Below are 57671 nucleotides of genomic sequence, written 5' to 3'. Positions count from 1 at the left end.
CCTCGGTAGCGGCCCGCTCAGCCGCCCAACTGCCCCCCCAGCTGACCGCCCGCCCGCACCAGGTCGGCCAGGGTTCGCACCTGCATCTTGCGCATCACCCGCCCGCGCCGCACCTTGACGGTGATCTCGCTGACATTCAATTCAGCGGCGATCTGCTTGTTCAGCATGCCGCGCACCACCCGTTCCATCACGGCCTTTTCGCCATCGGTCAGCGTGTCCCAGCGCGCCCGCACCTCTTGCGACCCCGTCAAGGTGGCCAATTGCGCGCGGTCTTGCTCGATCGCTGCGTGGATCGTATCCAGCAAGTCCTGATCACGAAACGGCTTGGTCAGGAAGTCCACGGCGCCCAGCTTCATGGCCGCCACCGACATCGGGATGTCGCCATGGCCGGTGATCATCACCACCGGCAGGCGCCGCTGCGCCTGTTGCATGCGGCGCAGCAGGTCCATGCCGCTCTGGCCCGGCAGGCGTACGTCCAGCACCAGGCAGCCGGGGCCGGCATCCGCACCGCTATCCAGGAATTCCTGCACCGAACCGTAGCCGCGCACCGGCAGGCCGACCGAATGCATCAGGTCTTCCAGCGACTCGCGCAGCGAGGCGTCGTCATCGACGATATGGACGGTAGCGGGTTCAAGGCGCGCGGATGCATTCATGGTGATTCTTCCTCGGGGGCAGCCGGCAGCGTGAAACAGAACACCGCGCCGCCGCGCCCGGCGGGCTCGGCCCACAAGCGGCCGCCATGGCCTTCGATGATGCCGCGGCTGATGGTCAGGCCCAGGCCGGTGCCGTCCGGCTTGGTGGTCCAGAAGGTGTCGAACAGGCGCTCGCGCGCCTGCGGGCTCAGGCCCGGCCCGCTGTCGGTCAGCGAAAACTGCACCAGCCCGGGTTCCTGCAAGGCCAGGCGCAGGATCAGGTGGCGCGCGCCCACCGGGGTGTCCTGCATGGCTTCGATGGCGTTCAGCACCAGGTTCACCACCACCTGCCCCAGCTGCACGCGGTCCCCCAGCACGGCGGGCACGCGTTCCTGGATACGGGTGGACAACGACACCTCGTGGCTGCCCAACTCGCCGCCGGCCAGTTCCAGCACGTCGCCGATCACGTCGGCCAGGTCCAGCCGCACACGCTGCGGCGTGGCGTTGCGGGCATCGCGGCGAATGCGCGCAACCACCTCGCTGGCGCGCGTCACGTCATCGGTCATGCGCTGCAAGGCGCGCAGGGCGCGTTCGATGTTCGGGGGGTCATGTTCCAGCCAGCGCTGGCAGGCGCTGCCGCTGGTGGCGATGGCCGCCAGCGGCTGGTTGATCTCGTGGGCAATCGACGCGGTCAATTCCCCCAGGCTGTGGATGCGGGCCATGCGGGCCAGTTGCGAGCGGGCCTCGAAGGCGGCGTCTTCCGCCGCTGCGCGCTTCAAGGCCAGGTACGCGGTGACGCCGATGGCCGCGATACTGATCAATGCGTTGATCACCCCTAGTTCGCGCAGCGCACCGCCGTTGGACGTCAGGTACAGGCTGAGCAGGGTCAGCACCGCGCACGCCACCGCCACCACGGTCACCCCGCGCCGGGGCAGGAAGCTGAACGCGGCCAGGATCACGGCCACGTAGAACACCGCCACCGCGATTTCCAGCCGGGTAAAGGTATCGGCCAGGAACACCGCCGCCATCAGGACGACAAGCAGCGCAATACCCGCGCCCGGGCGCTGTTTCAAATACCTGGCCGGCTGCTGGAACATGGCGCGACAACCCTGTTGGTAGGAAAGCGACGCCCGCGCATAGCCGCCGCGCGCCGCGACACGCCATTGTAGAGATAGGCAAGGCCCCGGCCTACCTCGGGAAAGCGGGCGTATACCAATGTATACGCCGGCCACCCCATTCCCGCCTCGCGCCGCGCCGGGCCGGTTTCTATAATTTTCCAACCCCCCGGGCGGCGCGGCCGTGCTGCCCTTCCTTCACCGCTCATCGGCAGCCTCCCATGAAACTTTCCATCAAGACGCTCTGGATCGCACGCGGTGCCGTGCTGGTCGGCATCTGGATCGCGCTGGGCGTGATCCGGATGCTGCACGGCGGCGCCTGATCGGCACGGCCTATCCTCCCCGACGCCACCACCGTTCATCCGCTCCAACGAAAAGGGCAAGACCGACATACCGGTCTTGCCCTTTTCAATGCCTCACCGTATCAGGGCAGCAGGCACAGGATGCCGCCCACGCCCAACGTCCAGACCAGCAGCATCGGCACCAGCAGCCGCAGCGGAATCAGCGGGCCGTCCGGGATATCGGGCAGATCGCCCCCGCGGCGCGCCATGCGTTCGGATTCGTACTCATGCATGTCGCGCGAGAACTTGCGCATTTCCTCGAATGCCTTTTCCATGAGGATTCTCCCGGCATGTCAGTACCACCGACCGTAGCGGCGGATGTAGAACGTCTTGACCTGCTGCGTCAGCGCGATGTAGCCCAGGATCGTCAGCGCCAGCCAGCCGAAATACACGGGCGGCAGGGCCACGAACCCGATCGACTCGGCAATCGGCGAAAACGGCAGCCAGCACGCCAGCCCGATGGCCGCCGTGGTGGACAGCAGCACCGGCAGCGACGCCGTGCTTTGCAGGAACGGAATCTTGCGGGTGCGCAGCATGTGCACCACAAAGGTCTGCGACACCAGGCCTTCGATGAACCAACCGGAATTCATGATGGTCTGGCCGCCGTCGCCGCCGTGCAGCGCGTAGGCCGCCCCGGCGCCGAACACCGTCCACATCAGGAAGTACGTGGTGATATCGAACACCGACGACGTCGGGCCCAGCCACAGCATGAAGCGCTGGATGTTGCCCGCTTCCCACTTGCGCGGCTTCTTCAGGAACTCTTCGTCCATTCGATCCCACGGCAGCGTCAGTTGCGAGATGTCGTAGACCAGGTTCTGGATCAGCAGCTGCAGCGACAGCATCGGTTCCCACGGCAGCCAGGCCGACGCCACCAGCACCGAGAACACGTTGCCGAAGTTCGAGCTGGCCGTCATGTTCAGGTACTTGAGGATGTTGCCGAAGGTCTCGCGGCCCTTGATGACGCCCTGCTCCAGCACCATCAGGTCCTTTTCCAGCAGCACGATGTCGGCCGTTTCCTTGGCGATGTCGGCGCCACTGTCCACCGAAATGCCCACATCGGCGTCGCGCAGGGCCGGCGCGTCGTTGATGCCGTCGCCCAGAAAGCCCACGGTATGGCCGTTGGCTTGCAGGGCCTTGACCACCCGCGACTTCTGCAGCGGCGTCAGCTTCGCGAACAGCACCGCCTTCTCGACCCGGCGGCACAGCGCCACGTCGTCCATCTGCTCGATATCGCTGCCCAGCACCACGCGGCCATCGCGCTCGGTGCCCAGGTCCAGGCCGACATCGCGGCAGACCTTGGCGGCCACGATGGGGTTGTCGCCCGTCAGCACCTTCACCGCCACGCCGTAATCGTTCAGCGCACGAATCGCGGCCTGCGCCGAATCCTTGGGCGGGTCCAGGAACGTCAGGAAGCCACGCACCACCAGCCCGCTTTCATCGGCGGTCTGGAACTGCGTGCGGCCCGTGTCTTCCAGGCGGCGCGAGGCCACCACCAGCACCCGGAAGCCGTCACGGTTGTAGGCCTCGGCGCTGCGCAGCAGGCGCTTGCGCATGGCGGCATCCAGCGGCTGCTCGCGGCCATTGCAGACCACGCCGGTGCTCACCGCCAGCATTTCCTCGACCGCGCCCTTGGTGATCATCTCCAGGCTGCCGTCGGCGCCACGCACCACCACCGACAGGCGCCGCCGCACGAAATCGAACGGAATCTCGTCGACCTTGCCGTAGGCGTCGCTGCGATCCCAGCCGCGCAGGTCCAGCGCGCGGGCCAGGATGGCGCGGTCCATCAGGTTGCGCTGGCCGCTCTGGTTGACGCTGTTCAGCCACCCCAGGCGCAGCACCTCGTCGTCGATCTCGCCGTCGACGTTGAAATGGTGTTCAAGAATGATGCGGTCCTGCGTCAGCGTGCCGGTCTTGTCCGTGCACAGCACGTCCATCGCGCCGAAGTTCTGCACCGAGTTCAGGCGCTTGACCACGACCTTGCGCCGCGCCATCGCCACCGCCCCCTTGGCCAGGTTGGCCGAGACGATCATGGGCAGCATTTCGGGGGTCAGCCCCACCGCCACCGCCAGCGCGAACGTCAGCGCGGTGACCCAGTCGCCCTTGGTAACGCCGTTGATGACGAACACGATCGGCACCATCACCAGCATGAACTTGATCAGCAGCCACGACACGCTGTTCACGCCGCGGTCAAAGCTGGTCTCGACCCGCTTGGTCGACACCACGTTCTTGGCCAGCGAGCCAAAGTACGTGTTGGCGCCCGTGCCCACCACCACCGCCGTGGCGGTGCCGCTGACCACATTGGTGCCCATGAAGCAGATGTTGGCCAGGTCCAGCAATTCGGCGTTTTCGCCGGCCTGCGCGTCGGCACGCTTGGCGCTGACGCTGCCCAGGGTGTCGTACTTTTCCACCGGCAGCGCCTCGCCGGTCAGGATGGCCTGGCTGATGAACAGGTCGCGCGATTGCAGCAACCGGATGTCCGCCGGAATCATGTCGCCCGCTTGCAGCTCGACGATGTCGCCCGGCACCAGCTCGTTCATCGGCACCTCGCGCCGCGCCGGCTCGCTGGCCTGGCTGTCGCGGCGCAGCACCGTGGCGGTGCTGCGCACCATGGACTTGAGCTTTTCCGCGGCGCGGCCCGAGCGGTATTCCTGGATGAAACGCAGCAGGCCGCTGATCGTCACCATCGTCAACATGATGATGATGCCGGTCCAGTCACGGTCCGCCGGGTTGGCAAACTGGATGTCGGTCAGGTACGACACCGCCGCCAGGCCCAGCAGCACCAGCACGAACGGGTTGCGGAACGCGCGCAACAACTGCAGCCAGGCGGGCGCCGGCTTGTCATGGGCCACTTCATTCAGGCCGTCGACCGCGCGCCGCACCACCACGTCGGCCTCGGCCAGGCCGGACCGCTGCGTCTGCAACGCCTGCAGGCTGTCGTGCACCGACAGCCCGGCGTGGCGCGCCACCGGCATGGTTCGGCGCTTGTCCGCCGCCGCATCCGGCGTGCGGTTCTTTTCGCTGCGCGGCCCGCCCGGGGCCGGCAGCGTCGCTTCTTGGACTTGTTTCATGTTCGCTGCTCCCACCCGCGTTCGCCGTCGGCCGGGGTGCGCCAACGCGCGAGCGCAGGCGTCCCCGGTCCATGGCGAGCGCGGGCTCGATGGATATGGAAAATCGAAAAAGGTTGGATCAGAGGTGCGTCGGCGCCACCACCGGCGCGGGCTGCGCACGGGCCGCTGGCGACACGCCCACGCGCAGCGTCTGCACGCCCATGTCGCGGCACAGATCGCTGAGCCAGGTGATCAAAGGCCAGGGGTTGCCCGTATCGCTACGCAAGCTGATGGCCGTGCAGGCCTGGTCGCCGTCGGCCGAATAGCGAACGTCGGCCACGCTTTCGTCGCGTTGGCGCAGTTCTTCGTACAGCCGCTTGCGGATCGAGGCCAGCACGGTGGGGCTGCCGTAGAACGTCAGGGTGATGAAGGCCGGCGCGGTCGGCGCCCGGCGCACGGAGGTCGGGGATTGGGTCGAGAAATGCATGCGCGTCTCCTGAAAACAGGGAGATCCGCCCGAAGGCGTTCAGGTGGCGCATGCGTGGCGCGGCTCCGTTATCAGGATGCGCGCGGCGGCTGGCAATACGTGTCGTGCAGACCTGTCATGCCCGGCATGCGCCGTCGGTTCGGGTACTTCCGTCGTCTTCCACGGCGGGCTCCTTTAGGTTTGCGACAAGCGGCAGTGTAGGGGCGGCCCCGCGTTCCAAACAGGCCGGTGGGCATATACCTTGGTATCGATCGTGCGCGGCATGCAGTCTCCGGCCACTGGGGAAGACCCTGAATTCAGTATCAGACGAGTCCTAGTCAACCACCGACGCCATGAACGGTAGTGTCTTGCCTTGCGAATCACAAAGGCCTCTCGCCATGGTTTCGAACACGCTCACGCCCGCTCTGCCCTGCCCCTCGGCAGCCGATGAATCCCCAGCATCGCCGGACACCGCCTTGCATCCGATCAGCCCGCGGCTGCACAACGCCGACCTGGCGCCGTCCCGGGTCGAGGGCCGGCGCTGGGGCGCCTACAGCCTCTTCGCGCTCTGGACCAACGACGTCCACAACATCGCCAACTACACCTTTGCCATCGGCCTTTTCGCCATGGGCATGTCGGCGGGCCAGATCCTGGCGGCCATGGCGCTGGGCGCCGCCCTCGTGTACCTGCTGATGAACCTGTCGGGCTACATGGGCCAGCGCACCGGCGTGCCGTTTCCCGTCATCAGCCGCTTGAGCTTCGGCATTCGCGGGGCGCAGTTACCCGCCCTCATCCGGGCGGTCATCGCCATTGCCTGGTTCGGCATCCAGACCTACCTGGCCTCGGTTGTGCTGCATGTGCTGCTGGCGGCGGTCGCGCCCGACCTGACCCGCTACGACCACGGCAGCCTGCTCGGGCTGTCGGGGCTGGGCTGGGCCTGCTTCCTGGCCGTCTGGCTGGCGCAACTGGCCATTCTGGCCTACGGCATGGAAATGGTGCGCAAATTCGAAGGCTGCGCCGGCCCCATCATCCTCATCACGATGCTGGCCCTGGCGGTCTGGATGGTGTCGCGGGTCGACGGCCGCATTGCCTGGTCCACCAGTGCCGCCCCCACCGGGTGGGCCGCCTGGAACAGCGTGTTCTCGGCAACGGCCCTGTGGCTGTCCATCTATGGCACGCTGCTACTCAATTTCTGCGACTTCGCCCGCTCGGCCCCCAGCGAACGCAGCATCCGGCGCGGCAACTTCTGGGGGCTGCCGATCAACATCCTGGTGTTCGCGGGCATCAGCGCCGTGCTGGCCGGCGCCCAGTTCAGCATCGACGGACGCGTCATCACCAGCCCCGCCGACATCGTCGCAGCCATTCCCGACAAGCTGTTCCTGGTGCTGGGCTGCCTGGCGCTTCTGATCGTGACGCTGGCCGTGAACCTCATGGCCAACTTCGTCGCCCCCGCCTTCGTGCTCACCAACCTGGCGCCGCGCTACCTGACCTTTCACCGCGCCGGCCTCATCAGCGCCACGCTGGCGGTATTGATCCTGCCCTGGAAGATCTACGGCAACCCCGTGGTCATCGTGTATTTCCTGTCAGGGTTGGGCGCGCTGCTGGGGCCGCTGTACGGCATCATCATGGCAGACTACTGGCTGATCCGAAAAACCCGCGTGCACGTCCCCGACCTGTACACCGAGGCCAGCGCCGGCACCTATTTCTATGCTCGCGGCGTCAATCCGCGCGCCCTGATCGCCCTGGCCCCATCGGCCACGCTGGCCATCGTCATCGCCCTGGCGCCGGGGCTGGAAGCCCTGGCACCCTATTCATGGTTCCTGGGTGCCGCCGTCAGCGGCGGGCTGTACTGGCTGATTTCCGACCGCCGGCGCATGCATGTGCATGACGCGGGCGAACACCTGGCGGTGGCCAGCGGCAGGCATTGAGGCGCCTGGCCTTGTCAGGATGCTCCGATCCGACCTCAGGCCACGTACATGGCCACTTCGTCCGGCGTCAAATACCGCGTGAACGTCATCAATGGCTGCTGCGCGTCGTGAATCGCGCCATTGAAGCCCGACCAATTGCGCTTGATGCCTTCGTCCGTTTCCAGTGCAATCAGCACCCGCTTGTCGGCCTTGGCGGCGTTGTCGCGCAGCGCCGCCTCGCCCCAGGCCAGGCGCATGATGTTCTGCAGCGCGCCGTCGGCGTAGGCGTCCACCTGCAACCACTGGAAATCCGCCGTGTCGCCGTCCGCATCCGGCTCGCGCGGCGCGATCTCGCGCTGCACGCCCAGCGCCTGGGCATGCTCGCCGATCAAGATCTGCAATAACGTAAAGGCATGGAAATTGTTGTTGATGCCGTGCGCCCGGGCCACGAAGCCCGTTCCCGACGCCGGCAACAGCACCACCAGCTCGTCCTCATAGCTGATGCGCGAGGCCAGCCAAAGAAAATGCAGTTGCTCGAACGGCAGGCTGTCGTTCATGGTGGTCATGGCATACAGGCGCTGCAACAAGACATCGTCGTCGATCAGCGCCTGATGATTGCGCCGATCGCGCATCACCATCGCCATCATCGGCAGCACCAGCGTGTCCACGGCTTCAACCCGCGCATCGACCTGCCAGCGCTGGTCGTCCGGCAACGCTTCAAGGCGGGCCTGCGCGTCGTGCCAGGCCTGGCGATCCGCTTCCTCGACTTCGTCGTCATCTTCTTCGACTTCCTGCGCGCAATACGGCTGCAAGGTCTCCAGCCACGGGCGCAGCAGCGCCTGCAGCGTCGGAAACAGCAACGCCGGATCGGCGCCGTCTTCCACCAACGACCCGCACATCAACGCCAGGGCCGAGGCGCGGCTGGGATGCAGGGTCGGCAGCAGGTCGGCGCAGAATCGCAAGGCGGCGTCGGCCTGCTCCGGCTCCTGGATGTCGCCGTAGAACGCGCTGACTTCCGGACGCTTGAAGAACGTCTCCAGGGAATCCAGGTCAGCGGGGGTGCAGACCGGGGTCTGCAGGGCGGCGGCGAGAGCGGTGTGGGAGGCGGGCATGGAAAAGTGGTCCAGGCGGATCGGGATGGTTGGGCGGCTGCCAGTTTACAGAAGCGCTCCCTGCCCTCTCGCCATCGCAACGCGGCGGATGCATTGCCTGCGACGCGGCTATGTCATAAAATGCGAAACAATCTTATTTGCATTTAGGCTGCCCTCATCAGCCCCTCGGGAGACGCCCATGGAAGCTGACCACTGCGATCCGCGGCAGCAAGTCCATACCCTGTACCGTGACCATCATGCCTGGCTGCAGCACTGGCTGCGCCGCCGCCTGGGCAACGTCAGCGATGCCGCGGACCTGGCGCACGACACCTTTGCCCGCATCCTCGATTCGCGCCTGCCGGCGGTACTGCACGAACCACGCGCCTACCTCACTACCGTCGCGCGCGGCATCCTGGTCAACTGGTATCAGCGCCGGGCACTGGAACAGGCCTACCTGGACGCCCTGGCGCGCGTGCCCGAAGACCAGACGCCGTCGCCCGAGCACCAGCTTGTCATTCTGCAGACCCTGCACGAAATAGACGCCATGCTCGACGCGCTGCCGGCGCCGGTCCGGCGCGCTTTCCTGCTATCGCAGATCGAAGGCCTGACCTACGAGGCCATCGCCCAGGAGATCGGCGTATCGCTCATCACCATCAAGCGCTACATGGCGCGCGCCTTCCGCCAATGCCTGGCCTGCATGGCCTGATGCCTGTCTGCCGCCAAGGACACCGCGCATGAATGCCGCCGACAGCACCATCCTCGACGAAGCCGCCGACTGGCTGGTCGTGATGCATGCCGGCGCGGTGTCCGCGCAAGACCGCCAGGCCTGGCAGGCCTGGCGCGCACGCAGCCCTGCCCACGAACAAGCCTGGCAACGCGCCGAACGACTGATGGGGACGCTCAGCGGCATGCCCGCCGCGCTGGCCATGCCCGCGCTGGATCGTCCGCGCACTCGCCGCGCCGCCTTGGGCAAGCTGGCCGCGCTGCTGGTTGTGGCCCCCGCCGCCTGGGGCGTCTGGCGGCTATCCGAAAACGAAGGGTGGACGGCCGACTACCGCAGCGCCACCGGTGAACGCCGCGAGATCCGTCTGGCCGACGGCACCCGCCTGACGCTGAATACCGCGTCGGCCGTGGATGTGCGCTACGACGCCGGGCAGCGCACCGTCGTGCTGCGCAGCGGTGAAATTCACATCGACACTGCAAGCGATCCGCGCCCCTTTGAAGTCCGCACCCGCGACGGCACGCTGCGCGCCCTGGGTACCCGCTTCACGGTCAGGCAAGACGACGAAGAGACCCACCTGGCCGTCATGCAGGGCGCCGTGCGCATCACCGTCGGGCAAGATCAACGTACCCTCCAGGCAGGCGAACAAGCCGCCTTCTCTGTACAGCGCATCGACGCCACCGAGCCAACCACCCCCGCGACAGCCGCCTGGACCCAGGGCATGCTGCTGGCCGATGGCATGCCGTTGGGCGTCCTTGCCGCCGAACTCGCACGCTACCGCAAGGGCGTACTGCGCTGCGACCCGGCCGTGACCAACCTGCGGGTTTCAGGCACGTTCCCGCTGGCCGACACCGACCGTTCATTGGCCATGCTGGCCGCGACCTATCCGGTGGTGGTCGCATCCCGGCTCGGCGGCTACTGGGTCACGCTGGGACCCGCCTGACCCCGGCGTCACCACTTGTAGGTCACGTTCGCCACCACGCTACGCCCGGCACCCAAGAGGCATGCATTGTTCAGGAAGCAACCCGCCACGTAGTACTTGTCCGTCAGATTGCGCACATTCACGGCCGCGCTCAAACCTTTCAGCGACGCATTCGCGCGGCCGAAGTCGTAGCCGATCATCGCATCCACCAAGGTATAGGCCGGCACCTTGAACGTGTTCTGCGCATCGCCATACGACGTCCCCGTGTAGCGCACGCCGCCCCCGACTGTCAGGCCGTCGAACATGCCCGTCGACAAGGTGTAGTCCGCCCATACCGACAGAAGATGCCTGGGCACCCGCGCCGGCGCCTTGCCCTTGTTGCTGATGCCGGCAAGATTGGGATTGTCCTTGCTGACCTCGACATCGTTATAGGTATACGACGCGATCAGGTTCAGGCCGCGCGCTGGCCGCAACACCCCTTCCAGCTCGATTCCGCGCGAGGTGACCTCGCCTTCCTGCACACTGAACGAGGTATTCACCGGATTCGCCGTCAGTACATTCTGGCGCCGCAGGTCGAACGCCGCCAGCGTCACGTAGCTGTCTGAACCCGGTGCCTGGTATTTCACACCGACCTCGTACTGCCTGGCCGTTTCCGGCTTGAACTGTGCGCCAGTAATATCCGTGCCCGTCAACGGCGAGAACGACTCGCTGTAGCTCACATACGGGAAGAACCCGCTGTCGAATGAATACCCCAGTCCGGCACGGCCCGTAAAGTCTTCCGCCGCCGTATCCGTACGCGTTTCCAGCAAGCGGTTGCGCGTGCGCTGGTTGACCCAGTCATAGCGCCCGGCCAGTGTCGCCACCCACCGGTCCAGCTTGACCTGATCCTGCAGGTACACGCCCAGTTGGCGGCTGCTTTCATCCGTGCTCAAAAGCGACGTATAGCGCGATGTATCGATCCGCACCCGCGTCGGGTGGTAGATATTGATCGACGGCGCATTGCCCGTCTGCGTGAACGCGGTGCGCTTGCTGTATTGGTAATCCAGTCCCGCCAGCACGGTGTGATCCAGTGCTCCGGTCGCGAACTTTCCCACCAGCCGGTTATCCACGGAATAGGTATCGCTGTCGTAATCGCGCAACTGGTAATAGCGCGCAATCGTCGTGTCATTGATTACCCCGCTGTTGCGGAACAACTGGTCTTCGTAGCCCTTGAAATGCCCGTAGCGGAAATTCTGCTGGAACGTCCACGTATCCGAAAACGCGTGGCTCAACTCGTAGCCGATGTTGGTCAGTTCCCCCTGTTCCTTGTCAAACCCCGGCTCGTTCAACGAACGATGGCGCGGTACCCGCCCGTTGGGATTGGACCCGTCCAACACCGAATACGGCAGGTTGCTGGTAAACAGATTGCGGTTCTTCTGGTACGACGCCAACAGCGTCACCGACGTGCGCGCGCTGGGCGCCCACGTCAGGCTGGGCGCCACATAGATCCGGTCATCGGCAATGCCATCGATATTGCTGTCGGCATTGCGGCCCAGCGCCACCAGCCGATAGGCCAGCGTGCTTTGCGCATCGACTACGTCGCCGATATCCATCGACGCCTGCAGCCGATTGTTGCTGCCCGTCGACAGGCCCACTTCGCGATGCGACTCGAACAACGGCCGCTTCGACACGAAATTGATGATGCCGCCCGGAGAACCTTGCCCGTACATCACGGAAGACGGCCCCTTCAGCACCTCGATCCGATCCATGCCGTAGGGCTCTGGCGCGTAATAGCCGGTGTTGCTGTTGCGCAACCCGTCCGTGTAAGCGTTCGTCGTGAGTTGCTGAAAGCCCCGCACCATCACGGTATTGTCGGTGGGGTTGTCACCCGCCACGTTCGCGTACACACCGGCCGTGTAGCTCAGCGCATCGCTGACCGTCTGCACCCCTTGTATGGCCATGCGTTCCTGCGGCACCACCGACACGGACTGCGTCGTCTCCATCAACGATGTTGCAGTCTTGGTCGCCGTCGTCGCGCTGCCCACCAGATAGGGGTTGGCCCCCGAATATCCGGCCGTGCCCGTCACCGTGATCGCCGGCAAGGTCGACGCATCCGACACCGAGCGGCGCAGGGTGTAGCTGCCGTCCGCCCGGGCAGCCATCTCCAGCCCGCTGCCCGCCAGCAACCGCCGCGCCGCCTCGGCCCGGCTGAACTCCCCGGACACGCCCGGGCTTTGCAGGCCGTCGGTCCACGAGGGCTCGAACGCCAGCGATATGCCCGACGCCAACGCAAAACTGGCAATGGTCTTGCCCAACGGCCCCGCAGGAATCGCGTAGGTCTGGCGGGCCTGGATATCGACCGGCGCGGTCGACGGAACGGTGTGGGTCTGGGCCTGGACGGCGCCCGTGCCCAGGCTGCCGGCCAGCAGGGCCAGGGACAGCGCGCGACGGCGCCTGGCGGAAGGGGAACGCATGGAATTTGCCTCTCGGACTGGGGTAGATGATGGCTATGCCAGTTGAGACGGCGAAAGGTATCACCCCCATCGAAAATAAATTATTAGATTTATCTAATGTTCGGCCCGCTTTCCGGTGACTACGATCCGTCGCAGATTCAATCGTCTACGGAAACCATGCCATGTCCCAACAAGACACCTCCACCGGGGCTGCCGCCAGCGGTCTCCCGAGCGCCAGCGCCCCACAGCCGATCCCGGACCTGCAACGACTGCCCGTGCGATTCAACGGCAGCGCGCGCGACTATTTCGGCGTCTGGATCGTCAATCTGATGCTGAACATCGTCACCCTGGGCATCTGGTCCGCCTGGGCCAAGGTGCGTACCTTGCGATGGTTCTACGGCCATACCACGCTGAATGGCCACGGTTTCGACTACCACGCCACAGGCGGCCAGATATTCAAAGGCCGCCTGATCGCGTTTGCAGTGATTGCCGCCATGATGGTCTTCACTCATCTCTGGCCTCTAAGCACGTTGATCTGGTACCTGTTCCTGCTGATCGTCCTGCCTTGGGCCATCAATGCCGGTTTGCGCTTCAATGCCTACATGACTTCCTGGAGCAACGTCCGTTTCGGCTTTGTTCCAAGCTACGGTCGGGCATTCGTCGCATTCCTGCTGCTGCCGCTTGCCAGCGTGTTCACCCTGGGGCTTTTGATTCCTCTGGCCACGCGATATCAAGCAAAGTACGTGACCAGTGCTTATCTTTACGGCTCGCTCCCTTTTTCCGGAGCGCCAAGGCTCGGCGCACTGTATGCCGCCCTGGTCCGCAGCATATCGATTTTCATCGGCATCGGTTTGCTCGTCACGCTGATTGTCTACCTGAAAGGCGAAGCGACCGGCAGCCATTTTTCATTGACCGCATTGCTGCAGGTCTTCGGCATCTTGCACCTGCCCGCGGGCCAGGCCCCCGACGGCGACGCCGTGGCCTCTTTGGAAATGCTGAACTTCATTTTCCTGGGCTTCTACGTAGCGATCTTTCTCAGCGGCCTGTACTACCACACCTGCGCCCGCAAGGAGATCCTCAATCAATGCGTGGTCAAGGGTGGTCACCGCCTGCAATGCCATCTGTCGCCGCTGCGCTACGTCTGGCTGGTGGTTTCCGGCCTCGTCGTCAGCCTCTTTACCCTGACTTTCGCCTACCCGTGGGCCCACGTGCGGCAATACCGCTACCTGATGCAGAGCATCACCTTGCTTGCCGCGCCAGGGCTGGATCAGGTCATGACGCAACAATCCAGTGCGCCCGGCACATTCGGCGGCGAATTCAGCCAGCTTGAAGGCTTTGCCAGTGCCGGTGTCGTCTGACCCTGCGCAGCCAGGCAAGCCAGCCCAGCCCGAGGCGGCCGCGGCGCATCGCCCGGCCGCCTCGGGCGGCGGTGACATCCCGGGCAGACTCTTCGCGCCCGGCTCGGCCGCCCATCGCGCCGCGACCCTGGAATGGCAGTCGGACGGCAGCCTCTGGCTGGATGACGCCACCACGCGGCAGCTCCTGGCACCGCGCGCCGTGCGCTGGTCCAGCCGCATCGGCAACGCCGCCCGTCGCACGACGCTGCCAGATGGCGCCGTCTTTGAAACGGGCGACAACGACCAGGTCGACCTGTTGGAAAAAACCCTGGGACGCCGACGCAGCGCCCTGGTTCATCGCCTGGAATACCTGCGTGCACCCGGCCTGCTGGTGGCCGTCGCCATCACGGTGATATTCCTGGTCAGCCTGCGCTGGGCCATCCCCTGGGCGGGTGACGCAGCTGCGCAGCTCGTCCCGCGTTCAGCAGAAGCCCATATCGGTGTCAGCGTCATGGATTCGCTGGACAACCTGGGGCTGGGCCCGACGCAATTGCCCGTCGCGACCCGCCAGGCCATCCAGGCTGTCTTCGAGGACCTGGCCGCCCAGGCGGACGTTCCAGGCGGTAGCCTGCGGCTGGCCTTCCGCCGCGGCGGCAGAACCATCGGGGCCAATGCCCTGGCCTTGCCCGGCGGCCAGGTCATCGTGACCGACGAACTGGTCGCCCTGGCAAAGGCCCCCGACGACCTCGCTGGCGTCCTGGCCCACGAGATCGGCCACGTCCAACACCGCCACGGCCTTCGCCGCCTGGGTCGCCTGGCCGGCCTGTCCGCCGTCGCGGTGCTCGTCACGGGCGATATCTCCAGCTTGAGCCACGACATCGGCCTGCTCGGCGTCGGCTTGCTGGACCTGTCCTATTCGCGGGATTTCGAACGCGAAGCCGACGCCAGCGCCGTCGCCCTGATGCGCAAGACCCATCGCGATCCGGCACAGCTGGCCGTCATGCTGGAACGCTTGAGCCAAAGCACGGACAAGGCTGGCTCATCGCATGGCTGGCTGTCCAGCCACCCATCCACCGAGGAGCGAATTCGGCTGATCCGCGAAGGGCCGTGACCGGCGGTGAATTGGGGCAGCGGCGCCGCTATGCGGCCAACGCGCCGACACTACAATGTCCCCTCGCCAGACCGCCCCTCGGAGCCCGCATGCCCATCCCCGACATCGCCACCGCCCTGGATGCCCCCGCCGACGTCCTGGACGCCGACGAACAGCGCTTCGTCAACCAGATCCGCGAACACGGCTGGTTTCGCACCGAGATCTTTGCCGAAGGCGACCAGCCCGGCTTCTCGTTCACCTGCGGCTTCTGGGTCGGTCACGGCTTTCCCGAGGTCATCGTCTTTTCCCTGCCTCGCGAAGTCACCCACGACGTGCTGTGGAACCTGTACCGCATGATCGAGGCCGGCAACGCGCCGCCCATCGGCGTTCCTGTCGATACCCTGTTCCGCGGCTTCAACGCCCTGCTCGTGCCCGTCGACAAATCCCACTACCCCGATCACCTGGGCTGGAACCGCTGGTTCCATGGCGGCGACGATTTCCCCTGCGTGCAATTGTTCTGGCCCGACAAGGCCGGCGTGTTTCCCGGGCAAGCCGGTGCAACGGACGCGTTCAAGGCGTTGCAGCCGGACCTGTCGGAAACCGGCTGGGTCTGGCCTGCCGCCCCCTCGAAACCGTCCCAAGGATGACTCCCGCATGGCTACGATCAATCACGCCCAGGCCCTGAAGAAGCTGGCCGCAGACACCCTGGTACAAACGCTGGAAGAAGACCTGGCCCGGCTCATGACACGCCTGATGGCCTATGCCCGGCACGATGAGGCCTTGGCTGCCAACCTTGGCGCCCGCGCGCTGCCACAGGTGCTGCGCCGCTGGAACTGTGTGCTGCTGGCGAGCGACGACGCGGTATCGGCCCTGTACCGCCAAAAGACCGCTGTCGCGCTGGTCATCCTGTTGCACAAATACGGCATCGCCGACGTCACCCTCTCTGCGCAGGCCGATGCGGCCATCGACGCCCTGAATGACGCGGTTGCGCTCAGCGACGACTTCCACCGCAAGACGCCGGATATCAAGCAGGCGTTCCTGCATACGCCGCCCACCCCGCTCAAGCGCGCCCCCGGACAACCCGACAGCCTGACCTTCTACCGGGCCGGCGATGTCGTGTCCTACCAACTGGACGGCCGCTACCACGCCGCCTACGTCCATCGCTGCGCCAGCACCAACAGCAGTCCGATCATCGAGTTCTACGACGCGGTCTTCGACCACGTGCCATCGATGGATGAACTGAACGGCATCCCCGCCAGGGGCCGCCGCTACAACGATGGCACCGTGCGCATCGAACGCCTGTCGGTGTCCGGCATGAAATTCATGCCCGACCCGGCGGGACAGTTCGTGTTGGTCAAGGCTTGCGTGGAAACACCGCCGGATAACAGCCACCTGCAAAAGAGCGTCGGGCTGTATGGGGTGTCGGATGTGTTTGAGATGCAGGAGCAGGTGGCGGGGATGTTCGGCGGATAATTCCGCTGAGAAATCCACGGTCAAAGCAATCTGGTGCTTTGCCCTAAGTGCCCGAGCCTATGGATCAAACCGTGGTCTTAGTCAGACTCACATACGAAGGCTGGCAACAGGCTAGCTCTTGCTCAAACGCATCACGTACAGACTTCAGTCGGCTTTCAAGCGAGATCCGTTGGATGACCGCAGTAGCAGGAATGCCGTCCAACATCTGCTCCAGCTCCCGAATTTCTGAAGCAAGCACATCACGGCGCTGAATCAAGGCAAGACTCCCTGCTCTACACGGCTTTGAATAAAAGCCTGCACAGCCGAAGCATCCTTGATACTGTTCCAAGCTGGAATCATGCACTTCTCTCTGAAATCGCGTCGATGTGGTGGCGCTGTGCGCCTGAACTCAAGCCACGATCATAGAGAATCACGCAGACACTTACAGCAGGATCTAGTCTGCTAATGCACGAAGATTCGACCCTGCTCATCACTCCCCCCGAATCCCCGCCCCCGCTATCACCGCGCTCCACCCGCCGCCTTCCCGCAGCACCCAGTCTTTGGCCCTCTCCGTTCCCGCGAACGGCCCCCGCACGCCCAGGCCCGCCATGGTCTGCTGAAATTCGGGCAAGGCGTATACCCTGGCCAGCACCTCCTCCCATACCTTCACGACTTCTTGCGGCGTGTCCTTGGGCGCCATCACCAGGTACCCGAACGTGGCGTCGTAGCCTTCCAGCGCCTTCACGCCTGATTGGCCTACGGTGGGAACGTCGGGCAGATCCGGATCCCGCGTGTTGCCGGCCACCGCCAATGCTCTCAATTTCCCCGCCTTTATCTGGGCCAGCACGCCAGGGGTGGCCAGGAAGCCGACCTGGATCTGATCGCCCAGCAACGCGTTGACGGCGGGGGCATTGCCGCGATAAGGAATGTGCGCCGCTTGCACCCCCACCGCCAACCGCAGCTTCTCGAAGGCCAGGTTGCCCGGGCTGCCGGATCCCGCCGAGGCGTAGGTGATGGGATGGGTCTTGGCATACTGCAGAAATTCCCCCAGGGTCGTGACACCCAGGTCCGGCCGCGCCACCAGCGTCATGCCAAACGTGCCCGCCAGGCTCACGGGCGTCAATCGACCCGTCACATCACGGTCCAATCCTTTGAAGATGTGGGGATTGACGGTCATGACCGTATCCAGCGTCATCAGCAGCGTATAGCCGTCAGGCGCGGCCTGCGCCACAGCTTGGGCGCCAATGTTGCCCGATGCGCCCGAACGATTTTCCACCACGATCGTCTGGCCCAGCAGTTGGCCGGCATGCTGCGCAATCGCCCGCGCTTCGATATCCAGAGGCCCTGCCGCAGGAAAGTTGACGATCAGCCGGATGGGACGCGCCGGGTAATCCGCCGCCGCCACGGGCGGCGCCACCCACAACAACGGAATGCAGAACAGGAACGACTTCAACATGGGAATCTCCTGCAGGGCGGCGGCACAGCGGCCAGCGCCGGAATGAGAAGGTGTCAGGCAATGGCCGACGGATGCGGGCTGGTCTCGGCGTGCCGGATCATGCTGCGGGACAGTTCGAACAGCAGCTCGGCGCGCAGCACGGCGCAAGCCGGTTCGTCCCACAGATTGCGCAGCTCGTGGGGGTCGTGCTGCAAGTCGTAGAGTTCGCCCCAGGTCGCGTCGGCGTAGACGCTCAGGCGATGACGCGCGGTTTGCAGGGTGCGCATGCGGGTGCGGCCGGCAAAGCCGAACATGGTGCGCTGGCCCTCTTCTTCGATCAGCACCGCATCGCGCAACGCGTCCACCGCGCCGGACATCAACGGCAACATCGAGGCGCCTTGCATGCCGTTGTAGGCGGGCAGTCCAGCGCGGTCCAGCACGGTAGCGGCGATGTCGGCGGTGGAACACAGCGCCTGGCTGCGGGCAGCGGCGGGTCGGGCTTGGGGATCGTGCCATATGAAGGGGGTGCGTATCAGGCTTTGAAAGTGGACAGGCCCCTTGAGCAGCAGTTGATGGTCGCCAAAGTAATCGCCGTGGTCGCTGGTGAAGATGACGACGGTGTTCTCATCCAGCCCCGTCTGGCGCAGGGTTTGCAGGACGCGCCCGATGGTGGCGTCGATATGGCTGATCGAGCCGTAGTTCAAGGCAATGGCCTCGCGCGCCTCGCGTTCCGTGCAAGCGAAGATGGCGGGCGTGTGCTTGACGGCCTTGCGCTGATCCCGCTGCCAGTACAGCCAGGCAACATGCGGGGCTGGCCGATGATTCGGCGCGGCGCTGGCATGAAACGAATGCGGCAACGCGACGTCCTCGGGGCGATACATGCTCCAGTATTTGCCGTGCGGCGTGAACGGATGGTGCGGGTCGGGAAACGAACACTGGATGAAGAACGGCTGTTTACCCGCCGCATGTTCACGTAGCTGGAAAATGGTCTGATCGCCAAGATAGGCGGTGGTGGAGCATTCTTCCGGCACGCGGGTGCGCCATGCCTGATGGTGTTCGGCCAGCACGAACCCGGGCGCGGGCAGCGCATGTTCGGGGCCCCATTGGCGTCGCACTTCCGGGTGCGTCCTGGCCAGCCAGCGTTCGTAGTGCCCCCAGACCTGATCGCCATGATCGACGGCCAGGTCCACCCGCTGAAAACCGTAGAACGGGGTCTGCAGGTCATGAGTGGGATCGTTGCGCCAAAGTGGCCCCCACTCCTGATCGTAATTGCCCGGCTCGGCGGTCCAGGCCTCGCCTAGCGACGGATCGCTGCCCGCTGGCGGCCACACCGGGCCCTTGCCGGTCATGTTCTGCAGATGGCCCTTGCCGATCAACGCCGTGGCATAGCCCGCCAGCCGCAGGCGGTCGACAAACGTCGTGGCGCGTTGCGACAGAGGAATTCCGTTATGGCGCACGCCGTGTACGGAAGGCATCCGGCCGGTCATCAGCGTCGCCCGGTTCGGCATGCAGATGGGCGAGGCAACGTAGAAACGGTCGGCGGACCACCCTCGCCGCGCCAGCGCATCCAGTTCGGGGGTGTGCACGATCGGGTTGCCGTAGCTTCCCAGGTGATCGGCGCGCTGCTGGTCCGTGATGAACAAAAGGAAGTTCGGCTGCATCCTGTCTCCTTGGCGCCGGTTGAATACCGGGTTGAATACCGGTTTGGCGCTGTTGTGAGCCCATTATGTGGAGCCAGGATATAAATGGATAATGAATTAATCCACCTCAGTCATAACCGCGTATTTATGTCTCGACCCAGGGAATCTCTCGCATGGACTGGACTCACCGCATCCGCTTGCGCCATCTGGCTATCCTGGTGCGCCTGTGCGAAACCCGGAACCTGAGCCAGGTAGCGGCCGAACTCAATATCACGCAACCGGCGCTGTCGAAGTGGCTGAAAGACCTGGAACAGGATATTGGCCTGCCGCTGTTTGACCGGCACGCACGCGGCATCGAACCCACGCTTCACGCGCTGGAACTGCGCACGCATGCGCGGGAAATTCTGGGCAAGCTCGGACGTGCGCAGGATGCCATGACGCAGCTGGCACGCGGCGCTACCGGCACGCTGGCGGTGGGCGTCACCCCCAACATCGCGCCCGTGCTGCTGCCGCCCGGCATCCAGCGTTTTCGTGAGCGCTATCCCAAGGTATTGCTGCGCATCGCGGAAAACACCCTGGATTATTTATTGCCGCTGATGCAGGAAGGCACGTTCGACATCGTCGTCGGACGGCTTGAACAGAAATCCTTGCCGCGCAACCTGCATTATGAAGAGCTGTACGACGAACCCATCTGCCTGGTCGTCGGCATCACCCATCCGCTGGCGAAAAAACGCAAGGTCACCTGGCAGGACGTGCAGCGCTATCCGTGGATATCGCCCGGCCCCGCCACGCCGATGCGGATGCGGCTGGAATACGAACTGGCGCTAGCCGACCAGCCCGCACCCTGGCACCAGGTGGAATCGTCTTCGGTGTTGGTCAACCTGGCGCTGCTGGCCGATTCCGACCTGGTGATGCCGATTTCTCAGGGATTGGCCCTGCACTTTTCCAGACAAAACATGCTGAAAGTGCTGCCATTGGCAATGCGCAGCCGCGGCGTGACGGGCATGGTCTGGAGGGAAGCCGCGCAGTCGTCGGACCACGCGGTGTATTTCATGGAGAGTTTGCGATTGGCGCGTTGATGGCGCGCTCATCAATACCGGTAATTCACCCCCAGCATCGCGCTGAATGGCGCCCCGTAGTAATTGCTGTAGACGTTGGTGCTGGCGTAATACTTCTTGTCCAGCACATTGTTCAGGTTCAGCGTGGCGGACCATTGGCGGTTGAACTGATATCGCGCCATCAAGTCCAGCAAGGCATAGGCGCCTTGTGACGCCTCGGCCTGACGGCCGCCGGGCCCGCGGCTGGAATAGCCGCTCTGGCTTTCCCAGCGCACGCCGCCGCCTACCGTCAGGGCGCTCCAATCGCCAGGCAGGCGATAGGTGGTGTAGAGCTTGGCGATGTGGCGCGGCAGGCCGACCTGGGTCGTAAAGCCCTGGGGCAGCCTGCGGTCCACATAGGCGTACGACAGCTGCATCTGCCAGCCCGGCGTGAGCTCGCCGCTCACTTCCGCTTCCACGCCGCGCATCACCGCGCCGTCGGCGGCAACGAACGCGCTGTCGCCGTTGGGCGCCAGGCGGTCGCCGTCCAGCATCGCGTAGTTGTCTTGCCGCGTGCGGAACAGGGCCACCGATCCGTTCAGGCGGCCGTCCAGCAACGTCGTTTTCAGGCCCACTTCATACGTGTTGCCCTTGATGGGCGCCAGCACGCTGCCCGACACGCTCTGCGCCTGTTGTGGCAGGAAGATGCTGGTGTAGCTGGCGTAGGCCGACAGGTTGCTTGTCAGGTCGTAGACCACCCCGGCATAGGGCGTGTAGACGCCTTGCTCGCGCATGTCGTCCGGGTAGGAAGAACCATCGTTATAGGTATAGGACGCCTGCTGGTCCCACCACGTCACGCGCGATCCCAGCACCAGCGACAAGGCCTCGGTGGGACGCAGACGCACTGCCCCGTAGATCGACGCTTGCTTCTCGGTGTAATAGCGCTTGCCGGTCGACTGCCAATCCGGCTCGGGCATGTCGCCGTTCCACGCGCGGATGTCCGGAATCTTGGGGTCATAGCCGGGCGCCAGCCACAGCGGATAGGTGTCGTAGTCCGCCTTGGTGCGCGACGCGTTGACGCCCAGCACCAGGTCGTGCTGGCGGCCAAGCGCGTTGAAGGCGCCGGAAAGGCTGGCATCCACGGCGTTCTGGGTCTTGGGGATAGGCCATTTCGCGACCCAGACCGAGGCGCCCTGCCCCGTCTGCGGATTGGCCCAACCGTTGCTGCTGAACCAGCCGTAGGTGCGGTCGTTGTCGTCGCCGGTGCGCGACAGGGTGACGGACCCTTTCCACAAGGGCGCAAATTCGTGGTCCAACGTGGCAAAGACGTTGTAGCGCGTGCGTTCCTGGCGGCTCCAGTTGGTCGCCGAGTTGAAGCGCTGGGGGAAGTCCGTCTCGGAACCGTCCGCATACACGGCGGGGAAACCGAAGTACGAGCACGCCGTGCATTTCTTGCGCTGGTATTCCGCGCCCAGCGTCAACAAGGTGCGCTCGGCCAGATCGGCCTCGACCACGCCGTAAAGCAGTTGCGAGTCCTGCTTGACGCGGTCGATGAACGAGCCGCCTTCCTGCCATGCGCCGACCAGCCGTCCGCGCAATTTGCCGGACTCGTCCAGCGGGCTGCCCAGGTCGAACTCGGTGCGCTTGTAGTCCCAGGACCCCACGGTGACACCGGCGCCGGCCTCGAATTCCCGCGTGGGTCGTTTGCGCACAAGGTTGATGGATGCCGCAGGGTTGCCTGCACCGCTCAGCAGGCCGGTGGATCCCCGCACGACTTCGATGCGGTCGTACAGCGCGGTGTCCAGGCCCAAGGCGTTGAAATCCTTGTGCGTCGGCACGCCGTCCACCTGCATGTTGGTGATTTCCATGCCGCGCGCGTACAGGCCTTTTTCATTGTCATCGGCCGACCCCTTCTTCTTGAAGGTCAAGCCGGGCGTGTTGGCAATGGCGTCTTCCAGGGTGTTCAGGCCCTGGTCCGTCAGGCGTTGACGCGTCATGACCGACACGGACTGCGGCGTTTCGCGTAGGGTCATCGGCAGCCGGGTGGCGGTGGTGGACAAGCCGACGGTGTACGAATCCGTTCCCTCGCTGGGCACCGGCTCGCGCGAGCCCAGGACTTCCACCGGCGCCAGTGTCTGCGTGCCGGCGATGCGCAAACCGTAATTGTTGGCGCCCTGGTTGATGGCCTCCAGGCCGGTACCGGCCAGCATGGTGGCCAGGCCCGCGGCAACGCCATAGCCGCCTTGCAGCCCGGCGCTTTGCTTGCCCTGGGTCAGTTGCGCGTCGAATGACAGCACCACGCCCGCCTGGGCAGCGAACCGGCTCAACGCCAGGCCCAGCGGCCCCGCAGGAATGTCATAGTGGCGGGCGGTCTCGACATTGGGCGCGGCTTGCGCCTGCGCCGCAGGCGCGGCGCCGATCGCCATCGAGGCAGCCAGGACGGCCAGCGCCAACGGCGCGAATGCAAAGAAAGGGCGGCAGGAAGCAGTAGTAGAGGACATGAACAAAGGTTTTCCGTGACTTGAATCCAACGTGATCCCTGCTAAGTCGGACGAGCACGAAAAAAGGACAATGCCTCTGGAAAATAAATCAGCCGCGCGCCACCACGCGGACGTAGTAGCGGGTGAAACGCGATATCCGGACCGGTAGCGCGCGCTCGACGGCGGCCAGCGCCCGGTCGGTGTCGTCGATGGGGAATGCGCCGGATACGCGCAAGGAAGCCACGGCGTCGTCGCACCGCAGCCGGCCGGGACGGTAGCGGTCCAGCTGGTCGATCAGGTCGCCCAGGCGCCAGTTGTCCACGATCAGCAAGCCCCGCGTCCAGGCGTCGGGTTCACCGGTGATGGCCCCGGCGTGACGGGCGCCCGAGGCATCCAGGGTGCCCTGCTCGCCGGCCTGCAGGATCACCTCGTCGCCGCCCGCCGCCGCTTGCACCGCCACGGCATGGCGCAGCACGGCCACCTGCGTCCGGCCTTCCTGGCGATTGACGATGAAGCGCGTGCCCAGCGGGCGCACGGTGCCGTGCACGGTGGCAACGCGCAGCGGCGGCAGGCCCCGCGCCGCGTGTTCCGTGTCGATCAGGATTTCGCCCGAATGCACGGTGATCTGGCGACCCTGCGCATCGATCTTGACGTCCACCGCACTGGCGCTGTCCAGCCACAGCAGGGTGCCGTCCGCCAACCGCAGTTCGCGGCGCTCGCCCGTGCCGGTGCGATAGTCGGCCAGCAGATCATCCACGGGCAAGACGCGCCAGGCCAGCAGGCTTCCCGCGCCCAGCAACGCCACGGCGCCCAGGCCATTGCGCAGCACCGCACGGCGACGGGCAAAGTGGTGGTCGACCCGGTTCAGGGTGTCGGCCGCCAGCCGGGCGGGCGCGGCACCCAGGGTGCCGCGCAGGCGTTCGACCTGGCGCCAGATGCGCGCATGCTCCGGGTCTTGCGCCAACCAGCGGCCATGCGCGGCCAGGTCAGCGGGGGTGACGTCGTCCGCACATAACCGCGCATACCATTGCGCCGCGGTCGCGATTGTCTTGTCCGCCATGGCCGCCTACTGCCGGGCCAGCGCGTACACGAGGCAATGCTCGGTGGCGCGGGCCATGTATTTCTTGACGGAACTGACCGTGACGCCCAGGGTCGATGCGATCTCGGCATAGCTGGCGCCCTCCAGCTGCGACATCAGGAAGGCCCGCCGCACCTTGTCGCCCAGGCCACTCAGCATGGCGTCGATCTCGCGGATGGTTTCCAGCAGGATGGCCTGGGTCTCGGGAGAAATGGCGCTGGCTTCGGGCTGCTGCGCCAGCGTTTCCAGCCAGGCGCGTTCCAGCACCTGGCGGCGGATATGGTCGACCAAGGTGCGCTGGGCCACCGTGGCCAGGAAACTGCGCGGCTGGCGGATGCCCTGCAATTGCGCCATGGACGCGGGCGAAGCCAACAGGCGCAGGAAGGTGTCCTGCGCCAGGTCGGCCGCCTCGGCCGGCACGCTCAGGCGCCGCAGCAGCCAGCCGCGCAGCCAGCCATGATGATCGCGATAGAGCCTGCCGAGCTCGCGGTGCTCCAGGGATTCCGTGGACGACATGGCCGTGGGGTGACTGCTTTCAGATTTTCGGGAATGGGAATTGTAATCATTATTGATGGAAGCGAACAATCCGTCCGCCTCCGCTCCCCGTCATCCGGCCCCGGCGCGGTCGGCTAGAACTTGTAGCTGACCTTCATCCACACATTCCGGGGCGTCCCGTAGTTGTAGCCGTTGTATCCGCCCAGCCCGCTGTAGTACCGCTTGTCGGTCAAGTTATCGATGTTGATCGACGCGGCAACCTGCCGGCTGAATTCATAGCGGGCCATCAGCCCCAACAACGTCACCCCGCCCTGCGTCGCGCGGCCCAGGCCGCTGGATTCGTCGTAGTAGATCCCGCTCTGGTAGTTCACGCTGGCGCCGACCGTGAGTTTGTTCCATGCCCCGGGCAGGCGATAGCTGGCCGCCACCCGGAACAGACGCTCGGGGTAGTTCGGCAACAGCAAAACGCCTTCGTTGTCGCGCTTGGCGAAGTAGGTATATCCGCCCATCAGCTGCAAGCCACGCGCGACTTCGCCGGCCACCGTCACCTCGAAACCCTTGCTGCGCGCCCCCGCCACGGACCGGTACGGCGTGCTGCCGTCCGGCAAAGGCGTGCCGCTGGGGTCTTCGACCGGCACATTGGCTTCCTGGGTGCGAAAGACGGCAAAGCTGGTGTTGAGCTTGCCGTCCAGGTGCTCGCCCTTGAGGCCCAGTTCGTAGTTCTTGCCGGTTTGCGGCGGCAGCAGCGCATTGGTGGCATCGCGTTCGGTGCGGGGAATGAAGATCCGCGTATAGCTGGCGTAGGCCGAAAACGTGTCGTTCAGGTCCAGCACCGTACCGGCATAGGGCGTGAATTCGCCGTTCGCCTTGGCGGTGGGATTGGTGGTCCAGAGATTGGCGGGGCCGTTGTAGGACTTGGATTTTTCTTCGTACCAGGTGGCGCGGCCGCCCAGCACGAACGACAGGGGTTCGGCGATTTTCAGGCGGGCAGAACCGTAGACGGCGGTTTCCTTGGCGTCCAGGAAGGTGTTGTAGAAGGTGTAGAACTGGCTGGGCTTGGGGAAATTCTGCAGCTGGTAGAAATTGAGCGGCCGGCGGTCCCAGCCGTTGGGGTTGGCCGAATCCAGGTTCAGCTCGCTGGTGTAGTCGTTGACGCTCATGCCCAACGACGCCTGATGCTCCCTGCCGAATGCCTGGAAGGGGCCGGTGGCGTACAGGTCAAAGGACTTGTTGGTGGAGTTGGCCGGATTCTTGCGAATCTCGATGGTGGAATCGCCGTTCTGCTCGACGGGGGAGTATTCGAAGAGGTAGCCCCAGACCGCGCGGCGTTCGTTCTTCAGGCGGCTGGCGTCCATCTTGATGCGCCAGCCGTTATCGAAGCGATGGTCCAGCGTGACGAAAATCTTGTCGCTGTACATGTCCCACTGGCTCCATGGGGTGCCGGGGTTGAACGAGCGCGGAAAGTCCGTACGCGTACCGTCGCTGTAGAACAGGGGCGCCTGGCCGAAGTTGGCGCCGTCGATGGCGGTCTTCTGATGTTCGAAGCCCACGCTCAACAGCGTGTTGGGCGTGATATCCGCTTCAAGGATGCCGTAGAAAACATCGTCGGACCGCTTGCGCCTGTCGATGAAGCTGTCGCCCGCAGTGCGCGAAGCGATGGCCCGGCCCCGCACGGAGCCAGAGCTGTTCAGCGGCCCGCCCAGGTCCATCTCCAGGTTGTAGTTGTTCCAGCGGCCCGCGCCGGCAGTGACGTGGCCGGCGAATTCGCTGGTGGGCCGCTTGCGGATCAGGTTGATCGAACCGCCCGGCTCCCCCACCCCATTGAGCAGGCCGGCTGCGCCGCGCACGACTTCAATGCGGTCGTAGATGACAGTGTTGATCATGCCGACCTCGGCCGCGGGCGTCTTGAACGCAAACGTGGGCACGCCATCGATCATGGTGTTCATGGCGAAGCCGCGCGACGTGATGGTGACGCGCTCGTCCTGCTTGTCCGCCACGACGCCCGGGGTCTGGCGCAGCACGTCGTCCAGGGTCGTCAGATTCTGGTCATCCATCTGCTGCCGGGTGACGACGCTGACCGACTGGGGCGTCTCGCGCAGGGACAAGTCCATGCGGGTCGCCGACGAGGCCGCCCGCGTCGTGTACGAACCGGTGCCTTCGCTGACCGCGTCGCCGTCGCGGCTGCCCGTCACGGTGACGGCGGGCAGCGCGGTCACGTCCGCCTGGGGCTGGCGGCGCAGCGTGTAGCCGCCGTCGGTCCGCCGCAAGGGTTCCAGCCCGCTGCCGTCCAACAGCTTGCGCAAGCCCTCTTCGAAGCCATAGCTGCCTTGGAGCCCCGCCGTGCGCAGGTCCCGCGTCAGCGCCGGATCGAACGACAGCAGCACGCCGGCGCGCGCGGCGTAGGCCGACAATGCGGCGCTGAGCGGGCCGGGTTCGATCGCCACCGCGACCGGCGCGGCGGACGTCTGCGCCTGGACGGGCGCGGCCAGGGCAGCCAGTGGCAGCGCGAACGCGCGGGCGCCGCACAGGGCGCGACGGGACGCGCTGGCGCGCAGACGGGGATAACGCGGGGGCATGACGGGGCACTCCAACAGTTGGTCTTACCCTCGTAGCCAGATGAGACGCGAAAAGTGCTAATCGCGTTACAAATTAGTTTTTCCACCCCGCGGCAGCACGGACACCCAATAGCGGGTGCGGTAACGCAGTTGCAACGGCAAGGTGTCGGCGACGGTGGCCAGCACCCGGTCGATATCCCCCAGCGGGAAGGCGCCCGAGATCGGCAGATGGGCCACTTCCGGCGCGCATTCGATCCAGCCGCTGCGGTAGCGTTGCAGCTCGGCCAGGAATTGCCTGAGCGGCATGCCGTCCACCTGCAGCATGCCATGCTGCCAGGCCGACGGATCGCCCGCGATGGGTTCGGGGCGGTCGGCCAGGCCGTCGCCAAAGCGCAAGCCCATGCCGGCCGGCACCACCACAGCGCCATCGGCAGCCACCCCGCGCGGCGCCACGCGCACGGCGCCTTCCAACACCTGCACGGCCGATACGCCGTCGTCGCGCCGCACCACGAAACGGGTGCCCAGCGCGGTGATGCTGCCTTCGCGGGTCCGCACGATGAACGGCCGGGCGATGCGTTCGGGATCGGGCGCTGTCTCGACCAGGATTTCGCCGGCATGCAGCGCGATCAGCCTTTGCTGGGCGTCGAACAGCACATCCATCGCCGTGGACGTGTTCAAGACGACGCGGCTATGGTCGGCCAGCATCACCTCGCGCCGCGCCCCTGTCGGCGTGCGGTATTCGGCGACCCAGTTGCGCCAGGCGTCGTCGCGGTACGCCAGCCAGGCGGCACCGCCGGCGCTGGCCAACAACGCCAGCTTGCCCAGCACGCGCCGGCGCCCCGCCGAACGCGGACGGCCCAATACCGGCAGCACGCCCTTGGGCAGCACTTCGAACCGGCGCGTCAGGGCTTCGGTGCGTTGCCAGGCCCGTTCATGTTCTGGATCGGCCCGGCGCCAGGCCTGCCAGGCCGCGTGGTCGGCGTCGCTGGCGGTGCCGGACGTCAACCGTAGAAACCATTCCACCGCGCCGTCCAGCGCGCGCGGGTCGATGCCCCCGCCGCTCACGGCGCCAGTTCCAGGCATTGGCGCAAGGCGCGGGCGATGTACAGGCGCACCGACCCCACCGACACGCGCAGCGTCTTGGCGATCTCGGCATGGGTCATGCCTTCCATCTGGCACAGCAGGAACGCACGCCGGGCCGCGACGGGCAGGCCGTCGAGCATGGCGTCGATCTCGCAAAGCGCTTCCAGGGCCAGCGCGCGGGATTCCGGCGAGGGAGCCTGGGGCTCGGGCAGATGCGCCAGCGTTTCCAGATAGGCGCGTTCCAGGTCGCGGCGCCGCAGGTGGTTCACCATCAAACCGTGAGCGATGGTGGCCAGGTACGAACGCGGCTCACGGATATCGCCGGGCTCGCGGCGGCTCAAGACCCGCAGATAGGTGTCGTGCACCAGGTCGGCCGCATCGAATGCGCACCCCAGCTTTTTACGTAACCAGCCCTGCAGCCAACCTTGATGGTCCTGGTAGAGCGTGTGAAGCGTGTGCTGCGGGGTGGGGTCGGTGGCAGCCATGGAAGACGCGCGGGCATAGATGAGAATAACTATAATTTACAATATTGAGATCAAGCGAGGGCAAAAGGCCGCAAAAAAAATCATCTCACCATCACCGGCCTCTGTCCGACCGATCAATTCACAGGCGCCTGGATCCATCCCGAAATGCCTTGCAGTGTTCGCATAAAACCGCGCGGCACGCCTTTCTAAAAAATACTCCAAATTAGGTTTTGCAATAATTTTGTGTCATTATGTTGCTAAAAACTTTATAAGCGCGCCGGCCCAAGGAGCCGCGCTAGGAGAAGCGCGTGAATGCCTATGCCGTGGAGGTACTGCCCTATCAAACTAGGGCGATCGACAATGATTGGCTTGCAGTCAGCTCGGCTGGCGACCATGTTTTTCTGACTGCCGATCAGGCTCGGTCATTAGCACAAGGCCGTGTGACCGAATTACCGCTGTCGTTACAAGCAGATCTGAAAGCCGGCCACTTTGTGGCCAACCTTGATCGATCGGGTAGCCGTCGGCTGCTGGCTTCGCGTAAGGCGGCCAGACGCGAAACCATCGCGGGCGGCGTCAGTTTGCACATCATTGTTCCCACCCTACAGTGCGCGCATTCCTGTCAATACTGCCAGGTCAGCCGGTCTTTGACAGACACGGGTCACACGTTATCGCACGCAGATCTTTTGGCGGCTTGTGACAGCGTGTTTGAAAGCGACGCCCCGGCTTTGACTATCGAATTCCAGGGCGGCGATCCCCTGCTGCGGTTCGACATGGTGCAAATCGCGATCACTCGAATCCATGAACGTAACCGCTCGGAAGGTCGTCAATTGCGCTTCGTAATCGCCTCCACGCTTCACCAACTGGATCGTGAAATGTGCCGTTTTCTGGCAAGGCACGGCGTATTTCTGTCGACTAGTATCGACGGCCCCGCAGCGCTACATAATCGCAACCGTCCGACTCCTGGACGCAATGCTTACGAGCGCACTCTCGCCGGAATTGAATTGGCGCGCAGCGAACTCGGACACGACGCAGTGTCGGCGTTGATGACGACCACGAAAGCTTCCTTGACGCATCCGGAAGAGATCGTCGACGAATACGTCAAACTTGGCTTCAATGACATATTCATTCGACCACTCAGCAGTTATGGCTTTGCCAAGCGCAATCAGCGTCTACTAGGCTATAGGCCAGAGCAATTCTACGATTTCTATCGAAGGGCGCTCGATCGAATACTACATTGGAATCGACAAGGCGTTGAACTACGAGAGGTCTACGCATCCATCATCCTGAATAAGATCCTCTCGCCATTCGATGCGGGCTATGTCGACCTTCAAAGTCCGACGGGTGCAGGCCAGAGCGTATTGGTCTACAACTACGATGGTTATGTGTATCCCAGCGACGAGGCCCGCATGCTGGCGGAGAACGGCGACGTATCGCTGCGTCTGGGAAAAATCGGCAATCCCTTGGCTGAGCTGCGGCAATCTCCGGTGCAACAGCGTCTGATCGCATCCAGCCGAGTGGAGAAAATGGAAGGGTGCCGCAACTGTGCATACCAAACATTCTGCGCCCCAAACCCGGTAGATGCACAAGCCCAGTTCGCAAACATGGAAACCCCAGCGCTGCAGACCGAACATTGCCAACGACATCTATGGCTATTTGATTATTTTTTCAGCGCCCTCAAACATGCTGATGAGCAACGCATGGATCTGTTCCATGCCTGGGCACGCCCCAGCCCTCCAAAGGAGGCAATACAATGCGGCGCTTAAAAGCCAATTTCGGCCAAACTGTGCAAAATGGCTATCGCGTCTGGCGTGTGATCGATGCCGACTTGCTAGCGGTGCAGTGGCAAGCTGACCTGCAATTCTTGGTGCAAGCCCCCACTGCAACACAACGGAGTTTGGTTGCACAATATCAGGCTTCAGGCTTGTCCAATGTCGATTGGGTTGCTGCTACTGGCCTGGAGCCCGGCGATATTGTCTCGGCTGATCCCGAACGATCAGAAGTTACGGTGCTGTACCGCGAATCAGACGTACACCACAGCCTGCAGTTGACCAACCGCTGCAACAGCTACTGTCTGATGTGCTCGCAGCCCCCGACACTTCAGGACGACGCGTGGATGGTCGAGGAGACTCTTGACGCGATCCGCCACCTAACTGTCTCGCCGCAAGTGCTGGGGTTGAGCGGCGGAGAACCGCTGCTACTGGGCCCCCACCTCAGGACAGTACTGGACTCGGTGGGCTTCCAGCATCCGGGCACGCGTGTGGAACTACTGACCAACGGTCGCCTGCTGGCTGACTTAGACCAGAGCCACGCATTGCTAAATGGCCTGTCCACACCCGTCACCTGGCTCGTTCCTCTGTACGGTCATGCCGATTTTCTGCATGATTTCGTGGTTCAAACGCCTGGGGCCTTCGAACAGACCCTCTCAGGATTATTGAATCTTCAACGCTATAGCCAGCCAATCCAATTGCGAATCGTGTTGATACGCCCCGTATTGGAAACCCTGCCGGCTCTATGCACCTTCATTGGCCGCAACCTTCCGTTCGTCAAAGAGGTTGCGCTAATGGCCTGTGAGCCTATCGGCTTTGCTCTGGCCAATCGCGAACTATGCGAAGTCGATCTGCTGGAATGGCAAGAATCGCTCCAACAAGCCTCGCACCAATTGGCGCGCCATTCGGTGCCTTTTTTGTTTATGAATGCACCACTTTGCGCACTGCCCCGTGCGCTGCACGCGTACGCGCATCGCAGCATTTCGGATTGGAAAAAAGTCTATGCACCCGCCTGCGATGCATGCCAGATGAAATCAAATTGCTCAGGATTTTTTTCTTGGTATGAACGCGGTTGGAAACCAGCCAAAGTCATACAGATCATGAATGAGGAATATGTGGCATGAGTCGCTTCATAAAGAGCATCAGCATGTTCATTGCGGGCTTAACCGCATTTGGCAGTAAACCTGCCGACGCAACGTCCTCTGTGGAAAAGCTCGCATTAGATGCGCTTAACGAGCCTAAGGCCGTGCCATTGCGTCCGCTGAACTTCGGCTACGACAACCTATTCGCCGGACATCGATCGCATTCCAGCCATCGCTCACATTCCAGCCATAGTTCGCACTACTCCGGTTCCAGCGGCCGTGGTTCGACTTATTCTGCCCCCGCTCCGACCCTCACACCTGCTGCCAAAACACCGACACCTCTATACGCGCCGCCTTCCGGATCGTCTTCAGTGTCCCCATCAGGAAAGAGCGATGCGTCAGGCGCCACGGGGCGCCCCGTGGTACCACCTTCAAGCACCAAACCTGCGGCGTCAGGAACGCCGCCTAAAGGAGGAGGCGCCACATCGGACAATGTGGAGTTGAATCGTGCAGAAAAACTCAAACTCCAAATCGTGCGAGTGCAGATCAAACTCACGTCGCTTCAACTCTATGACGGCCCAATCAACGGCGTAATGGGGCCAGGAACAACGGCTGCAATCAAACATTTTCAGACTGTCAAGTCTTTGCCGATCACCGGTCTGATGACAACGGAAACGATGAACGCGTTGGGGATCGTTGTCGCACGCTAGATTTGAATCTATCGGACTTGTAGGTCGAGTTCACCCCACGCAGCCAATCCCCAGAAATCACGGATGGCAACCCTGTAAAAAAAGAAAAATAGGACCTGCGCTTCTTTATATTGCGTCCCACTTAAGTCGACGATTGGGCCAGTATCCAGAATCCAAAGGTATTCACGCCGTCCTCGCTGCGCACGAAGACATCGCCCTGGTGAATCACCGCGATGGCCTTGACGATGGACAGGCCCAGGCCGTGATGCCGGTCGCTCTGGCTGCGCGACGACTCGGCCCGGAAAAAGCGCTCGAACAGCCGTGGCAGGTGCTGCGGGTCTATCGGCTGGCCGACGTTGGAGACGGACAGGTACGCCTTGCCGTCACGGCTTTCCATGTCGATCGTGACCTCGCTGCGGACGTCGGCGTGGCAAGCGGCATTTTCGAGCAGGTTGGCCAGCGCGCGATGGAACAGCCGGCGGTCCGCGAGTGCACGGGCATCGCCTTGCAACGTAATCGTGAGGTCTTTTTCGACAAACAGGGGCTCGACGTATTCCGTGGTTTTCTGCGCTTCCTCGCGCAGGGAAATCTCGCTCAGATCCATCGCCATCCGGCCGACCTGCGCATGCGACAGGAACAGCATGTCGTTGACGATGGACGTCATGCGTTCCAGCTCTTCCATATTGGACTGCAGCAGCTCCTTGAATTCCTGCACGTCCTGCCCCACCGCCAAGCCCATCTGGGTCTGGCCCATCAGGTTGGTCAAGGGCGTGCGCAGCTCGTGCGCCACGTCGGCGTTGAAGCTTTCCAACTGACGCCAGGCCACCTCCTGCCGTGCCAGCACGCCGTTGAACGAGACCGCCAGATCGCGGATTTCCGGCGGCAGGCGCGCCGTATCCAGGCGCTGGCCGGTGTCCCCCGGAGCCAGGCCGTGCGCTTGCGAGCTCAGGCGCCTGACGGGCCAAAGCCCCAGGCGGGCGATGCCATAGCCCAGCAGCGCAACCAGCAGCGTGCCAGCGATGGAGATCGCGGTCAGGTTGTGAGTGAAGTCGCCCAGGGTCTTCATGTAGGGCGTCGAATCCAGCGCCACGACAAAGCGCAGCGCCGGGCGCGAGCCGGCGGGAGGAATGGTGGTGATCAGCACATTCAAGGGGCAACAGCCCTTTTGCGGCGGCAAGATCGAGAACCCGTCCGGCACGCGGTTCCAATCCACGCCAAAGGGCGCGGGGCCGCCATAGCTGTAGAAAGGATCGTCGCTGATCACCCAATGCAGCGCATCGGGTCCGTCGTCCGGCGCCATGGCGCTGAGCTTGTCGACGACCTTCAACCAGGACCCGCGGGACTCGCGCGACATCAGCAGCGGATCCAGCAGCGAATGGCGCAGTTCAAGCTCGTTGTGCATCTGCTGTTGCAGGGAGTCCTTCAATGAGCCTTGCAGCACGACGGCGCAGACCGAAACGATCAGGGCCACCGACAGGCCGAACATCAGGGCCAGCCGCGTCGAAATGGAAGACATCATGGCGCCTCGGCTTCTGGCCCGGGCTCGTCGCGGCTTTCCAGCAGGTAGCCCATGCCCCGCACCGTGTGCAGCAGCTTCTTCGGATAGGGAGCATCGACCTTGACGCGCAGGCGCCGCATGGCGACTTCGACGACATTGGCGTCGCTGTCGAAATTCATGTCCCAGACCTGTTCGGCGATCATCAGCTTGGACAGGATTTCGCCCTGGTGCCGGGCCAACAGACTGAGCAGGGCGAATTCCTTGGCGGTCAGGTCCAGGCGCTGCCCGGCGCGCGTCACGCGGCGCGCCATCATGTCCACCTGCAGGTCGTCGACCACCAGCAGGGTGGATTCAACGCCCGCACCCGAGCCGCGCCGCAGCAAGGCCTGGATGCGCGCCACCAGTTCGGTGAAGGAAAACGGTTTGGGCAGGTAGTCGTCGGCCCCCTTGCGCAGGCCCTTCACGCGTTCGTCGACGGATCCGCGCGCCGACAGCATCAGCACCGGCGTCTGCTTGCGCGCCCGCAACAGTTCCAGCACCGTGTACCCGTCCTTGCCGGGCAGCATGACATCCAGGATGATGCCATCGTAGTCCTGCTCCAACGCCAGGAACAGACCCTCGGTGCCGTCTGGCGCCAGGTCCACGGTATAGCCCAGGCCCGTCAACCCGCGCTTGATGTACGACGCCGTCTTGGGCTCGTCTTCCAGTAGCAATAAACGCATTTTTACCTGCCCCTCCTGGTCGGTCTTGGTCAATGCGAATTCCGTCTCCCGAAGACCCGGGTCCACAGGAAATCTGCCGACGCGCCCTATCAATGTAGACCCACGCCGCCGTCCGCAGCGTGACCCCAAGCTGACAGAAATGTCAGCTTGGCTACGCGTCAGCTTGCCGACGCGTAGCCGTCAGGTCGAGGTCACGCTGGGGTCAGTCGCGCCTGAATAGAGTACCCGCAACGCCTCGCGGCAACCATCCGCGTAGAGGCTTACCGGCGCGGCCACTCATGAAAATTCTCTATACCAATTTCCACAAGGGCGATGGCGGCGGCCACACCACCTACATCAACACGCTGATCCGCCACCTGGGCCACGACCACGGCCTGACGGTGGCAGTGCCCGAAACCAGCCGCCTGTATGCCTGCGCGGCCCAGACCGGCCTGACGGAGAACGTGGCGGTCGAGTTCTCGAGCCGCCTCTGGAACACGCCGGCATGCATCGCGCGGCTGGCAGACATCATGGCCATCGGAAGATTTGACATCGTTCACGTCAATGGTTCCCTGGACCACCGTAGCGTGATGCTGGCCAGGATGAAGCTCACCGGCCGGCGTCCGGGCATTGTCTACACCAAGCACGACAACCATACGGTAAAGGGCATGGGACCCTATCTGCGGGCCAGGCTGGCCACCGACCACGTCATCGCCGTCTGCGAAGACTCGCGTAACACCTTGAGCGCGTCGGCCTATGCGCGCTGCCCCATCACCACGGTGAAGAACGGCGTGGACACGGACTATTTCCGGCCCGAGCCGCAATCCGACCGCGCAGACCCGCGCCGCGGCTGGCCGTTGGAGGCCACGAACCGCTACGTCATCGGCAGCAACGCCGGCACGGCGGGCTACAAGCACTGGCTGGACATGGTGCACGCCGTGACCCTGCTGCCGCCCGCGCTGCGGGACCAGGTGCTCGTGGCGGTGGCGGGCGCCCCGCTCACCCGCGAGCAGGAAGTCCGCATCCGCGAACTGGGCATGGAGCGCCAGGTCTACTACGCCGGCCTGCTTGCCGACGTGCGTCCGTTCGTGGCCGCCTTTGACATCGGCTTTGTCCTGTCCACCCGCATCGAGACGATTTCATTCGCCTGCCGGGAAATGATGGCGATGGGCAAGCCCGTCATGGTCAGCCGCTACGCCGGCTTGCCGGAAAACGTGGACCACGGCGTCGACGGCTGGGTCGTGGATCCAGCGTCGCCCGCCAGCATCGCTCGCTGCCTGGAACAGATCATTGCCCAACGCGGCCTGCTGCCGGCGATGGGCCGTGCGGCGCGAGCCAAGAGTCTGGCGGAATTCGGCGTAGACCGCTTCGTGTCCCAGACGCTGGCGGTCTACGAAGGCGTGCTCGGGGGCAACTCGCTGGCCACGCCCAGGGTCTGATAGATCTCGACCCAGCGCAGCGCCACGTCGATCGTGGCGCTCGAGAGCGAGCGCTGGATGTCATAGGCGCTGCGCTGCGCATCCAGCACTTCCAGCAGCGACACCATGCCGGCCTCGTACTGGCTGCGGGCCAATTGCGCGGCATTGTCCGCCGCAGCCGCTGCGGCATCCAGGCGCGACTGCCGGCGCATCGCCTGACCGTAGCCGTGGATGCTGGTCTGGCTCTGGCGCAGCGCCAGCCGTAATGCGGATTCATAGGCCAGCCGGCTCTGCGCCAGGCGAGCGTCGGCGCCTTCGATACGCGACTCGATTCTGCCGAAGTCAAACAGCGGCTGCAGCAACTGCAGGCCCAGCGACCACGCCGGATCGCTCGTGCCGCGCTCGAAGCCGCCCATGAGGCCCAGCGTCAGTTGCGGATAGCGGGCCGCCCTTTCCGCCCGCAGCATGTCTCCGGCAGCGGCCATGCGCCGCTGCGCCGCCTGCACATCCGGGCGCCAGCGCAGCGTGTCCGCGGGCATCGCCAGCAGTGCGTCCAACGCCTCCTGGCGCGGCACCTGCGGCTGCTCGGGGCCTAGGTCGAGCATCTGGTCGATCACGTTCACCTCGGTCGCCAGCAGATAGGCCAGCGCATGGCGCGAACTGATGACCTGCTGCTGCGCCACCGGCACCTCGGCATAGGTCGCTTCGTATTCGGCGACCATGCGTTCCGAATCCAGGCGGCTGGCCATGCCCATGCGGCGCCGCGCATCCACCAGGTCGCTGGTGCGTCTCAGCACCTCCCCCGTGCTCTCGGCCAACCGGGCCTGGCGCTGCGCCAGCCGTAGTTGCAGGTACGCCACCGCCACTTCCGCCATCAAGCTCAGGCGCAAGGCCTCGTAGTCATGAATGGTGGCCTGGGTCTCGGCCGTGGCGGCGTCGCGCTGCGCGCCCAGCCTGCCGAACAGGTCGATCTCCCAGGCCAGGTCCAGGCCGTACCACGAGGCAGGCTCCACCCGTGAGGCGCGCTGCGCGCTGGCCCCGGCATTCAACGTCGGGAACAGCGCGGCCGACGCCTGGCGGCGCAGCGCGCGTTGCTCGCGGATGCGTTCGGCGGCGGACGCCAGGTCCAGGTTCGACACCAGCGCATGCCCCAGCAGACGATCCAGCGCCGGGTCCTGGAAACTCTCCCACCAGCGCACGGGCAGGCCGGCCTGGGCCAGCGCCGCCTCGGCGGTGTCATCGGCCCCCGGCGCGGGCAGATTCGCGGGCGTGGTAGAACATGCCGCCAGCAGCGCCAGCGCGCTCAACCCCGACAGTCGTTGCAATCGATTCATCTGGCCTTTCCAGTTGGCTTGAGATCAGGCGCGCCGGGCGTTTGCGCCCGCCGCGCCAGGAACAGGCGGTGCAGCGCCAGGAACACCACGGGCGTGGTCAACAGCGTCAGCACCTGGCTGATGGCCAGCCCGCCCACGATGGCCACGCCCAGCGGTTCGCGAAGCTCGGCGCCGGTGCCGAACGCCAGCATCAGCGGCACCGCGCCCAGCCCCGCCGCCAGGGTCGTCATCATGATCGGCCGGAACCGCGTCAGGCACGCTTCGCGGATGGCCTCTTGCGCCGACAGGCCGCGTTCGCGCTGCGCCTGCAAGGCAAAGTCCACCAGCAGGATGCCGTTCTTCTTGACGATGCCGATCAGCAGGATCAGGCCGATCAACGCCATGACCGAGAAGTCCAGCCGCCACAGCCACAGGAACAGAATGGCGCCCAGGCCGGCGGACGGCAATGTGGACAGGATGGTCAGCGGGTGCACGAAGCTCTCGTAGAGCACGCCCAGGATGATGTACACCGCCAGCAGCGCCGCCAGGATCAACCAGGGCTGGCTCGCCAGCGAGTCCTGGAACGCCTGGGCGGAACCCTGGAACGAACCCGTGACGCTGGCGGGCATGCCCAGCCCTTCCCGTATCTGCTCCAGGCGCTGCACCGCGTCTCCCAACGGCGCGCCGGGCGCCAGGTTGAAGGACAGGTTGACCGCCGGCAGCAGCGAATCGTGCACGATCACCGCCGGCCCGCGCTGCGGCGGCTCGACTCGCGCGAAGCTCAACAAGGGCACCATCTCGCCGGTCAACGGCGAGCGCAGCTGGAAGTAGGCCAAGCTTTCCGCCGTGCCGCGCTGGTGGTGGTCGATTTCGAGCACCACGTAGTACTGGTTGGCCTCGGTCTGCATCTGGTTGATCTGCCGCTGGCCGAACGCGTCGTACAAGGCATTGTCCAGGTCGCTGGCCGTGAAGCCGTAGCGCGCCGCCACGGCTCGGTCCAGCGTCAGGCGGGTGATCTGCGCATCCCATTGCAGGTCATGCGACACATCCCGGAACAGCGGCTCCCGCGCCAGGCTGTCGCTCAGCTTTTCGGCCCACTCGGCCAATTGCGCGCTGTCCTGCGCCCGCATCACGTACAGGTATTGGGCGCGCGGCTGCCCGGCGCCGATGACGATGTCCTGCGCCGAGCGCAGAAACACCTGTATTCCCGGGATCTGCGCGAACTTCGGACGCAGGCGGTCGATGATTTCGCTGGCGCTGGCATCCCGGTCGCCGGGATCGCTCAGCACCAGCCAGATCCGGCCATTGCCCAATGTGGCCGAGCCGCCCACCGCATGGTTGACGCCGACGACGCCGGGCTCGGCCTGCACGATGGCCTCGATCTGCTTGTGCTTGGCGACCATGTCGTCATAGGAGATATCGGAAGCCGCCCGCGTCACCCCCACGATGAACCCCGTATCCTGCAAGGGGAAAAAGCCCTTGGGAATCGACACGAAGCTGGCGACGCTGGCTGCGACCGTCAGCAGGAACACCACCAGGGTCGTGCGCTGGTGCGCCAGCACCCAGTCGAGCGCCCGGACGTAAAGTCCCGCCAGGCGGCCGGACTGGCCCGACGGCACGCCCCCCGGCGGATGCGCCTGGGCTTTCATGAACAGGCTGGCCAGCGTGGGCGCCAGCGTCAGGCAAACGATCATCGACACCATGATCGCGGCCGTGGCGGTCAGGGCGAATTCGCTGAACAGACGGCCCACGATACCGTCCATGAACAGCAGCGGCGTGAACGCCGCCACCAGCGACACGCTGATCGACACGACCGTGAAGCCGATCTCGCGCGTCCCGTTCAACGCCGCCTCGCGCATGCTCGCGCCCGCCTCCAGGTGGCGGTGTATGTTCTCGATCACCACGATGGCGTCATCCACGATGAAGCCCACCGCCACGACGATCGCGACCAGCGTCAGGTTGTTCAGGCTGAACCCGGCCAGCGCCATCACCGCGAACGTCGCCACCAACGACACCGCCAGCACGGCCGACACGATCAGCGTGGCCGATGTCTGCCTCAGGAACACCGCCATCACCCCGATCACCAGGACGATGGCCACGGCCAGCGTCAGCTGGACCTCGTGCAACGACGAGCGGATGGTGCGGGTACGGTCGTTGTAGACCTCCACGGCCACGTCCGCCGGCAGCGCCGCCTGCAAGGCTGGCAGCGCCTGTGCGATCCGGTCCGCCGTCGCCACGATGTTGGCGCCCGGCTGGCGCCGGATGATCAGGGCGACGCCCGGCTGCCCATCGGGCCAGGCGCCCATGTAGTCGTCCTCCGCGCCCAGTTCCACGGTGGCCACGTCCTTGAGCAGGACCGGTTCGCCTTCGCGATAGCCGATCACCAGCGCGCCGTAGTCCGCGGGGTCGAACAGCTGATCGTTGACCTCCAGCGTCGCCACCCGGTCGGCGCTGAACAGCGCGCCCTTGGGCAGGTTGACGCTACCGCGCTGGATCGCCTCACGCACGTCGGCCAGCGTGCTGCGCGTGGCGGCCAGCGTTTCGGGATTGGCGCGGATGCGAATGGCCGGCCGACGCTGCCCGGTCAGCGAAATCTGCCCCACGCCTTCGACCTGGCTCAATTGCCGCGCCAGCACCGTCTCGGCCAGGTCGCTCAGTTCGGTCAACGGCAACGTCTTGGACGTGACGCTCAGAATCAGCACCGGGCCATCGGCGGGGTTCACCTTGCGCCAGGTCGGCAGGTTGGGCAGATCGGCCGGCAGGCGCCCCGCGGCAGTGTTGATGGCCGCCTGGATCTCCTGGGCCGCAACGTCGATGTCCTTGTCCAGCGAGAACTGCAGCGTCAGCGTGGTGACGCCGATGGAGCTGGACGAGGTCATTTCGGAGACGCCGGGGATGGCGCTGAACTGCACTTCCAGCGGCGTCGCCACGGAAGACGCCATGGTCTGGGCGCTGGCGCCCGGCAGGCGCGCCTCGACCTGTATGGTGGGGAAATCGACTTCCGGCAGCGGCGCCACGGGCAGGCGCAGGTAGGCCAGCACCCCCAGCAGCACCACGGCGATCGTCATCAGTACCGTGCCGATCGGGTGCGCGATGCACCAGGCATAAAGGCTAGCGCGCTGCATCGGCGCCTGCCTTGCCGGTTGCCGCCAGCCGCGCGGCCGACGGCTCGCCAGCGGCCTCGGCGCGTACGCTAGCGCCCGGATACAGGCGCGAGGCGCCGTCCACCACCACCGACACGCCCTCTTCCAGCCCGGACACCGCCGCCAGCGTATCCGTGGCATGCAGCACGGTCACGTCCGTGGCCCGCGCCTTGCCGTCATCGACACGCCAGACGAACATGCGCCCGTCGCCGCGTTGCAGGGCCCTGGCGGGCACCACCAGCACATCATTCATCACCTGCAACCGCAAGGCCGCCACCACCGACTGCCCCGGCCAGAGCCGCCCCTGCGGGTTATCGAACAACGCCTTCAGGCGGATCGTGCCGCTGGCCGTCGACACCTGGTTGTCCAGCAGCGCCAGACGGCCCTCGGCCAGCAACGCGCCGCCGTCGCTGACATAGGCCTGCACCGGCACCTTCGCCCCGTCGGACAGCGCTTCCTGGATACGGGGCAGCAAGGCTTGCGGCACCGACATCTCGACCGTGATCGGGTCCATCTGCACCACGGTGAACATCACCTGGGACTCGGCGGTGCGCAGCACATTGCCCGCGTGCAGCCGGATCAGTCCCACCCGGCCATCGAGCGGCGAACGGATGTCGGTGTACGACAGCAATACCTCCTGGGCCTGCATCGCCGCCTCCAGATTGCGTACCGAGGCCTGCAGTTCTTCCACCCGCGCCGCCTGCTGTTCCACCACCTGCAGCGAGACGGCTTCCTCCTTGCGCAGGCTGCGGTAGCGGGCCAGGTCCAGCCGCGCCACCTTCAATTGCGCGGCCACCATGGCATGCTGCGCCTTGGCTTGCGCCAGCGCCGACACGATGACGCGGTCATCGATGCGGGCCAGCGTGTCTCCGGCGCGCACCATCTCGCCTTCGCGCGCGGTGATTTCGTTGAGCACGCCGTCGACCTGCGTGCGCACGTCCACGCTGCGCACCGGACGGACGTCTCCGGAAGACCGCAGCATCAATGGCAACTCGTCCTGCCGCTCCACCGGCGCCGTCCGCACCGGCACGGCGGGCCGCTCGCCGGCGACGGTCGCGCCCGCGTCGCCCGATCGCGCCAGGTAACCGGCCAGCACCGCCCCCAGGACCAGCAAGGGCACCCATATGATCAGCCGTGGCCGCGTGAATAACTGCGTTGATGACAACATGACAGCGCCGTCCCGGTAGAGGTGGAAGCTGTACTCTACGGGGCCGCCACTGTCCTGGTGCTTACGCTTTGCTGTCGCCCAGATAACATTGCCGGGCCCGTGTCCGGCGCAAATGAGTGGGCCGCCCGAAGGCGGCCCGACCCTTTCAAGACACGCCCGCCAGACGCCCGACTTTCGCGGAGTCAGCCGTCACTCTCGCAGCGGAGACTTGCGTGAGTTTCAGCCTGGGCGCTGACGCGGCGCGCTTAAAACCGGTGTCGCAAGCCCACTGCCGCGGCCTGGTTGCTGGCGTCGCGGTTGAAGGCGTAGTTGTCCCCATAGGACACATAGGCATAGAGATTGGTGCGCTTGGACAGGTCGTAGGTATAGCCCACGCTATAGACGTTCATGGTGCTGTCATCACCCGTCAGGCTGGTGTTGTTCGGATCAGCGCGCTGCCAGGACGCGAAGACCTTGCTTGCGCCCAAGGGCAGCGTCGCGCCCAGCAGGTACGAATTCGCGCGGAAACCGTCGCGCAGCTTGTAGGTGCCCATGTTCTCGAAGCCGCCCTCGTTCGGCGTCACCCCCATGGTCTGCCCCTGGAACCAGCCGTCGTAGGTCTGGCCGAAGATCGCGTGCACCTTCAATATTTCAAAATCGTAGCTGCCGGCGATCATGTACTGCTGGATGCGGGCGGGCGATTGCCCGCCCACAGCGCCATTGGTGGGGTTGAGCCGGTCGTAGGACAGGGCGGCGTACACCGGCCCATTGCTGTAGCGCAGGCCCGCGGTCAGCAAACGGTTGTTGTTGCCCGTCGCAAAGTCAGTCGTGCCCGGTGCATTGTCGGCTCGCGTGCTGTCCACGTTGAACGAGTACCCCAGCCCGGCCTGCCACCCGCCGAAGGTAGGCGTCTGATACAGCACCAGGTTGTCGACCCGCATCGTGTTCGCCGCGCTGAAGGCAGACCCAAGGTTGGCGGTCCGGAAGGAGGTGCCGAACGGATCCACGATATTGCCGATCCAGTCCGAGGCCAGGTTGATCCGCCGGCCGAATTCCAGCGTGCCCCAATCGTCGCTGGCCAGTCCGACGGTGGCGCGCCGGCCGAACAGCCGGTTGCTCTGGCCCGACATGCCGGTGTTGGCGCTGAATCCGCTTTCCACGTTGAAGATGGCGCGCAGGCCGTCTCCCAGATCCTCCTGCCCGCGCAGGCCCCAGCGGGAGCCGCTGTTGACGCCGTCCACCGACCCGACGCGGCTCTGCGAAAAACCGTTCGGTCCCTTCACGCGTTCGTAACCCACGCCTGCGTCCACAACGCCGTAGAGCGTGACGGACGTCTGCGCGACAGCCGTGAGCGGCATCGCGATGATGCCGCCTGCCAGCGCCAGAATGTTCAGCCTCGTTCTCTTCATGATTGACACCCCCGATTGATCATGCCGGATTGGCTCGATATCCCCGGCGCCGTCAGTGGCATGCCGGAATGCAGGCGAGTATGGGCGAGCGCGGGCCGCGGCGTAATAGCGAAAACGGCACGGCCCGCGCCATGAATGGCATGGCGGTGACGCCAGAGATACGATGTCATCCCGCTGATACCCTGCGGTCAGGATCGCGTCACGCGCCCGTCAGGCTACCCCCGATACAGTGGCAAGCATTCGGTAAGGAAACAGGGCGCCGCCCGGTGGTGACGCATGCCTAATCTCAACGACATCGCGATCTTCGTGGAGGTCGCAAAGCTGCTGCACCTGGGGCGTAGCGCGGACAAGCTCGACATGCCAGCGTCCACCATTTCCCGGCGCTTGCGCTGCCTGGAGCGGGAGCTGGGCATCGCCCTGCTGATACGCACCACTCGCGGCATGTTGCTAACCGACGCCGGCACCCTGTATTTCGACACCTGCCGCGAGCTGATCGAACAAGCCGCCGACGCACACCATGCGCTGCGCCAGCTGGGGCTGGAGCCCACCGGCACCTTGCGGATCAGCTTGCCCGACACACTGGCGCCGTTCGCATTCGTGGGCGTCGTGCGCGAATTCTGCGCGGCCTGGCCAGGCATCGACGTCCTGCTGGACTACTCCGCCTTCAAGGACAACTGCGCGACACCAGCGGACTTCGATATCGCGCTCCGATGGGGCGTCCAGCCCGACTCCGATCTGGTGTCGCGGCATCTTGCGTCGGTTCCCTATCGCCTCTACGCCTGTGCCAGCTACCTGGACGCCCATCCCGCACCGGCGTCGCCCCCGGAGCTGCGTCGTCACCAATGCCTGGGCACGGAGATCTGCAGTGAACTGTCGCAGTGGACGTTGCGCACCGATGGCGAGACGGTGCATATCGCCGCGCGTGCGAAGGTGCGTGCCAACAATCTTGATGCATTGGCGGACCTGGTACGCGGCGGCGCCGGCATTGCGGCGCTGCCCGCCGTGGCGCTGGGGCATGGCCTGGTTCCCGTCCTGCCGGATTGGAGCGTTGCGCCGATACCGCTGTACGCATTGCAGACCACGCGTCATCCGCCTGCGCGAGCCCGCGCGTTCCTGCACTTGCTGCAAGCCAGGCTGCAGCAAACGTTGACGTCCACGCCGGCCGCGTTGCGCGTGCAAGCGCTTGCCGCGCCCATTCTGTAAGGCATGCGAGAGCCGTCGTCGAAGTCTGACAAACATGTTATGTGCGGGTCACGGTAGGGTAAGCCACGGTTGTTCAGAATGGCATCACAGCTTTCGCTTTCGGCAATTTCCGCCGGGCAAGCCCAAACTGAACAGGAGATATCCCTCATGCGCATCAAACTCTTTCCTGCCTGCGCCGCCCTCGCACTCAGCGTTCTCGGCAGCAACGCCTACGCTTTGGAAGAAACCCAGGTTCCGCCGCCCAAACCCAGCAGCCTGACCCGCGCCGATATCACCGCCGATCAGGATGCCTGGCGCAAGTCGGGGCTGGCCGAACTGTGGCGCCAGGAGCAGACGCCTGACATTCACAGCAGGGAGTACCGCCAGCGCCACGCGATGTATCTGAGCCTGATCGGGCACAGCCCCGAACGCCGCGCGGCCAACAACGCTGCGGCCAACTGACGCTTCGCCCTTTGCGTCCCACCCCGTACAACGGGCCGGCGCATCCAATGAAAAGGGGCAGCCCGGCGAGGCTGCCCCTGGTCATGCCGCGGCGCGCCGCGGACCTGTCATCGTGATGCTTACTTCTTCCTACCCGACGCGTCCTGCTCGACCACCATGTCCAGCACATACACCTTCGACGGCGCATCGGCGGGCGGGTTCTTCCAGTCGTAGCGCTTGACGCGCAGCACGGTGCGCACGCCGTCGCGGTGGTCGTAGCCTTCGACCGACTGGTACAGCGGGTGCCATTCTTCCTGCGGCGGCAATTGCACGCCCGCGTCGTTATAGCGGCGTTCGCGCACCATCAGGCACTGGTAGTTCGGAATCATCGGATGGCTGCATTGGGTGCGCTTGGCGGCCACTTCCAGGAAGAGGGTTTCGCCGGCGCTGCCGTACAGGGTTTCCGGGGTGGGTTCGCCCACGAATTTGAGCACGCTGCCGTCCTGGGCCACCAGCGTCAGGCTGGGTTCCGATGCATCGCCGGCCAGCGTGGCGCGCAGGTCGCCCTTCAAGCGACGGCCGATTTCGGCGTCCAGCTGCATCAGGCTTTGCTCGCAGGCCTTCATGGTGGACGCCAGGTTGGCCACGTGCAGCACGCCGGCTTTATAGGTGTAGCCGCCGAACTGGCCGTTGCAGCCCCCGCGGATGTTCATGGCATCGGCCGAGAACGACAGGCGCAGCGGCTGTTCGATGCCCTTTTGCAGCGCGGCGATGGGCGTGCCCGATGCGTCGGTCGCGGCCGCCAGGCGCCAGTAGTACGCCGGCAGGCTCAACGAGGTCGCGGACGAGGTAGCGGCGGTGGTGGGCATATTGGACGATCCTTGGCCAGGGTTGGAAACCGGTGCGCAGGCCTGAAGCAGCGCGGCGCAAGCAGACGCCAGGAGGATTATTTTTTTCATGGGTCGTTCCTTTCAGCCAGATGGCACTGAAGAAAAGCGGGATTCTACGTCCGCAGTATGGACGAAAAAGCCGAACCCAGCCTTGGCAAGTATCAAAATTTTGCAGGAAAACTGAATGGCGGCTGACAGAAACCGATGGTCAGGTGGCCCCCTCGCCCTGCGCAAATCCCGGATGTGACGAGGGCTGCCAACACATTGGCAGCCCCGGATTCGCAATTACAGTCTGACACGCACACGTCGGATTTCCGTACGACTGCGTCGCAACGATCCGCCCGATTGTGCAAAGGATTGCGGCATCAAACCACTCGCAGGATCCCCGCCGCATCGCCGATGCGCCCTTGCGCGGCCAACATCGACACGGCCAGGCCGATGCGGGTTTCCGCATCCGCCAGGGTCCTCGACAGCCCCAGCAGCCGGCACACCGACTTGATGACGTCCGCCTTGGGGGCATTGCCGGTCATGGCCATCACCCGCAACACGCCATTGGCCAATTCCTGCAGGCACACGTCATCGATGAGGCGACGCGTGGCCTCGTCGTCGCCCGCGCCGCGAAAGCCCGTCCAGGCATCCGGCTGCACGCCGGTGGGCCAGTAATAGGTCACCTCGCCTTCGCGGGTTTCGGCGACGTCGGCCGGCGTCAGGGTGCGCAGGCGCTCCACAATGCGCACGCCCGTGCGTTCCAGGCCCCAGGCGCGGGCCACTCGCCGATGCAGCACGGTTTCAGGGATAGGGCCTTCGGTATCGATGACCTGGCGCAGCGCCTCGGCCAGCCTGGCATTGTTGGCCCGGGTGTAGAACGCGTCGCCTTCGCCGGTCGGCACATCGGCCACCTGGTAAGGCGTGATATCACCCATGCGATCGATCAACGGTGCCGCCCCGGCCGCCGCGCTGGACGGCGTCGTGGACGTTGCCGCCCCCGACCATCCCGCCACGCCCTCTTCGGTCGTGATCACGAATTCCCCGCCATCGGCAGCCGTGTCGTCTTCCGCCGGCACGTCTTCTTCGGCCGGCTCGTCCTCGCCCCGTTCCAGTTCCGCCGCCAGGCGCGCCAGCAGCTTTTCCACTTCGCGCTCGGGGTTGATCCACCAATCCGTGGACCAGACCCGGTGCAAGCGCCACCCCAGCCCTTCCAGCACCACCTGCCGCAGGCGGTCACGGTCGCGTGCGGTCGCTCCGGAATGGTAGGCGCGGCCATCGCATTCGATACCCAGCAAGTAGCGGCCGGGTGCGCGCGGATCGACCACGCCCATGTCGATGCGATAGCCGGAGCAGCCAACCTGCGGATGCACCACCCAGCCGCGTTCGCGCAGCACCTTGATGACCTGCGTCTCGAACGGGCTGTCGGGCTCGCGGCCGGTGGGCAGCGATTGCTCGACCAGCGCGCGCGGACCCTTCAACGCGAATTCCAGGTAGTGCTTCAAATCGCGCACGCCGGCCGCGCGCACGCGCGACAGGTCGATCTGCTCGGGCAGCAGCGTGCTGTAGATCACCACGCCTTCGCGGGCCCGCGAGATCGCGACGTTCAGGCGGCGATGGCCGCCTTCGCCGTTGAGCGGTCCGAAATTCATCGTCATCTTGCCGGATGCATCGGGACCGTACGTGATCGAGAAATAGATCACGTCACGCTCGTCGCCCTGCACGTTCTCCAGGTTCTTGATGAAGAGCGGTTCGCGCGACTGCGCCGAGATGGCCTTGTCCAATTCCGCGTTGGCGCGGCGGCGGGCATCCAGCAACGTTTCGATCAATGATTGCTGCGGCTGGTTGAAGGTGACCACCCCCAGCGTCTGGCGGCGGCGCGCCTTGTCCAGGTAATGCTGTTCGATGCCCCGGACGATGGCTTCGGCCTCGGCCCGGTTGGTGCGGCTGCCGCCGCGGTCGTAGACCCCGGACACGCGTTCCAGCCGCACGGCCACGTCATCGGTGACAGGCGACGGAAATGTGATCAGTTGCGAGTCGTAGTAGGTGACGTTGCTGAAGGTGATCAGGCTTTCGTGCTTGCTGCGATAGTGCCATTGCAGCCGCAGGCGGTTCATGTCGGCGCCCAGGCATTCGTCCAGGATGCTTTCCAGGTCTTCCACCTGGCCGTCGTCGACAGCGCCTTCTTCCTCGTTGGTGGACTTGCTGAAGAAGCTGGTGGGCGGCAACTGCTTGGTATCGCCCACCACCACCAGTTGCTGGCCGCGGGCAATGGCGCCCACCGAATCCCAGACGGGAATCTGCGAGGCCTCGTCGAATACCACCACGTCGAACTGCGAATGGCCGGCATCCAGATACTGCGCCACCGACAGCGGCGACATGAGCAGGCAGGGTTTCAGCTTGGGCAGCAGCGACGGCAGGCGCTGCATCAATTGGCGCACCGGCACGTGGCGGGTTTTCTTCTGCAACTCGCGACGCAGCAGGCCCAGTTCGCTGTCGGGGCTGACCAGGATGCCATTGCCGGCCGGCACTTTGCCCGCGAGCCGCGCGCCGATATAGGCCGACGTCAGTTGCTGGAAGCGGTCATCGGCCTGGCGGAATTCGCGGATCTTGCGTTCGTGGTCGGCGCTGGAAAAAGACCGCAGCACCGGCGAACGGTCGATGGTCTTCTTGACCCACCAATTGCGATAGCTGAATTCGAAATGGGCTTCGACCTGGGCCAACGGCACGCGCCCCTGTTCCAGCGAGGCCACCAGGCCCTGCAATTGCAGAGCGATCGCTTGCCCGCGAGCCTGACGCCACACGCACCAGGGCATCAGGGTCTGCTTGTGGTGGCGCCAACCGGCCAGCACGGCCTGGATGCGTTCCAGCGCGCCGCTGTCTTCGCCGTCGCCTTGCAGCGGCTCAACCGGTTGGGCCTGTGCCTGGACCTCGGCCAGCCGGTCCTGCAGCACCCGCCAAGCATTGCGGGCGTCAAGCAGGCGCTTGCCCAGCGCGGCGCCGGGTTGCAGAAAGGCGTGATTCTCGCCCACCAACGGTTGCAACCGCGTTCGCAGGTCGGTCGCTGCCGCCGGATCGCCCGCCATCAGCGTGACCGCTTCGGCAAATCGCTCGGCCCATTGCTCATGCCGCGCCACCTGCTCCCAATCCGTGGCCAGGCCGGCGTAGTCGTCCTGCAGCAGGCGCTGCGCGTCGGCCTGCAAGGCGGCCAGCGCCTGGTCTTCGGCATTGACCAGCGCCAACGGCGCCAGCACGGCGTGGATGGCGCTGTCGTCCGGGCGTTGGCCGTCAGTGCGCAGCAAGGCCAGGCGCTTGCGGATGCCGCGCTTGGCAAACGCCGACTTGGGCCACCAGGTGGCGCACGCGGCCTGCCATTCGGCCTTCAGCGTCTTGGCGTCCACGTCCGCCAACGATGCATGCCATGTCGTGCCCACCTGTGCCCAGTGCGCATTGCGCGCCAATCCATGGCGAGCCAAGGCCTGCACCCGCTGCCGCGCGGCGGGGTCATGCGCCTGGGCAGCCAGGCCTGCCGGCACCTGCGGCGCGGCCAGCAGTACGTCGATCAAGCCGTCCAGCCGGGCATAGGTGTCCAGGCTCAGACCTGCGGCCGGCAGGCCCAGGCCATCGCCCGCGGCGCCGATGCAGGACTTGAAGGCGTCCACCGCCTCGTCCAGCGCCTGGGCCGACGCCAGCAGCGCGTCTTGCCAGCTGGGGCTCCAGTCGGCCATGCCGATGTGGGCCAGGGGGTGGCCGTGCAACGCGCCCAGCTCGCCGGACAAGGTCGCCATGCGCCGCGCGGCCTCGCGCAGCTGCGCCAGGTCGTCGTAGCCATGAGCCTGGGCGTCGGGCCAGTACATGGGCGATGGCTCCTGCCCGGCATGCTGGATGCTGGTGCCGATGGCGTCGTAGACCGTCAAGCCGTTGGGATGCAGGAAATGCAGCGCATCCACCAGGCCGTTCAGATCCTGGCGCAGCACCGCCAGGCGCTCGGCCTCGCGCTGCCAATCTTCGCTGGTGCGCTGGCCGCCGTGCTCCAGCGCCTTGCCCAATTGCTGCAGCACTTCGGATTTACGCGCCTTGGACGAATGCAGTTCCAGGCAGAACGGCCCCAGGCCGATGGCGGCCAGGCGGCGGTGCACCACTTCCAGCGCCGCCATCTTTTCCGAGACGAACAGCACGGTCTTGCCGCTGGCGAGCAGGTGCGCGATCAGGTTGGTGATGGTCTGGCTCTTGCCGGTGCCCGGCGGGCCTTCCAGCACCAGGTCGCGGCCGGCATCGACCGCGCAGATCGCTTTCAGCTGCGACGAATCCGACAGCAGCGGCGTCATCAGGTCCTGCGGACGGTAGCTTTCGTCCAGCCGGTCGAAACGCGCGTCCCACGGCGTCTGCGCGAAGGCCTGGCCGGGATGGTCGATCAGGTGCTGCACCACGCGATTGGCCTTGAGCTGCGCGCTGCGGTCCTGCAGGTCCTTCCACATCAGGTACTTGGTGAACGAGAAGATGCCCAGGTGCACTTGCTCCAGCACCTCCCACCCGGCAATCTCGCGCACCGCCAGGCGAAACGCCTGCAGCACGCGGGCCACGTCCACGCCCTTGTCGTCGGCCGGCAGTGTATCCAGGCCGGGAATGCGCAATTCGTAATTGTTGCGCAGCATCTGCAGCAACGTGGGGTTGATGATCGTCTCGTCATCGTGGCGCACCAGCCGGAAGCCGCTGCGCACGGATTGACGCTGCAGCGACACCGGCACCAGGATCAGCGGCGCCAGGTGCGCGCTTTCCGCGGCCGGGTCTTCGGTCCAGCGCAGCATGCCCATGGCCAGGTACAGCGTGTTGGCGCCGCCCTCTTCCAGGCCCGTGCGCGCCGCGCCGAAAATGGTCAGCAGGTTGGCGTCCAGCGCCTCTTGCGGCACCCGCGCGATCAATTCCTGGTTGCCCAGCGCTTCCAGCGCCATGTCGTCCAGCGGCGCACGGCCGCCGCGATCCACGTGCACCTGCGCCACGCGCGGGTCGCTGCCTTCCATCAGCGCCGTCGGCAGCGGCCGGATGCGGAACTCGCTGCCGTCGGCAATCGCGTCTTCCAGGCGCGCCAGGTCCGGCGCCACCAGCGGCAGCGTGGACTTGGTGTTCTTGAAATTCAAGAGCCGGTTGCGCAACGTCAGGTCCAGCAGGCGCGACTTCCACTTGGCCAGGCGCCCTTCGGGCGTGTCGTCGGCCGGCTCGAGATTGATGACGAATTCGGGGTCCAGCGGCGGTAGGTCAGGTGTGGGTTCGATGGCGGCGGGCGGCTCGGCGGCCTCGGCCTCGCCCGGCACGGCGCCAACGCCCCGCGACGGCAGCGGCTTGATCTGCAGTTCGCGCGCACGGTGCACGTCGATGGCGTAGCGGAAGGTGTCCTCTTCGCGCAGATGCGCCGCGCCCTGTTCCAACGCCCGCCGCAGCGACGGCCGGAAATTCGGGTGCTGGGCGATACCGGTCGTCTCGAAGACCAGGAATTCACCGCTGTCCACGCGCTTGCGCACCGCCTGCACGTCGTCGGTCAAGGGGTCCGCGAAGCAGGCCGGGTGCAGCCATACGCCGACCCAGGCGTGCCCTTCCTTCATCAGGATCACCGGACGCAGGCCCGCCTGCTCCAGGCAGGAAGAGAACAGCATCGCCAGGTCCAGGCAGGTCGCCACGCGACCTTCCAGGATGCGGTCCGGGGTACGGATCTTCTGGCCGTCCACGCCGAATGATGCCGGCGGCTCGGCGTAATGCAGGCTTTCAGCGGCCAGCGTGCTGTAGATGGCCGACACCTGCTTCCAGACCACGTCGCGGCTCTTGGACTGGTAGCCGTTCAGGGTCAGCTCGGCGTGCTGGCTGCGCAGCAGCCGCGCGGCCTTGCCGATCAGCACGTCCACGGCGGGATTGTTCGGCATCGAGAACGCGGCCAGCAATTCCGGCAGGGCGCGCATGCCGGCCCATTGGTCATAGGCCAGCACGGCAACGGGCTGCGAAGCGCGGCCCAACTCCTGCGTGCGGGTCGATTGCAAGCCGCTTTCCTGCCCACCGGCCTGCACCACCACGTCGATGCTGGCGCGCTGCGATTCCTGCAGATCGGCCAGGTAGGCATGGTCCGGCGTCAGGTCGAGCGGCGAGATACGACGGATTTCGCCGGGCACCAGCACGTCAAAGCGCAGCCGCACGGGCTGCGCAAAGGCCGGATTGCAGCGGACATGCACCTCAAGATTTTCGAAGGTGTCCTGCGAACGGTTGGTCAAACGCAAGGACCGCACGATCGGCACGGCGTTCTGGATCGAGGCATAGCCCAGGGTAGGATCAGCCTCGATATCGACGGCGATCGCGTCGCGGGCAAGCGGTTCCGGACCAGGCTGCGACACGGCATGCGCCGCGCCTTCCTGGACGGCCGGGGGTTCCAGGTCTTGTCGCTTATCCATCGCTATCTCTTGGTTTGGTTCAGCCCCGGAAATATAGACCGAAATACCAGGCTGGCCGGGCTTGTGTCCGATTTTTTTAGGGGCAGAACCCAGGCTTTTGCAAGAGATCATGTCGCACTTGGAATCAATCTGCGAAAGCAGCACGCATCACGCATGGAATATTCGGGCGTGCGGCAACGTCCATACCGCTGAAGGACCCCGCGCCGCACCGGCGCCCTGTCCATTCCCCCACCCGCCGGCCGCGCGCAGTCCGGGCGCAGGCCGGCATCGCCGGAGCCTTCCCGATATGAAGTCGAACAAGCTGCTGGCCAGCGCCGTCATGGCGCTGGCATCCCTGGCCGCCCCCCCTGCCTGGGCCGCGCAAGACCTGAATGTCTACGGTCCCGGCGGCCCCGCCCCTGCCATGAAAGAAGCCGCCCAGGCCTTCGGCAAACAGCATGGCATCCAGGTAAACGTCACTGCGGGCCCCACCCCGGCCTGGGCCGAACAGGCCAGGCAGAACGCCGACGTGCTGTTCAGCGGCGCCGAGAACATGATGAGCGGCTTCGCCACCGCCCTGCCCGGCGTGTTCGACCTGCGCGACGCACGCACGCTGTACCTGCGGCCGTCGGCGATCCTGGTGCGTCCGGGCAACCCCAAGGGCATCCAGGGCTTCAAAGACCTGCTCAAGCCCGGCATCAAGGTCATGGCGGTTTCCGGCGCGGGCCAGACCGGCCTGTGGGAAGACGTGGCGGGCCGCCTGGGCGATATCGATACCGTGCGCGCCTTCCGCGCCAACCTGGTCCTGCCCGAGGCCGGCAACAGCGCCCAGGCCCGCAACCAATGGACCGACGACAAGAGCATCGACGCCTGGCTGATCTGGAACATTTGGCAGGTCTCGAACCCCACGTTGGCCGACGTGGTGCCGGTAGAAGAACCCTATCGCATCTACCGCGATGCCGGCGCCGTCGTCACCCGCCACGGCAAGGCCAATCCGCAGGCCCAGGCCTTCTTGGACTTCCTCGCTTCGGCCGAGGGCCGCGCCATCTTCAAGAAGTGGGGCTGGAAAACGGACTGACCATGCGTGGGCACGAGGCGGAAATCGCAAGCATCGGCGCGGCTTTTCTGACAGTTTGCTGAGCGAATCTGCCGCTGGCCAGCCGCCGCCGTTCAGCGATAATCAGGCAACTCAACCACCGCCTGGTTTCATCGATGCGCCCGCGTTCCGCCTTGCTGCTCTGCCCGTTGATCTACGCCCTGCACGCGCCCATGGCGCTGGCGGACACCCGGGTGCAATCCCTGGACCAGGTGCCCGGCGCCATCAAGACCCAGGACGCACGCAAACTGTACGACGCCCAGATGAGCGGCGCGCCCCAGCCCGACGGCCTGGGCGCGCAACTGCCGGCGGGGTTCACCGAAGCGTTCCTGTTGCAGCAGTTGGCGCCCAACCAGAATCCCAAGCGGCTGCTGGTGGCCGGCGCCAAGGCCTGGCCGCAGCGGTCCGGCTCGTTCGTCGCCCTGGTCTGCCTGGCCGCCACGGCCGAACGCGCCGACCGGCTCAAGAAATTCGGCGGCGGCGGTTGCGACAATCTGTCTCGCGATGAAGACAAGAACGAGGTCTGGCTCGGCGTGTTCGAATCGGTCGCGGGCGGCGCGCCCAAGCTGATCGCGCGCACTGACGGCCCCGTCACCACGCAGACCGACTGGCGCGACACCGACATCGACCTGCCCATCGACCTGGACATGGCCGACGCCGGCACCCCGCGACTGTCGCCGCCGCAAAGCTGGAAACGTTTTGACCTGGCGCCCTACAGGATCGCCGCAGACACCGTGGCCTTCGGCCTGCGCGCCGGCTGGAACGAAGGCTATTCCGGCGGCGGCGCCGACTTCGAAGCCCTGTACCTGTTCCGCATCGACGGCACGACCCTGCGTGCCGTCTTCGCCCAACCCATGTCGTTCAGCAAGTCCATCGCAGGCGACTGGAACCCCGACGGCACCCGCGAACACGACGTGTCCGACGCCAGCAACTCACTGGTGATGCTGCCCGGCAAGACCAACGGCTACTTCGACATCCAGCTGCGCCAGCAAGGCGGCAAATGGAAGCGGACGTTCAAGTGGTCGACGGCGAAAGAGGCGTACGAGTGATTGGCGCGAATCATTCCTGAGCCAAGCTCGAGGTCACGCCGCATCCACATAATTGGGCTTACCCCCCAGGAACTGCAGCAATTCCTCGGGCTTGTCCACCGAGGCCAGCGGAATGAAATACACCTCGTCGGCCACGTCCTGGCGCTGCACGGGGATGATCTGCAGATAATCCGGCGTCAGCGCGATCAGTTCGATCTTGTCGTTTTCATAATCGGATTCGAAGCGGCTGCCATTCTGTTCCAGCACGAAGCGGTCGGCATAGAACCGCGCCGTGCCCCGCAGCTTATCGGCGCCCTTGAAAATGGTCTTGCGGATCATGCGCTTGAGCACCCACTTGGGCGTGGGTTGCCCATTGCCCATGCCCTTGATGATGCGGCGCGTCTTGGCCGCTGCAATGAAGCTCAGCGCCATCAGCAGCATCACGCTGGCGAATACCGCGGTGTGGGCGCCGACCTTGCCGGTCGTCAGCTTTTCGATGGCGACGATCACGATGGATGCCAGGAAGGACCCGTGGCGCACCCAGGTCCAGGTGCGCGTGGCGTCCTTGATGACGTCCACGGCACGCTGGCGCTGGGCCAATAAATGGGATTCCAGCGTCTCCAACGGCAGGTCGTAGTCGGCTTGGCTGATGGGTACGGCTTCGGTCATACGGAAGAACCTTTCTTGGCGCGGGAAAAAAGAAGGATTATGCCTTCTTGATCCCGCATTGCGCCTGGCCACCCGCACCGCAAGCCAGATGTGACCGCCGCCCGCGTCCCGCTATCGCTGGCTGAACCGCCCCCGCGCCATCGACAGCGACACCAGCGCCATCACCGCCACGGCCATCAGGTAATAGCTGGGCGACAGGCGCGACCCCGTGCTGTCGATCAGCCAGGTCAGGATGAACGGCGCAAAGCCGCCGAATATCGTGACCGCGATGTTGTAGCCCAGCGACAGCCCTGTCGTGCGAACCTGCACCGGGAAGATCGCGGACATCAGGGCGGGCATGGGCGCAAAGTACGCCGTGGCCAGCAGGCCCAGCACCACCTGCACGCCCATCAGCACCGGCACCGTCGGATGCGACACCAGCACGTAGAACAGGGGATAGCACAGCACGGCGGTCAGTGCGGCGGTCGCCGTCATGATGCGGGCAGGCCCGATGCGGTCGGCCCAGGCGCCGACAAAGGGTGACCCCACGGTCATGATCACGCCGGTCACCAGCGTCGCCAGAAAGCCGATGGTGGCCGGCAGGCCCAGTTGGCGGATCGAGTAGGTCGGCATGTACAGGGCCAGGTAGTTGCCCACCGAGCCCAGCGCCACGAAGCCCACCGTGACGGCCAGGCGCAGCTTCTGGCCGGCGAACATATCGCCCAGCGGCGATTCCGAGGCCTCGGCCGCGCTGAATTCGGGGGTTTCGTCCATGTGCCGCCGGATGTAATACCCCACCGGCGCGATCAAGAGGCCGAAGATGAACGGCACGCGCCAGCCCCAGCTTTCCAGCTGCTCTTGCGTCAGGCCGGCGTGCAGCGCCGCCCCGAACAAGGCGGCCAGCAGGATGGCCGCGCCTTGGCTGGCGACCTGCCAGCTGGCGTAGTAGGCGCGCCGGTCTGGCGCATATTCAATGAGGAACGCCGTGGCGCTGCCGAATTCGCCGCCCGCGGAAAAGCCCTGGATCAGCCGTGCGACCAGGATGATCACCGAGGCCGCCACGCCGATCTGTGCGTGGGTCGGCACCAGCACGATCAAGAGCGTGCCGATCATCATCAGGAAGATCGACGCGGTCAACGCCGCCTTGCGCCCTGCGCGGTCGGCATAGGTGCCCAGCACGATGGCCCCCAGCGGCCGCATCAGGAACGACACGCCGAAGGTCGCCAGCGCCATCAGCAGCGACGAGCTTTCGCTGGCCGACGGAAAATACAGCTTGGCGATGACCAGCGCGAACGTACCGTACGCGATCATGTCGAACCATTCCAGCGCATTGCCGATGGACGCGGCGATCACCGCGCGTCGCGCCTGCTTGCGGCGATGGGAATCCGTGGTGGGTAACGGAACTGCACTGGCCGCGCCCAGCGGCGCGCTTTGCGAAATACTCATTGCTCTTTCCCTTTGGTTTATCAAGTTGACGATGCCTTGGCCTTGTTCAATCGGCCATTTGCAGGTGATCCGCAAGCTTTTCCATGAAACGCTCGCAGGCGCGGATCTGATCCAGTTCCACGTATTCGTCGGCGCGGTGCGCCTGTTGCAGGTTGCCCGGGCCGCACACCACGGCGGTCATGCCGGCCCGCTGAAACAGGCCGGCTTCGGTGCAATAGGCCACCTTCTCCGTCGTCCGCGAGCCGGACAGCGCCTGCACCAGCCTGGCGATTTCTGCCTGGGCCTCGGTATCGAAACCAGGCACTTCGGCCAGGACTTCCAGTTCGATGTCCGCCACCGGGTTTTCGGCCTTGATGCGTTCGCGCAATTCGCCGGTGATGTAGCGGCGCAGCCCGCCGATGACATCCGAGGTCAGCACGCCCGGGATGGTGCGGAATTCGAATTCGAACTGGCAGCGGTCCGGAATGGTGTTGACCGACAGGCCGCCGCGGATCAAGCCGGTGTTGGCGGTGGTGAACGGCACCTCGAAATCACGGTCGAACGGACCGTTCTGGCGATGGCCGTCCGCCATGTCGCGGATGTGGCAGATGGCCCGGGCCGCGTATTCGATGGCGTTCACGCCATGCGGCGTCAAGGACGAATGCGCGGCGTGGCCGTGCACGGTGCAGCGGTACAGGTTGCTGCTCTTGTGCGCCGAGATCACCCGCATGTCGGTGGGTTCGCCCACGATGCAGCTGTCCGGCCGGATGCCGATGCGGGCCAGCTCGTGCAACATGGCGTCGGCGCCCAGGCAGCCCACTTCCTCGTCGTAGCTGAAGGCCAGGTGCAGCGGCACCCGCAGGCGCCGCGATGCGAAAGTGGGCAGCATGGCCAGCGCCACGCCGATGAAGCCCTTCATGTCGCACACGCCGCGGCCATACAGCCGGCCGTCACGCACCTCGGGGACGAACGGGTCGCTGCTCCAGTCCTGCCCGTCAACGGGCACCACGTCCGTATGCCCGGACAGCACGATGCCGCCTTGCGTGGCGCCATCGTGGGCCGGCAGCGTGACGAAAAGATTGGCCTTGGTCTGCTCCGCGTTGTGGAACAGGCGGGGGCTGTGCCCCGCCGTCGCCAGGTGGTCTCGGACGGTTTCAACCAACCCCAGGTTGGACAGCCGGCTGGTGGTGTCGAACCGCACCAGCCGGTCGATCCAGGGTAGCGACAGGGGAAAATCAGGAGGCGTCATGGGTCATATCCCGCAATGAAAAGCCGGCACGATACGCCTGCAGGCAGGCCGGTCAAGGATTCATCAGTCCGCTTGGCCACGATGCTGGGCCAGATAGCGCGACAGCCGCGCCACGCCTTCGTCCAGGCGCGCGTGCTCGCTGGCATAGCACCACCGCAGATAGCCCTCGCCTTCCGGCCCGAAAGCCACGCCGGGCGCCAGCCCCAGGCCACCGCGCACCACCAGGTCTTTGCAGAAGGCCAGGCTGTCCGTCACGCCATCGACCCGGAAGAACGTGTACATGGCGCCGGGCGCGCTGCCCGCCAGCGTGATGCCGGGCACGGCTTGC

44 protein-coding genes (2 of these 44 running past the window's edge) are annotated in these 57671 nt (G+C 65.2%); 17 read left to right on the top strand and 27 right to left on the bottom strand.

The window, feature by feature from the left end:
* Positions 1 to 9, top strand: partial view of an ABC transporter substrate-binding protein gene (locus tag U858_RS0109885; protein ID WP_029953703.1) — the 3' portion only. 1062 nt of this gene lie to the left of the window's left edge; only the last 9 of its 1071 coding nucleotides appear in the window; its start codon lies beyond the left edge, outside the window; the stop codon is at positions 7 to 9.
* An 8-nt stretch (positions 10 to 17) separates the two neighbouring features.
* On the opposite strand, the gene U858_RS0109880 is transcribed toward U858_RS0109885, so the two are convergent.
* The 5 genes from U858_RS0109880 to U858_RS0109855 form a co-directional block, all read right to left on the bottom strand.
* Positions 18 to 653 carry a response regulator transcription factor gene (locus U858_RS0109880; RefSeq protein WP_025136997.1) on the bottom strand — a complete coding sequence of 212 codons (636 nt, stop codon included), beginning with the start codon at positions 651 to 653 and terminating at the stop codon, positions 18 to 20.
* The gene (locus U858_RS0109875) at positions 650 to 1705 is read right to left on the bottom strand and encodes a sensor histidine kinase (RefSeq protein ID WP_029953701.1); all 1056 of its coding nucleotides are present in this window, start codon (positions 1703 to 1705) and stop codon (positions 650 to 652) included. Before U858_RS0109875 ends, U858_RS0109880 begins: the two co-directional genes overlap by 4 nt.
* Before the next feature lie 466 nt (positions 1706 to 2171).
* Complete coding sequence (locus tag U858_RS0109865) at positions 2172 to 2363, bottom strand: hypothetical protein (protein WP_025136995.1); 192 nt, start codon at positions 2361 to 2363, stop codon at positions 2172 to 2174.
* Between the two features lie 18 nt (positions 2364 to 2381).
* Positions 2382 to 5156, bottom strand: coding sequence for a magnesium-translocating P-type ATPase (mgtA, locus tag U858_RS0109860; protein WP_025136994.1), 2775 nt, complete (start codon positions 5154 to 5156; stop codon positions 2382 to 2384).
* Positions 5157 to 5274: 118 nt separating this feature from the next.
* Positions 5275 to 5622, bottom strand: coding sequence for a hypothetical protein (locus U858_RS0109855; RefSeq protein WP_025136993.1), 348 nt, complete (start codon positions 5620 to 5622; stop codon positions 5275 to 5277).
* A gap of 455 nt (positions 5623 to 6077) precedes the next feature.
* Here U858_RS0109855 and U858_RS0109850 point away from each other — a divergent pair, with 455 nt between their 5' ends.
* The gene (locus U858_RS0109850; RefSeq protein WP_025136992.1) at positions 6078 to 7529 is read left to right on the top strand and encodes an NCS1 family nucleobase:cation symporter-1; all 1452 of its coding nucleotides are present in this window, start codon (positions 6078 to 6080) and stop codon (positions 7527 to 7529) included.
* Positions 7530 to 7564: 35 nt separating this feature from the next.
* On the opposite strand, the gene U858_RS0109845 is transcribed toward U858_RS0109850, so the two are convergent.
* Positions 7565 to 8620 carry a hypothetical protein gene (locus tag U858_RS0109845; RefSeq protein ID WP_025136991.1) on the bottom strand — a complete coding sequence of 352 codons (1056 nt, stop codon included), beginning with the start codon at positions 8618 to 8620 and terminating at the stop codon, positions 7565 to 7567.
* Positions 8621 to 8798: 178 nt separating this feature from the next.
* Here U858_RS0109845 and U858_RS0109840 point away from each other — a divergent pair, with 178 nt between their 5' ends.
* Positions 8799 to 9305, top strand: coding sequence for a sigma-70 family RNA polymerase sigma factor (locus U858_RS0109840; protein ID WP_025136990.1), 507 nt, complete (start codon positions 8799 to 8801; stop codon positions 9303 to 9305).
* A gap of 28 nt (positions 9306 to 9333) precedes the next feature.
* The gene (locus U858_RS0109835) at positions 9334 to 10263 is read left to right on the top strand and encodes a FecR domain-containing protein (protein WP_025136989.1); all 930 of its coding nucleotides are present in this window, start codon (positions 9334 to 9336) and stop codon (positions 10261 to 10263) included.
* A gap of 8 nt (positions 10264 to 10271) precedes the next feature.
* On the opposite strand, the gene U858_RS0109830 is transcribed toward U858_RS0109835, so the two are convergent.
* Positions 10272 to 12695 carry a TonB-dependent siderophore receptor gene (locus U858_RS0109830; RefSeq protein ID WP_025136988.1) on the bottom strand — a complete coding sequence of 808 codons (2424 nt, stop codon included), beginning with the start codon at positions 12693 to 12695 and terminating at the stop codon, positions 10272 to 10274.
* Between the two features lie 161 nt (positions 12696 to 12856).
* Between U858_RS0109830 and U858_RS0109825 the strand changes: the two genes are divergently transcribed.
* The 4 genes from U858_RS0109825 to U858_RS0109810 all read left to right on the top strand — a co-directional run bounded on the left by U858_RS0109825 (position 12857) and on the right by U858_RS0109810 (position 16574).
* Positions 12857 to 14032: a YjgN family protein gene (locus tag U858_RS0109825; RefSeq protein WP_025136987.1), complete on the top strand. Its 1176-nt coding sequence runs from the start codon at positions 12857 to 12859 to the stop codon at positions 14030 to 14032.
* The gene (locus U858_RS0109820) at positions 14022 to 15122 is read left to right on the top strand and encodes a M48 family metallopeptidase (protein WP_157838793.1); all 1101 of its coding nucleotides are present in this window, start codon (positions 14022 to 14024) and stop codon (positions 15120 to 15122) included. The genes U858_RS0109825 and U858_RS0109820 overlap by 11 nt, the downstream gene beginning before the upstream one ends.
* A gap of 89 nt (positions 15123 to 15211) precedes the next feature.
* Positions 15212 to 15748 carry a DUF4262 domain-containing protein gene (locus tag U858_RS0109815; RefSeq protein WP_029953696.1) on the top strand — a complete coding sequence of 179 codons (537 nt, stop codon included), beginning with the start codon at positions 15212 to 15214 and terminating at the stop codon, positions 15746 to 15748.
* A gap of 7 nt (positions 15749 to 15755) precedes the next feature.
* On the top strand, positions 15756 to 16574 hold the full coding sequence (locus tag U858_RS0109810; RefSeq protein WP_025136984.1) for a hypothetical protein: 819 nt from the start codon (positions 15756 to 15758) through the stop codon (positions 16572 to 16574).
* A gap of 469 nt (positions 16575 to 17043) precedes the next feature.
* Here U858_RS0109810 and U858_RS0109805 read toward each other — a convergent pair whose 3' ends face one another.
* Complete coding sequence (locus U858_RS0109805) at positions 17044 to 18009, bottom strand: tripartite tricarboxylate transporter substrate binding protein (RefSeq protein WP_025136983.1); 966 nt, start codon at positions 18007 to 18009, stop codon at positions 17044 to 17046.
* Between the two features lie 53 nt (positions 18010 to 18062).
* Entirely contained in the window at positions 18063 to 19649 is a 1587-nt protein-coding gene (locus tag U858_RS0109800; RefSeq protein WP_025136982.1) for a sulfatase, read from the bottom strand.
* Between the two features lie 152 nt (positions 19650 to 19801).
* On the opposite strand from U858_RS0109800, the gene U858_RS0109795 reads away from it, so the two are divergent.
* Positions 19802 to 20707: a LysR family transcriptional regulator gene (locus U858_RS0109795; protein WP_025136981.1), complete on the top strand. Its 906-nt coding sequence runs from the start codon at positions 19802 to 19804 to the stop codon at positions 20705 to 20707.
* Between the two features lie 11 nt (positions 20708 to 20718).
* On the opposite strand, the gene U858_RS0109790 is transcribed toward U858_RS0109795, so the two are convergent.
* The 6 genes from U858_RS0109790 to U858_RS0109765 form a co-directional block, all read right to left on the bottom strand.
* Entirely contained in the window at positions 20719 to 23166 is a 2448-nt protein-coding gene (locus U858_RS0109790) for a TonB-dependent receptor (RefSeq protein WP_025136980.1), read from the bottom strand.
* An 88-nt stretch (positions 23167 to 23254) separates the two neighbouring features.
* Entirely contained in the window at positions 23255 to 24205 is a 951-nt protein-coding gene (locus U858_RS0109785) for a FecR domain-containing protein (protein ID WP_025136979.1), read from the bottom strand.
* Between the two features lie 6 nt (positions 24206 to 24211).
* A complete protein-coding gene (locus U858_RS0109780; RefSeq protein ID WP_025136978.1) occupies positions 24212 to 24739 on the bottom strand; it encodes a sigma-70 family RNA polymerase sigma factor in 528 nt (175 codons plus the stop codon).
* A 113-nt stretch (positions 24740 to 24852) separates the two neighbouring features.
* Positions 24853 to 27294 carry a TonB-dependent siderophore receptor gene (locus U858_RS0109775; protein WP_025136977.1) on the bottom strand — a complete coding sequence of 814 codons (2442 nt, stop codon included), beginning with the start codon at positions 27292 to 27294 and terminating at the stop codon, positions 24853 to 24855.
* 66 nt (positions 27295 to 27360) lie between these two features.
* Positions 27361 to 28338, bottom strand: a complete 978-nt coding sequence (locus tag U858_RS0109770) for a FecR domain-containing protein (protein WP_232786523.1) — start codon at positions 28336 to 28338, stop codon at positions 27361 to 27363.
* Positions 28335 to 28841 carry a sigma-70 family RNA polymerase sigma factor gene (locus U858_RS0109765; RefSeq protein WP_025136975.1) on the bottom strand — a complete coding sequence of 169 codons (507 nt, stop codon included), beginning with the start codon at positions 28839 to 28841 and terminating at the stop codon, positions 28335 to 28337. Before U858_RS0109765 ends, U858_RS0109770 begins: the two co-directional genes overlap by 4 nt.
* A 287-nt stretch (positions 28842 to 29128) precedes the next feature.
* Here U858_RS0109765 and hxsB point away from each other — a divergent pair, with 287 nt between their 5' ends.
* Genes hxsB through hxsA form a run of 3 tightly spaced genes read left to right on the top strand, consistent with a single transcriptional unit; the run spans position 29129 to position 32378 of the window.
* Positions 29129 to 30583 (top strand): His-Xaa-Ser system radical SAM maturase HxsB, encoded by a 1455-nt coding sequence (gene hxsB, locus U858_RS34755; RefSeq protein WP_081821585.1) that lies wholly within the window; start codon positions 29129 to 29131, stop codon positions 30581 to 30583.
* Entirely contained in the window at positions 30571 to 31710 is a 1140-nt protein-coding gene (gene hxsC / locus U858_RS0109750; RefSeq protein WP_025136972.1) for a His-Xaa-Ser system radical SAM maturase HxsC, read from the top strand. Before hxsB ends, hxsC begins: the two co-directional genes overlap by 13 nt.
* The gene (gene hxsA, locus U858_RS34750; protein ID WP_081821584.1) at positions 31707 to 32378 is read left to right on the top strand and encodes a His-Xaa-Ser repeat protein HxsA; all 672 of its coding nucleotides are present in this window, start codon (positions 31707 to 31709) and stop codon (positions 32376 to 32378) included. Before hxsC ends, hxsA begins: the two co-directional genes overlap by 4 nt.
* 121 nt (positions 32379 to 32499) lie before the next feature.
* Here the strand turns inward: hxsA and U858_RS0109745 are convergent, their stop codons facing one another.
* On the bottom strand, positions 32500 to 33873 hold the full coding sequence (locus U858_RS0109745) for a heavy metal sensor histidine kinase (protein WP_232786522.1): 1374 nt from the start codon (positions 33871 to 33873) through the stop codon (positions 32500 to 32502).
* Complete coding sequence (locus tag U858_RS0109740; protein ID WP_025136970.1) at positions 33873 to 34577, bottom strand: heavy metal response regulator transcription factor; 705 nt, start codon at positions 34575 to 34577, stop codon at positions 33873 to 33875. The genes U858_RS0109745 and U858_RS0109740 overlap by 1 nt, the downstream gene beginning before the upstream one ends.
* A 278-nt stretch (positions 34578 to 34855) precedes the next feature.
* Between U858_RS0109740 and U858_RS0109735 the strand changes: the two genes are divergently transcribed.
* Positions 34856 to 35995 carry a glycosyltransferase gene (locus U858_RS0109735; RefSeq protein WP_025136969.1) on the top strand — a complete coding sequence of 380 codons (1140 nt, stop codon included), beginning with the start codon at positions 34856 to 34858 and terminating at the stop codon, positions 35993 to 35995.
* Here U858_RS0109735 and U858_RS0109730 read toward each other — a convergent pair.
* The 4 genes from U858_RS0109730 to U858_RS0109715 form a co-directional block, all read right to left on the bottom strand.
* A complete protein-coding gene (locus tag U858_RS0109730; protein ID WP_081821583.1) occupies positions 35947 to 37308 on the bottom strand; it encodes an efflux transporter outer membrane subunit in 1362 nt (453 codons plus the stop codon). The genes U858_RS0109735 and U858_RS0109730 overlap by 49 nt on opposite strands.
* Entirely contained in the window at positions 37305 to 40412 is a 3108-nt protein-coding gene (locus U858_RS0109725) for an efflux RND transporter permease subunit (RefSeq protein WP_025136967.1), read from the bottom strand. The genes U858_RS0109730 and U858_RS0109725 overlap by 4 nt, the downstream gene beginning before the upstream one ends.
* Complete coding sequence (locus U858_RS0109720; protein WP_198529712.1) at positions 40399 to 41550, bottom strand: efflux RND transporter periplasmic adaptor subunit; 1152 nt, start codon at positions 41548 to 41550, stop codon at positions 40399 to 40401. Before U858_RS0109720 ends, U858_RS0109725 begins: the two co-directional genes overlap by 14 nt.
* 293 nt (positions 41551 to 41843) lie before the next feature.
* The gene (locus U858_RS0109715; protein ID WP_025136965.1) at positions 41844 to 42986 is read right to left on the bottom strand and encodes a porin; all 1143 of its coding nucleotides are present in this window, start codon (positions 42984 to 42986) and stop codon (positions 41844 to 41846) included.
* 276 nt (positions 42987 to 43262) lie between these two features.
* Between U858_RS0109715 and U858_RS0109710 the strand changes: the two genes are divergently transcribed.
* Positions 43263 to 44189, top strand: a complete 927-nt coding sequence (locus U858_RS0109710) for a LysR family transcriptional regulator (RefSeq protein WP_025136964.1) — start codon at positions 43263 to 43265, stop codon at positions 44187 to 44189.
* A gap of 147 nt (positions 44190 to 44336) precedes the next feature.
* The gene (locus U858_RS0109705; RefSeq protein WP_025136963.1) at positions 44337 to 44630 is read left to right on the top strand and encodes a hypothetical protein; all 294 of its coding nucleotides are present in this window, start codon (positions 44337 to 44339) and stop codon (positions 44628 to 44630) included.
* 119 nt (positions 44631 to 44749) lie between these two features.
* On the opposite strand, the gene U858_RS0109700 is transcribed toward U858_RS0109705, so the two are convergent.
* Both U858_RS0109700 and U858_RS0109695 read right to left on the bottom strand, forming a co-directional pair.
* Entirely contained in the window at positions 44750 to 45478 is a 729-nt protein-coding gene (locus U858_RS0109700; RefSeq protein WP_025136962.1) for an META and DUF4377 domain-containing protein, read from the bottom strand.
* 386 nt (positions 45479 to 45864) lie between these two features.
* Positions 45865 to 51918: a DUF3320 domain-containing protein gene (locus U858_RS0109695; protein WP_025136961.1), complete on the bottom strand. Its 6054-nt coding sequence runs from the start codon at positions 51916 to 51918 to the stop codon at positions 45865 to 45867.
* A 286-nt stretch (positions 51919 to 52204) separates the two neighbouring features.
* Here U858_RS0109695 and U858_RS0109690 point away from each other — a divergent pair, with 286 nt between their 5' ends.
* Complete coding sequence (locus U858_RS0109690) at positions 52205 to 52975, top strand: extracellular solute-binding protein (RefSeq protein ID WP_025136960.1); 771 nt, start codon at positions 52205 to 52207, stop codon at positions 52973 to 52975.
* Positions 52976 to 53109: 134 nt separating this feature from the next.
* A complete protein-coding gene (locus U858_RS0109685) occupies positions 53110 to 54042 on the top strand; it encodes a hypothetical protein (RefSeq protein ID WP_025136959.1) in 933 nt (310 codons plus the stop codon).
* 33 nt (positions 54043 to 54075) lie between these two features.
* Here U858_RS0109685 and U858_RS0109680 read toward each other — a convergent pair whose 3' ends face one another.
* The 4 genes from U858_RS0109680 to U858_RS0109665 all read right to left on the bottom strand — a co-directional run.
* Positions 54076 to 54690, bottom strand: coding sequence for a hypothetical protein (locus U858_RS0109680; protein ID WP_025136958.1), 615 nt, complete (start codon positions 54688 to 54690; stop codon positions 54076 to 54078).
* 111 nt (positions 54691 to 54801) lie between these two features.
* Entirely contained in the window at positions 54802 to 56115 is a 1314-nt protein-coding gene (locus tag U858_RS0109675; protein ID WP_025136957.1) for an MFS transporter, read from the bottom strand.
* A 46-nt stretch (positions 56116 to 56161) separates the two neighbouring features.
* Positions 56162 to 57343: an acetylornithine deacetylase gene (argE, locus tag U858_RS0109670; RefSeq protein WP_025136956.1), complete on the bottom strand. Its 1182-nt coding sequence runs from the start codon at positions 57341 to 57343 to the stop codon at positions 56162 to 56164.
* Between the two features lie 63 nt (positions 57344 to 57406).
* A protein-coding gene (locus tag U858_RS0109665) for a pyridoxal phosphate-dependent aminotransferase (RefSeq protein WP_369797650.1) crosses the window boundary here: on the bottom strand, positions 57407 to 57671 show its 3' portion. The gene runs 941 nt beyond the window's last position; 265 of the gene's 1206 nt are visible here — the last part of the coding sequence; its start codon lies off the right edge, out of view; the stop codon is at positions 57407 to 57409.

The sequence above is a fragment of the Achromobacter sp. DH1f genome (assembly GCF_000633435.1).
GTDB classification, from domain to species: domain Bacteria; phylum Pseudomonadota; class Gammaproteobacteria; order Burkholderiales; family Burkholderiaceae_B; genus Achromobacter; species Achromobacter deleyi.
This window is presented reverse-complemented; position numbering and strand designations above follow the sequence as displayed.

Bases quoted from the DNA above. Each gene is read 5' to 3' on its own strand.
- U858_RS0109880 (WP_025136997.1), bottom strand. From the start codon at position 653: ATGAATGCATCCGCGCGCCTTGAACCCGCTACCGTCCATATCGTCGAT.
- U858_RS0109865 (WP_025136995.1), bottom strand. From the start codon at position 2,363: ATGGAAAAGGCATTCGAGGAAATGCGCAAGTTCTCGCGCGACATGCAT.
- mgtA (WP_025136994.1), bottom strand. From the start codon at position 5,156: ATGAAACAAGTCCAAGAAGCGACGCTGCCGGCCCCGGGCGGGCCGCGC.
- U858_RS0109855 (WP_025136993.1), bottom strand. From the start codon at position 5,622: ATGCATTTCTCGACCCAATCCCCGACCTCCGTGCGCCGGGCGCCGACC.
- U858_RS0109845 (WP_025136991.1), bottom strand. From the start codon at position 8,620: ATGCCCGCCTCCCACACCGCTCTCGCCGCCGCCCTGCAGACCCCGGTC.
- U858_RS0109840 (WP_025136990.1), top strand. From the start codon at position 8,799: ATGGAAGCTGACCACTGCGATCCGCGGCAGCAAGTCCATACCCTGTAC.
- U858_RS0109835 (WP_025136989.1), top strand. From the start codon at position 9,334: ATGAATGCCGCCGACAGCACCATCCTCGACGAAGCCGCCGACTGGCTG.
- U858_RS0109830 (WP_025136988.1), bottom strand. From the start codon at position 12,695: ATGCGTTCCCCTTCCGCCAGGCGCCGTCGCGCGCTGTCCCTGGCCCTG.
- U858_RS0109825 (WP_025136987.1), top strand. From the start codon at position 12,857: ATGTCCCAACAAGACACCTCCACCGGGGCTGCCGCCAGCGGTCTCCCG.
- U858_RS0109815 (WP_029953696.1), top strand. From the start codon at position 15,212: ATGCCCATCCCCGACATCGCCACCGCCCTGGATGCCCCCGCCGACGTC.
- U858_RS0109810 (WP_025136984.1), top strand. From the start codon at position 15,756: ATGGCTACGATCAATCACGCCCAGGCCCTGAAGAAGCTGGCCGCAGAC.
- U858_RS0109805 (WP_025136983.1), bottom strand. From the start codon at position 18,009: ATGTTGAAGTCGTTCCTGTTCTGCATTCCGTTGTTGTGGGTGGCGCCG.
- U858_RS0109800 (WP_025136982.1), bottom strand. From the start codon at position 19,649: ATGCAGCCGAACTTCCTTTTGTTCATCACGGACCAGCAGCGCGCCGAT.
- U858_RS0109795 (WP_025136981.1), top strand. From the start codon at position 19,802: ATGGACTGGACTCACCGCATCCGCTTGCGCCATCTGGCTATCCTGGTG.
- U858_RS0109790 (WP_025136980.1), bottom strand. From the start codon at position 23,166: ATGTCCTCTACTACTGCTTCCTGCCGCCCTTTCTTTGCATTCGCGCCG.
- U858_RS0109785 (WP_025136979.1), bottom strand. From the start codon at position 24,205: ATGGCGGACAAGACAATCGCGACCGCGGCGCAATGGTATGCGCGGTTA.
- U858_RS0109780 (WP_025136978.1), bottom strand. From the start codon at position 24,739: ATGTCGTCCACGGAATCCCTGGAGCACCGCGAGCTCGGCAGGCTCTAT.
- U858_RS0109775 (WP_025136977.1), bottom strand. From the start codon at position 27,294: ATGCCCCCGCGTTATCCCCGTCTGCGCGCCAGCGCGTCCCGTCGCGCC.
- U858_RS0109765 (WP_025136975.1), bottom strand. From the start codon at position 28,841: ATGGCTGCCACCGACCCCACCCCGCAGCACACGCTTCACACGCTCTAC.
- hxsC (WP_025136972.1), top strand. From the start codon at position 30,571: ATGCGGCGCTTAAAAGCCAATTTCGGCCAAACTGTGCAAAATGGCTAT.
- hxsA (WP_081821584.1), top strand. From the start codon at position 31,707: ATGAGTCGCTTCATAAAGAGCATCAGCATGTTCATTGCGGGCTTAACC.
- U858_RS0109745 (WP_232786522.1), bottom strand. From the start codon at position 33,873: ATGTCTTCCATTTCGACGCGGCTGGCCCTGATGTTCGGCCTGTCGGTG.
- U858_RS0109740 (WP_025136970.1), bottom strand. From the start codon at position 34,577: ATGCGTTTATTGCTACTGGAAGACGAGCCCAAGACGGCGTCGTACATC.
- U858_RS0109735 (WP_025136969.1), top strand. From the start codon at position 34,856: ATGAAAATTCTCTATACCAATTTCCACAAGGGCGATGGCGGCGGCCAC.
- U858_RS0109730 (WP_081821583.1), bottom strand. From the start codon at position 37,308: ATGAATCGATTGCAACGACTGTCGGGGTTGAGCGCGCTGGCGCTGCTG.
- U858_RS0109725 (WP_025136967.1), bottom strand. From the start codon at position 40,412: ATGCAGCGCGCTAGCCTTTATGCCTGGTGCATCGCGCACCCGATCGGC.
- U858_RS0109715 (WP_025136965.1), bottom strand. From the start codon at position 42,986: ATGAAGAGAACGAGGCTGAACATTCTGGCGCTGGCAGGCGGCATCATC.
- U858_RS0109710 (WP_025136964.1), top strand. From the start codon at position 43,263: ATGCCTAATCTCAACGACATCGCGATCTTCGTGGAGGTCGCAAAGCTG.
- U858_RS0109705 (WP_025136963.1), top strand. From the start codon at position 44,337: ATGCGCATCAAACTCTTTCCTGCCTGCGCCGCCCTCGCACTCAGCGTT.
- U858_RS0109700 (WP_025136962.1), bottom strand. From the start codon at position 45,478: ATGCCCACCACCGCCGCTACCTCGTCCGCGACCTCGTTGAGCCTGCCG.
- U858_RS0109695 (WP_025136961.1), bottom strand. From the start codon at position 51,918: ATGGATAAGCGACAAGACCTGGAACCCCCGGCCGTCCAGGAAGGCGCG.
- U858_RS0109690 (WP_025136960.1), top strand. From the start codon at position 52,205: ATGAAGTCGAACAAGCTGCTGGCCAGCGCCGTCATGGCGCTGGCATCC.
- U858_RS0109685 (WP_025136959.1), top strand. From the start codon at position 53,110: ATGCGCCCGCGTTCCGCCTTGCTGCTCTGCCCGTTGATCTACGCCCTG.
- U858_RS0109680 (WP_025136958.1), bottom strand. From the start codon at position 54,690: ATGACCGAAGCCGTACCCATCAGCCAAGCCGACTACGACCTGCCGTTG.
- U858_RS0109675 (WP_025136957.1), bottom strand. From the start codon at position 56,115: ATGAGTATTTCGCAAAGCGCGCCGCTGGGCGCGGCCAGTGCAGTTCCG.
- argE (WP_025136956.1), bottom strand. From the start codon at position 57,343: ATGACGCCTCCTGATTTTCCCCTGTCGCTACCCTGGATCGACCGGCTG.